53 protein-coding genes (2 of these 53 running past the window's edge) are annotated in these 57,671 nt (G+C 35.4%); 12 read left to right on the top strand and 41 right to left on the bottom strand.

Going from position 1 to position 57,671, the window contains the following annotated elements:
* Nucleotides 1–190 carry the final stretch of an apolipoprotein N-acyltransferase gene (gene lnt / locus G530_RS0116225; protein ID WP_026935524.1) on the top strand. It extends 1,406 nt beyond the left edge of the window, so only the last 190 of its 1,596 coding nucleotides appear in the window; its start codon lies off the left edge, out of view; it ends in the stop codon at nt 188–190.
* A gap of 233 nt (nt 191–423) precedes the next feature.
* Nucleotides 424–648, top strand: coding sequence for a hypothetical protein (locus G530_RS0116220; RefSeq protein ID WP_156888649.1), 225 nt, complete (start codon nt 424–426; stop codon nt 646–648).
* 181 nt (nt 649–829) lie between these two features.
* Here G530_RS0116220 and G530_RS0116215 read toward each other — a convergent pair whose 3' ends face one another.
* Genes G530_RS0116215 through G530_RS0116125 form a run of 19 tightly spaced genes read right to left on the bottom strand, consistent with a single transcriptional unit; the run spans nt 830 to nt 22,428 of the window.
* Nucleotides 830–2,224, bottom strand: a complete 1,395-nt coding sequence (locus G530_RS0116215) for an exopolysaccharide biosynthesis polyprenyl glycosylphosphotransferase (RefSeq protein WP_026935522.1) — start codon at nt 2,222–2,224, stop codon at nt 830–832.
* A gap of 39 nt (nt 2,225–2,263) precedes the next feature.
* Entirely contained in the window at nt 2,264–3,271 is a 1,008-nt protein-coding gene (locus G530_RS0116210; RefSeq protein WP_026935521.1) for a glycosyltransferase family 4 protein, read from the bottom strand.
* Nucleotides 3,271–4,284, bottom strand: a complete 1,014-nt coding sequence (locus G530_RS0116205; RefSeq protein ID WP_026935520.1) for a glycosyltransferase family 4 protein — start codon at nt 4,282–4,284, stop codon at nt 3,271–3,273. The genes G530_RS0116210 and G530_RS0116205 overlap by 1 nt, the downstream gene beginning before the upstream one ends.
* On the bottom strand, nt 4,238–5,605 hold the full coding sequence (locus tag G530_RS0116200; protein ID WP_026935519.1) for an O-antigen ligase family protein: 1,368 nt from the start codon (nt 5,603–5,605) through the stop codon (nt 4,238–4,240). Before G530_RS0116200 ends, G530_RS0116205 begins: the two co-directional genes overlap by 47 nt.
* Complete coding sequence (locus tag G530_RS0116195) at nt 5,602–6,651, bottom strand: glycosyltransferase family 4 protein (protein ID WP_026935518.1); 1,050 nt, start codon at nt 6,649–6,651, stop codon at nt 5,602–5,604. The genes G530_RS0116200 and G530_RS0116195 overlap by 4 nt, the downstream gene beginning before the upstream one ends.
* Nucleotides 6,648–7,754 carry a glycosyltransferase family 4 protein gene (locus tag G530_RS0116190; RefSeq protein ID WP_026935517.1) on the bottom strand — a complete coding sequence of 369 codons (1,107 nt, stop codon included), beginning with the start codon at nt 7,752–7,754 and terminating at the stop codon, nt 6,648–6,650. Before G530_RS0116190 ends, G530_RS0116195 begins: the two co-directional genes overlap by 4 nt.
* Entirely contained in the window at nt 7,751–8,557 is an 807-nt protein-coding gene (locus G530_RS0116185) for a class I SAM-dependent methyltransferase (protein WP_026935516.1), read from the bottom strand. Before G530_RS0116185 ends, G530_RS0116190 begins: the two co-directional genes overlap by 4 nt.
* A 19-nt stretch (nt 8,558–8,576) precedes the next feature.
* Nucleotides 8,577–9,563: a glucosamine inositolphosphorylceramide transferase family protein gene (locus G530_RS17415; RefSeq protein WP_026935515.1), complete on the bottom strand. Its 987-nt coding sequence runs from the start codon at nt 9,561–9,563 to the stop codon at nt 8,577–8,579.
* Nucleotides 9,560–10,576 (bottom strand): glycosyltransferase family 2 protein, encoded by a 1,017-nt coding sequence (locus tag G530_RS0116175; RefSeq protein ID WP_026935514.1) that lies wholly within the window; start codon nt 10,574–10,576, stop codon nt 9,560–9,562. The genes G530_RS17415 and G530_RS0116175 overlap by 4 nt, the downstream gene beginning before the upstream one ends.
* Complete coding sequence (locus G530_RS0116170) at nt 10,573–12,114, bottom strand: glycosyltransferase family 2 protein (RefSeq protein ID WP_026935513.1); 1,542 nt, start codon at nt 12,112–12,114, stop codon at nt 10,573–10,575. The genes G530_RS0116175 and G530_RS0116170 overlap by 4 nt, the downstream gene beginning before the upstream one ends.
* Before the next feature lie 11 nt (nt 12,115–12,125).
* The gene (locus G530_RS0116165) at nt 12,126–13,283 is read right to left on the bottom strand and encodes a glycosyltransferase family 4 protein (RefSeq protein ID WP_026935512.1); all 1,158 of its coding nucleotides are present in this window, start codon (nt 13,281–13,283) and stop codon (nt 12,126–12,128) included.
* 6 nt (nt 13,284–13,289) lie between these two features.
* On the bottom strand, nt 13,290–14,675 hold the full coding sequence (locus G530_RS0116160) for a glycosyltransferase family 28 protein (protein ID WP_026935511.1): 1,386 nt from the start codon (nt 14,673–14,675) through the stop codon (nt 13,290–13,292).
* Nucleotides 14,676–14,719: 44 nt separating this feature from the next.
* Nucleotides 14,720–16,432 carry an asparagine synthase (glutamine-hydrolyzing) gene (asnB, locus tag G530_RS0116155; protein WP_026935510.1) on the bottom strand — a complete coding sequence of 571 codons (1,713 nt, stop codon included), beginning with the start codon at nt 16,430–16,432 and terminating at the stop codon, nt 14,720–14,722.
* Between the two features lie 2 nt (nt 16,433–16,434).
* On the bottom strand, nt 16,435–17,118 hold the full coding sequence (locus G530_RS0116150) for an acylneuraminate cytidylyltransferase family protein (RefSeq protein WP_026935509.1): 684 nt from the start codon (nt 17,116–17,118) through the stop codon (nt 16,435–16,437).
* On the bottom strand, nt 17,118–18,275 hold the full coding sequence (gene neuC / locus G530_RS0116145) for a UDP-N-acetylglucosamine 2-epimerase (protein ID WP_026935508.1): 1,158 nt from the start codon (nt 18,273–18,275) through the stop codon (nt 17,118–17,120). Before neuC ends, G530_RS0116150 begins: the two co-directional genes overlap by 1 nt.
* Nucleotides 18,276–18,305: 30 nt before the next feature.
* A complete protein-coding gene (locus G530_RS0116140; RefSeq protein WP_026935507.1) occupies nt 18,306–19,298 on the bottom strand; it encodes an N-acetylneuraminate synthase family protein in 993 nt (330 codons plus the stop codon).
* A 1-nt stretch (nt 19,299) separates the two neighbouring features.
* Nucleotides 19,300–20,175, bottom strand: a complete 876-nt coding sequence (locus G530_RS0116135; protein ID WP_026935506.1) for a hypothetical protein — start codon at nt 20,173–20,175, stop codon at nt 19,300–19,302.
* A gap of 4 nt (nt 20,176–20,179) precedes the next feature.
* The gene (locus tag G530_RS0116130; protein ID WP_026935505.1) at nt 20,180–21,262 is read right to left on the bottom strand and encodes a glycosyltransferase family 2 protein; all 1,083 of its coding nucleotides are present in this window, start codon (nt 21,260–21,262) and stop codon (nt 20,180–20,182) included.
* Nucleotides 21,259–22,428: a hypothetical protein gene (locus G530_RS0116125; RefSeq protein ID WP_026935504.1), complete on the bottom strand. Its 1,170-nt coding sequence runs from the start codon at nt 22,426–22,428 to the stop codon at nt 21,259–21,261. Before G530_RS0116125 ends, G530_RS0116130 begins: the two co-directional genes overlap by 4 nt.
* 275 nt (nt 22,429–22,703) lie before the next feature.
* Between G530_RS0116125 and G530_RS0116120 the strand changes: the two genes are divergently transcribed.
* Nucleotides 22,704–23,666: a glycosyltransferase family 10 domain-containing protein gene (locus tag G530_RS0116120; protein WP_026935503.1), complete on the top strand. Its 963-nt coding sequence runs from the start codon at nt 22,704–22,706 to the stop codon at nt 23,664–23,666.
* Between the two features lie 39 nt (nt 23,667–23,705).
* Here G530_RS0116120 and G530_RS17175 read toward each other — a convergent pair whose 3' ends face one another.
* On the bottom strand, nt 23,706–24,953 hold the full coding sequence (locus G530_RS17175; protein ID WP_035716645.1) for a glycosyltransferase family protein: 1,248 nt from the start codon (nt 24,951–24,953) through the stop codon (nt 23,706–23,708).
* 158 nt (nt 24,954–25,111) lie between these two features.
* Here G530_RS17175 and wecB point away from each other — a divergent pair, with 158 nt between their 5' ends.
* Entirely contained in the window at nt 25,112–26,218 is a 1,107-nt protein-coding gene (wecB, locus tag G530_RS0116105) for a non-hydrolyzing UDP-N-acetylglucosamine 2-epimerase (RefSeq protein ID WP_026935502.1), read from the top strand.
* Here wecB and G530_RS0116100 read toward each other — a convergent pair.
* From G530_RS0116100 to G530_RS0115995, 21 genes are all read right to left on the bottom strand, one after another.
* Nucleotides 26,174–27,046, bottom strand: a complete 873-nt coding sequence (locus G530_RS0116100) for a glycosyltransferase family 2 protein (RefSeq protein ID WP_026935501.1) — start codon at nt 27,044–27,046, stop codon at nt 26,174–26,176. The two genes, wecB and G530_RS0116100, sit on opposite strands and share 45 nt — an antisense overlap.
* Nucleotides 27,024–27,797 (bottom strand): class I SAM-dependent methyltransferase, encoded by a 774-nt coding sequence (locus G530_RS0116095; protein WP_026935500.1) that lies wholly within the window; start codon nt 27,795–27,797, stop codon nt 27,024–27,026. Before G530_RS0116095 ends, G530_RS0116100 begins: the two co-directional genes overlap by 23 nt.
* 66 nt (nt 27,798–27,863) lie before the next feature.
* On the bottom strand, nt 27,864–28,685 hold the full coding sequence (locus G530_RS0116090; protein WP_156888647.1) for a hypothetical protein: 822 nt from the start codon (nt 28,683–28,685) through the stop codon (nt 27,864–27,866).
* An 11-nt stretch (nt 28,686–28,696) separates the two neighbouring features.
* Nucleotides 28,697–29,662 carry a glycosyltransferase family 2 protein gene (locus tag G530_RS17570; protein WP_205619204.1) on the bottom strand — a complete coding sequence of 322 codons (966 nt, stop codon included), beginning with the start codon at nt 29,660–29,662 and terminating at the stop codon, nt 28,697–28,699.
* 149 nt (nt 29,663–29,811) lie between these two features.
* The gene (locus tag G530_RS0116080) at nt 29,812–30,915 is read right to left on the bottom strand and encodes a glycosyltransferase (RefSeq protein WP_051199827.1); all 1,104 of its coding nucleotides are present in this window, start codon (nt 30,913–30,915) and stop codon (nt 29,812–29,814) included.
* A 4-nt stretch (nt 30,916–30,919) separates the two neighbouring features.
* Nucleotides 30,920–31,861, bottom strand: coding sequence for a glycosyltransferase (locus G530_RS17165; protein WP_051199826.1), 942 nt, complete (start codon nt 31,859–31,861; stop codon nt 30,920–30,922).
* A gap of 55 nt (nt 31,862–31,916) precedes the next feature.
* The gene (locus tag G530_RS17160; RefSeq protein WP_051199825.1) at nt 31,917–32,759 is read right to left on the bottom strand and encodes a glycosyltransferase family protein; all 843 of its coding nucleotides are present in this window, start codon (nt 32,757–32,759) and stop codon (nt 31,917–31,919) included.
* A gap of 18 nt (nt 32,760–32,777) precedes the next feature.
* Nucleotides 32,778–33,539 carry a glycosyltransferase family 2 protein gene (locus G530_RS0116065; RefSeq protein WP_026935497.1) on the bottom strand — a complete coding sequence of 254 codons (762 nt, stop codon included), beginning with the start codon at nt 33,537–33,539 and terminating at the stop codon, nt 32,778–32,780.
* Nucleotides 33,540–33,562: 23 nt separating this feature from the next.
* Entirely contained in the window at nt 33,563–34,447 is an 885-nt protein-coding gene (locus G530_RS17410; protein ID WP_051199824.1) for a glycosyltransferase family 2 protein, read from the bottom strand.
* Between the two features lie 5 nt (nt 34,448–34,452).
* On the bottom strand, nt 34,453–35,709 hold the full coding sequence (locus tag G530_RS0116055; RefSeq protein WP_169514045.1) for a UDP-N-acetylglucosamine 2-epimerase: 1,257 nt from the start codon (nt 35,707–35,709) through the stop codon (nt 34,453–34,455).
* Nucleotides 35,696–36,796 carry a polysaccharide pyruvyl transferase family protein gene (locus G530_RS0116050; RefSeq protein WP_026935495.1) on the bottom strand — a complete coding sequence of 367 codons (1,101 nt, stop codon included), beginning with the start codon at nt 36,794–36,796 and terminating at the stop codon, nt 35,696–35,698. The genes G530_RS0116055 and G530_RS0116050 overlap by 14 nt, the downstream gene beginning before the upstream one ends.
* Nucleotides 36,796–38,058: an ABC transporter ATP-binding protein gene (locus tag G530_RS17150; RefSeq protein WP_035716644.1), complete on the bottom strand. Its 1,263-nt coding sequence runs from the start codon at nt 38,056–38,058 to the stop codon at nt 36,796–36,798. Before G530_RS17150 ends, G530_RS0116050 begins: the two co-directional genes overlap by 1 nt.
* 46 nt (nt 38,059–38,104) lie before the next feature.
* Nucleotides 38,105–38,923: an FkbM family methyltransferase gene (locus G530_RS17145; RefSeq protein ID WP_035716642.1), complete on the bottom strand. Its 819-nt coding sequence runs from the start codon at nt 38,921–38,923 to the stop codon at nt 38,105–38,107.
* A complete protein-coding gene (locus tag G530_RS17140) occupies nt 38,923–39,774 on the bottom strand; it encodes a class I SAM-dependent methyltransferase (RefSeq protein ID WP_035716641.1) in 852 nt (283 codons plus the stop codon). The genes G530_RS17145 and G530_RS17140 overlap by 1 nt, the downstream gene beginning before the upstream one ends.
* Before the next feature lie 35 nt (nt 39,775–39,809).
* The gene (locus G530_RS0116030) at nt 39,810–40,631 is read right to left on the bottom strand and encodes a polysaccharide pyruvyl transferase family protein (RefSeq protein WP_026935494.1); all 822 of its coding nucleotides are present in this window, start codon (nt 40,629–40,631) and stop codon (nt 39,810–39,812) included.
* Between the two features lie 58 nt (nt 40,632–40,689).
* Nucleotides 40,690–41,550, bottom strand: coding sequence for an ABC transporter permease (locus G530_RS0116025; RefSeq protein WP_422678749.1), 861 nt, complete (start codon nt 41,548–41,550; stop codon nt 40,690–40,692).
* 5 nt (nt 41,551–41,555) lie between these two features.
* Nucleotides 41,556–44,024 (bottom strand): GumC family protein, encoded by a 2,469-nt coding sequence (locus G530_RS0116020; protein ID WP_026935492.1) that lies wholly within the window; start codon nt 44,022–44,024, stop codon nt 41,556–41,558.
* Nucleotides 44,024–44,812 carry a polysaccharide biosynthesis/export family protein gene (locus tag G530_RS0116015; RefSeq protein ID WP_026935491.1) on the bottom strand — a complete coding sequence of 263 codons (789 nt, stop codon included), beginning with the start codon at nt 44,810–44,812 and terminating at the stop codon, nt 44,024–44,026. Before G530_RS0116015 ends, G530_RS0116020 begins: the two co-directional genes overlap by 1 nt.
* Nucleotides 44,813–44,924: 112 nt before the next feature.
* On the bottom strand, nt 44,925–45,854 hold the full coding sequence (locus G530_RS0116010; protein ID WP_026935490.1) for a GDP-L-fucose synthase family protein: 930 nt from the start codon (nt 45,852–45,854) through the stop codon (nt 44,925–44,927).
* A gap of 2 nt (nt 45,855–45,856) precedes the next feature.
* Nucleotides 45,857–46,969 carry a GDP-mannose 4,6-dehydratase gene (gene gmd, locus G530_RS0116005; RefSeq protein ID WP_026935489.1) on the bottom strand — a complete coding sequence of 371 codons (1,113 nt, stop codon included), beginning with the start codon at nt 46,967–46,969 and terminating at the stop codon, nt 45,857–45,859.
* Nucleotides 46,970–48,916: 1,947 nt separating this feature from the next.
* Nucleotides 48,917–49,666 carry a hypothetical protein gene (locus G530_RS0115995; RefSeq protein WP_026935488.1) on the bottom strand — a complete coding sequence of 250 codons (750 nt, stop codon included), beginning with the start codon at nt 49,664–49,666 and terminating at the stop codon, nt 48,917–48,919.
* Between the two features lie 913 nt (nt 49,667–50,579).
* Here G530_RS0115995 and G530_RS17565 point away from each other — a divergent pair.
* The 8 genes from G530_RS17565 to G530_RS0115960 all read left to right on the top strand — a co-directional run.
* The gene (locus G530_RS17565) at nt 50,580–50,768 is read left to right on the top strand and encodes a hypothetical protein (protein ID WP_084519502.1); all 189 of its coding nucleotides are present in this window, start codon (nt 50,580–50,582) and stop codon (nt 50,766–50,768) included.
* 1,412 nt (nt 50,769–52,180) lie between these two features.
* Nucleotides 52,181–54,055, top strand: a complete 1,875-nt coding sequence (locus G530_RS0115990) for an ABC-F family ATP-binding cassette domain-containing protein (protein WP_026935487.1) — start codon at nt 52,181–52,183, stop codon at nt 54,053–54,055.
* A gap of 103 nt (nt 54,056–54,158) precedes the next feature.
* On the top strand, nt 54,159–54,533 hold the full coding sequence (locus G530_RS0115985) for a four helix bundle protein (RefSeq protein WP_026935486.1): 375 nt from the start codon (nt 54,159–54,161) through the stop codon (nt 54,531–54,533).
* Between the two features lie 49 nt (nt 54,534–54,582).
* The gene (locus G530_RS0115980) at nt 54,583–55,395 is read left to right on the top strand and encodes an O-methyltransferase (protein WP_026935485.1); all 813 of its coding nucleotides are present in this window, start codon (nt 54,583–54,585) and stop codon (nt 55,393–55,395) included.
* A 288-nt stretch (nt 55,396–55,683) separates the two neighbouring features.
* Nucleotides 55,684–56,385, top strand: a complete 702-nt coding sequence (locus tag G530_RS0115975; protein ID WP_026935484.1) for an ABC transporter ATP-binding protein — start codon at nt 55,684–55,686, stop codon at nt 56,383–56,385.
* A gap of 66 nt (nt 56,386–56,451) precedes the next feature.
* Nucleotides 56,452–56,631 carry a hypothetical protein gene (locus G530_RS0115970; RefSeq protein WP_026935483.1) on the top strand — a complete coding sequence of 60 codons (180 nt, stop codon included), beginning with the start codon at nt 56,452–56,454 and terminating at the stop codon, nt 56,629–56,631.
* Between the two features lie 169 nt (nt 56,632–56,800).
* Entirely contained in the window at nt 56,801–57,373 is a 573-nt protein-coding gene (locus G530_RS0115965) for a cob(I)yrinic acid a,c-diamide adenosyltransferase (RefSeq protein WP_026935482.1), read from the top strand.
* A 152-nt stretch (nt 57,374–57,525) separates the two neighbouring features.
* Nucleotides 57,526–57,671, top strand: partial view of a DUF2795 domain-containing protein gene (locus G530_RS0115960; protein ID WP_013070580.1) — the 5' portion only. It continues 76 nt past the right edge of the window; the window shows 146 of its 222 coding nt (coding positions 1–146); its start codon is at nt 57,526–57,528; the stop codon falls past the right edge of the window.

Genomic DNA, 57,671 nt, shown 5'->3' with positions numbered 1-57,671 from the left:
CTCCAGAGGAAATATTGTAAAGAAACTTGCCTACGAAAAACAGGGAAGCATTAATGGTCAGATAGGTATAAGTACTGAAAAAACCTTTTACGTAAAGTACGGTGATTATATCCCTAGGATCGCTCAATTCCTTGCTTTGTTCATTTTTCTATTTTCAGTAGTTAAGTTTAAAAGAAAAAGACCCGCTTAAGAAGTGAGAAGTGAGAAATCTATTTTCATTCTGCCTTGTCATGCTGAACTTGATTCAGCATCTCTTCAAAACCACTATTACCGGTCATTTCGAAAAAGCAAAGCGACTGAGAAATCTATTTTTCATTCCGCCACGTCATGCTGAACTTGATTCAGCATCTCTTAAAAACCACTTTTACCGGTCATTTCGAAGAACCAAAGCAACTGAGAAATCTATCTTCATTCTGCCGCGTCATGCTGAACTTGATTCAACATCTCTTCAAAACCACTATTACCGGTCATTTCGAAGAAGCAACGCGACTGAGAAATCTATTTTCATTCCACCTCGTCATGCTGAACTTGATTCAACATCTCTTCAAAACCACTATTACCGGTCAATTCGAAGAAGCACAGCGACAGAGAAATCTATTTTTCATTTCTCCACGTCATGCTGAACTTGATTCAGCATCTCCTCTTTAAAACTCACTTACCGGTCATTATGAAAAAGCAACGCGACTAAGAAATCTTCTTTTCGTCCCTCCACAGGAATAAAATGATCAAAACAGTCTTTAAAAACAATTGATTACTCTTAACTGAAATCTGAAAACCCTTCACTATTCACTTTTCACTATTCACTTTTCACTATTCACTTTTCACTAAACTACTGTCCTCTAAAGAAAATAACCGTACTCAGGGTTTTCAAGAGAATGCTCAGATCCAGGAAAATCCCCCGATGTTTAATATAGTACAGATCATACTGTAACTTTTCCAGACTATCATCATGACAATCTCCATATTTTGCCATAACCTGGGCCCAACCTGTTAAACCAGGTTTGATGATATGCCTTGTATCATAAAAAGGAATAAGTTCTGATAGCTCCTTCACAAAAATTGGCCTCTCAGGTCTGGGTCCTATAAGACTCATATCCCCTTTTAAGACATTATAAAATTGAGGTATTTCATCTATCCTTGCGCGTCTAAGAAATTTACCAAACCTCGTGATTCTAAAATCATTCTTTTGTGCATATTGAGGGCCTGTAGACTCAGCATCCTTATTCATGGTACGCAACTTCAGAATATTAAAAACTACTCCGTTCTTCCCTACCCTCTCCTGAGTATAAAAGAATTTTCCGCGATTTGCCACTAAGTTTCCTATAAAAATAAATGGAGATATTAAAAGACCAAAAATAATTCCGATGATCGACACAATAATATCCAGAACCCTGAAAATCAGGATATAAAACTTGTTTTGGTTACTTCTACTAAACGGAAAGTATCTATAAAAATCCTTATCTACATTTTGAACAGGAATACGTCTGGTAACCTCCTCATAAACCTGGGTATATTCTCTAACTGGGAACCCTCTTTTAAGTAATTCATTTAATTGGTTGTATAGCGAGAACATTAAACCCTTTTGATAAGCACTGGCAACCAAAACCTCATTAATATGATGCTCCTTTATAGCGGTTTGAAGTTCCTGTACTTCAAATCGAATAAGATCATCTCTAACCAGTTCAGTTTTGAACCTTTGGTCTGTATGAATATATCCAACTACAAAATAGTTTGGATCTGACTTCTGAAGAGATTCTGCTATAAGCTTAATATCAAAAGTATCTCCTACAACCAGAACACGTTTATAAAACCGGGGGGAAGATATGAGGTTGATGTATAAAAATCTCCAGATCAATAAAGCTCCAGCTACTGATATAAAAAAGAATAAGATTTGAAGGCGATTTTCTGGTAAGCTAGGCGTGAAAAATGGAGTAAGTATGTAAAAAAGCACAGTCAAACTTGTAGTTAACAATACATTTTTGATCACACTATCAAATCGGTCAGCTTTCTGTAGATCGTACAATTCGAATATATTCCCGAACAAATTCAGGTAAATCAAAAAAACCAGGGTCCAACTCCAATTGCTTGTATCGATTTTGAAATAATCAAATTTGAAAATTATTCCAACTATTGCTAGAGTTAGCAGAACACCAAGCATATCAAAAAGACGCAAAAGAACTTTACGTTCAGAAATCTCGAAATGAATTAGGGGCTTCTGAGACATGAATGGTTAGGTTTCCTGATCGGGATAAATATATAATTTTTAACCTAGCAATTCTAACCAAAGAGGTTTTACCTTACCCCAGTTAAAGTTTTCAACTTTTTGCCTTCCCTGCACACTGAGTTTTTCTGTCAGCTCCGGATGCTCTATTAATTGTTTAACAGCCATTGCCATAGCTTCAGCATCGTTGGAGTCAACTAAAAGACCGTTCTCCGTGTTATTTATTAAATACGGAATCCCTCCAACATTGGTGGAAACTACAGGCATTCCCAGCGCCATAGCTTCAATCACACTAACAGGGGTATTATCTATACTGGTAGTATTAATAAAAATATCATATTCGTTTGATAGATCTATCCACTCCGATTTTTTTAGTTTACCCGGAAATTTCACCGCCAGATCTTCATCTTTCGCCATTTTCTTTAATTCCTCATGGCTTCCGTCTTTATCGGCACCAACCATGCAGAGTTTAGCCTCGGGATAGTCCTTCCTTAAAATTTCTAATACAGTGATAGCCATTTCCGGATTATAAACTTTATCAAAAGCTCGGACCCATAGTAATTTCGGAGCTACCTTGTTTCTTTTTATAAAGTCATATTCAGATAATTCTATAGAATTAGGTATATAGACCATATTCCTTAACTGGAATCTTTTCAGTTTGTCTTTCAGAAAATCAGAGGGCACCACATTGGCTTTCGCTTTCCGGAATAAATTTAGAATTCTCGAAGAAGACCTGCTGAACCTATCTTCCAGATTCCCTCCATGCAGAATAAAGATATAAGGAGTACTAAGAAGCAAACAGGCTTGAGCGCTTAAAACGGCATACCAGAAATTAGTAGTACTATAGGTGTCTATCAACACCAGATCTACATTCCTTTTCAGGATTACGCTACCCAGCATATGAAGTAATCTCAATGGTTTATTCCTGATAGAGGAAACTGAATCTACCCTGTAACCTTCAGCTTTCAGCAAAGATGGGAGTGTATCAATGCTGGTGGGTGAAAAACCATGTTTCTCTAATTTATTGCCTAAGTAGAGAATTCTTTTCATTAACTAAGCACTTCGTTCCACTGGTCTTTAATATTGTTCCAGTCGAAAGATTCAACTTTATCTCTGGCATTTATACATAATTTCTCTCCTGTTTCGGGATTTTTAATAATTCTTATGATCTCTCTGGCCATGGCTTCTTCATCTTCTTCCGGCACCAGTATTCCGTCATGTCCGTTATTGATCAACACCGGCATTCCTCCCACATCTGTACTCACCACTGCCAGTCCCAGGCTCATTGCCTCTATCACGCTTATAGGAGTATTGTCTACCGACGTGGTATTGATAAAGAAATCATAATTTCTGGAAAGTTCTGCCCAGTGCTTTTTCCTGAGTTTTCCGGTAAAGCGGACATCCAGATCAAATTCTTTAGCTAGTTTTTTACAACTGGCCATTGTCCCGTCTTTCTCTGGGCCAACCATACATAAGCTTGCGTGAGGATAGCTTTGTTTTAAAATTCGTAATACCTCTAAAGCCATAAACGGATTATACCTCTTCTGAAAACGTCTTACCCATAATAGCTTTGGCCTGAACGAAGCACGTTTGCTAAAAGGATAATTATCAGATTTTATGGCATTGGGAATGATCTGGGTATTTTTAAATCCGTGCTGCAGAAAGATGTCGTATAAGAATTTAGAGGGTGCTATATTTACCCTGGAATTACCAAATAGGCTATGACTAAACTTCTTAGAATTCTCTAACCTTTCCGGAAGATTCCCGCCATGTAGGATAGGTATATATTCTAGCCCAAACAACTCACAGGTTTTCCCTACTAAATAAGCATAATAGAAATTCATTGCCCCATAGGTGTCAATAAGTACAATATCTGTTGTGGCCTTATGCTTTGCAATCAAACCCAGCATCTCGGCCAGTCTTAAGGCCTTATTATTTCGGGTAGAAGCAGTTTTCACCTTATAACCTTCTTTTCTAAGCATTTTACTGAAAAAAGAGATATAAGTGACAGTAAAACTATTGACCTGCAAGTCGTTTCCTATGTACAGGATTCTTTTTTTCATCTACTATATATAATAAAGCAAGTCCATATACAAACCCTGGTAAGGCTATTCGCATTGCAGAGTGATTAATCGTCATAAACCAAAATGTAACAAATGCCAAAAAGTAAAAATTGTTTTTAAACTTAAACCAAAAAGTTATAGGTACAATTATAATTATACATAATGCTATAATTCCTAAAATTCCGTGCTCCGCCAATAACCTGCTTAATTCATTATGACTTGCTATACCAATTCCTAAATTTTCTTCTCTATATTCCTTTCCCTTTCCTACTCCAATTCCAGTAATTGGATGATGATAAAATGCAGATAATTCGGTTTCAATTAACTCCATCCTACCAGTAGTAATATCATCTTCCACCTGACCTAAAGCATTCCGATTAGTATACCTATTTCCAATTAATCCTCCTGTTTCCATAGAAGTAAACATCCACACTACTGTAAAAATTATTACAACTCCTATTATTTTTAAATTAGTTTTTTTGATAGTTTTTAAATCCTGTTTGGAATAAAAGAAGATTAAAAAAGCTATGAGACAAAGAATTCCAGTGACAATACCCCCTCTTGAAAAAGAAACTACCCCCCTATAACCAACCATTATCAACAAGATTGAGTCAATAATATTAATTCTCAAAGATTTTATAGTAAATAGTCTCGTAGCTAACAGGAAAACAGCAAGCCCCATTGCCGTAGAAATTTGATTTGGTCCAAACCCACCTGTAGAAGCATAGTTCCCCGAAAAACTTATTTTAACTTCATCTAAACTCGGTGTATAGAAAAGAAGATAAAATGCTTGTGCAACAATAGGCATTAATAGCATCAGAAATACCCTTTGGAAATCCTCTTTTTTAATTTTTTTATAATAGCAATACAAGGCTGAAACACCTAAGCATACTGGACCAGCCAAATTGAAAGCTACCTGTTTTCTAAATTCAAAATCATAGCTCATAGTAAATGTCACCATAATCACTCCAGGAAAAAGGATCAATAAATAGATCCAGAAAGGAACAGTCTTAGAACTTGCTCCTTTAAAAAACATACCAATAACTAGAAATATAATTACTGCGTATTTACCGGTTTCATAGAAAAAAACAGCACTAGTTTGACGAAAAAATACCTCTCCTCCAGCGATATAAGCAGCAGCCATAAGGGCTTCGTTCCCTTTATTCTTACGATCAATAATAACGAAAGTAAAAGAAGCCATAATACCTAATAGAATGACCTTGGCCAAACCTGGAAACAGATATATTATAAAACCATACCCTAAATGAAGCATTAACATTTTCAGGTAGAATTGATTATTTATTCTATCAAAATTTTTCACAGGTTTTCTATGAATTGACTGTACTTGTTTATTACTGATTCTTTTGAATATCTTTTTTTAATCCTTTCCTTAAGATCATTGCCGTCTTTTTTCCTTTTAGCAGGGTGGGTTATATATCCAAGAATAGCCTCAGCCAGGACTTCAAATTTTGAAGATGGTATCAGAACTCCATGATTTCGAACTACTTCTTTATTTTCTCCAACTTCAGTACAAATAACTGCCAATTCATTCGCACCATACTCGAGAATCGCTAAAGGCAAACCTTCAGATTTTGAACTCAGGATACCAACATGCATATTAGCTAAAATTTTTGAAGGATCACTAAGCTCGCCATGATATTCAATATAGTTACGAGCATTTATTTCACTTTCCAATTGCTTGGAATATGTATCTTCAAAACCCTTACCTATCAGATTTAGCTTTATTTCATATTTCTCCCTCACCTTATCGCATGCTTTCAAAAGTGTAAAATGATCTTTTTGTTCTCTGAAATTAGCCAGACAAACCAACTGATAAGGTTTATTTGCTTCAGATTCTTTTAGCTTTTTTCTTGGAAATTCTATAAAGTTATTAAGGAATATGACTTTTTCACATTTAAGCTTTACAATAGCCCATTGTTTCAGTTTTTCATTTACGCTAATAATTCCATCAAAGTTCCTAGAAAAATATTGCAATGGTTTTAATTGACGGTTTTCAAGATATTCGCTTTCTCCATAGTGATCATGCCATACCAACTTTATTCTTTTATTCAACATTTTGGATAAAACGCCAAGAAACCATGAAGTACCATGAGCCTGGACCAGATCAATATGCTTTTCTTGAATATAATTTGAAAGCTTTTTTAAAGCTCTAACATCGATTGTACTCCTCTTATTTAAAAATAAATAACCAATATCACTATTAAGCAATTCCATAAAAGCTCCTTCTTCCCTAGTGGAGACAAGGAATGAGGAGTGCCCTGCTTCCTGCAATGCATTGGCATAATTAATTGCCATCCTTTCAGCGCCACCCGGGTGCAGCGTATCTATAAGTTGAAGTATCCTCATAGAAATTTCTTTATTTCTGAATTGAATTTTTCTAGGGTATAATCCTGAGCCCATTCCTGTGCCTTTGCAGATTTATTTTCTAATTCATAAGGCATTGACAGGAAACCGGATATTCTTTCAGTTGCCTCATTCACTTCAGGTTCAATTAGAATTCCTCTTTCACCATTCCCCAACATCCATGGTACACAGCTAATAGCGGTTCCAATCGGTACGCATCCAAAGAACATAGCCTCGGCCAGGGCTTTAGGCCAGCCCTCACTTTTTGAAGGTAATAATGAAAAATGTGATTGTAAATACGCCTCTTTGACTATTTCAGAATTTTGATTGCCATGTAAGGTGATCTCTTTTTCGAGATCGTTTTTATTGATATAATCTGCGAGCCCATTAAATAGTTCACCATCTCCATATACATCCAATTTTACATGATACCCTTTCTTCTTGATGGACTGAATTATTTCTACAGCCATGAAAGGCCTTTTTCCTTGAGAAAGGGCACCTACAAATAAAAATCTATAAGGTGCCTCGAAAACTTTCTTATACTCTTTAATCTCCGATTTGGAGAAACTGGAAGTAAAGAAGGGAATTACGTTCCGGCCCTGATCAGACCAGTTACCATAAACTAAAACTTTCACGTTACGTGTGAGGAATTCATGGGCCAGGATTTGTTTCTGTAACTTATAAGTCCAGGGCTGTTGAGCATCACCATCCCAATTACCTGCATACTTAACTGTTTTTGGTTTACCTGGAAAAAAAATCTGTACGATACAGGCTAACAAACCAATATTTCCCGGACACCGTATATGTAAATGATCGGCCTTAGCCATCAGTTTAATTATTTTAAATAATGCTCCAGGTATTTTTGTTATTGAAATTAGGCTTTTCCTTTTGCTTGTGAAATTTAAGGTCTTAAGAGCTAGAAAATGAATATCAGTCCTTTCATATACCTTATCAATTCGATCAGCTGAAGCTTTAACAGGAGCGATTACGTAAATATCTTCAACATATTCAAACCAAAGATCCATTTCCCGAACATACGGTGCATAGGCCGAAAGATTACCTCCATGAAAAAAATGTTCAGCATGAGTAAATACAGCCAGTCTCATAATCTGTTTTTGAGTTGCATCAACATAGTAAGCTGCATGCATTGGAACATGTGGGCATCATTTTCTTTTGAAAAACTGATATCCCTATGATGCCACTTCTTACTTAAAGTTGATTTTTTTTCAGCTGAAATTGGTAACCCGTTAATTAAGAAAAGCCATTTCGTCTTTCCTAAGACGGCTCTTCTATCCAAGATTTCAAAGTTCTCGGCATATTTGTAATATACTTTTTTAGAAAATGGCCACTCCCAGTCTTTATCACTTTGAAAAGGTCTATATAAATTACGTATGGTTTTTACAGGAAGACTCGTACTTAAAGGGTCATAACTAATAATCTTCGCATTAGGTTTCAGCTTTTCCTTAAGCTTATTAATCAGTTTATCGGTATCCTTAAAATGATGAAGTACTCCATATGCATAAATAAGGTCGAAATCTTTCTCCTTGAAATTATCTGATAAAAAATCTATTGCATAAACCCGGGCATGAGGAAATTTATTTAATCGTTTACCTAAACTTTTGATGGCCTTTTCGCTAAGATCTATACCCACATATTCTTTTGAATTTTTAGCTAAATGAAAAGATAGGGAATTCCCTTCGTAACATCCCAGATCCAAAACCTTCTTATTTTTAAGATCTCCCAGCCAGTCCAAATGGAGCTGGTGAATCTCTTTCTCAAGGCCTAATTCTTTTCGGAAGGAATTTAAAGTCTTGTTCCTAATGAAATACCAGAACCTCGTCACCAGATTTTTTTTCTGGTTCTCATAAAAAGCCTTCTGTCTTTTTATCATTTCATTACCTGCTGCCATAGGAATAATACAATATAATTTATCTAAATAAGTAGGTATAAAGATCACTCAAATTATATTTTATAGAAGAGATAAAGGTGAAATCCATCTCTTCATCATGAGCTTCATCACCATCATACACTAGGTAATATTCTCCATTCAAAGGATTTACGTTTAAATGATGCATTCCTCTATCAAACCATTTTAAAGAATCAGACTTATACAATTGGTTTTCAATAAATTTTTCGAACCTGTCAGAATCCAACGCATACAGAGAAACGCCTGTGCCATAACCTTCAGTATTATTCTGAAAGGGTAAATACCATTGACCATCAACAGAAAAAAAGTTACCCGCAGGTCTGATCTCATTACCTTTTTTAATTTTAAATGAAAAGTCTTCTTCCCAATCACCAAAAAGGCTGTCACTTCTGAAAATCCGTTGATTGTAATTGTTATCTATACCAACGATCAGATTCAGGCTATCCGAAATCAAAATTGCCGGATCTTTTAATTTTATGTTAGCTATTAGGGTGTCACTTATTTTCCATTTTTTCGGAAATTCCACTGCTCTATATAACACGACATTATCAATAGAAGCCGATTCCGGTAAAATATACTTTTTATTCCTATACTCAAACACCTGCGGAAAGGAAATATGAAATGACTCATCAATTACATTTCCTACAAAATTATAATTTTGCCCATCCTTCGAATGAAATAAACCTATTTTTGCAGGTCCCTGTTTTTCCTGATTTTCAAAAAAGATATAGAAATTATTTTTCTCGAAAAAAAGAAAAGGATCGGCAATAAAACTGGTGTTATTATTTGTTATCGTCTCTAAAGAATCTTTTTTTAGAATATTTAATCTTGATGGAACAAGTTTTTTAAGAGGATCCTTGGTTTTCATAAACCCAATTGACCAGCCTTCGCTTTTAGGAGTGAGAAAAGGATATCTTTGATTAAAGACAATTAAAAATCCTAATAGAGAAAATATTGACAATATACCAATTTTAAATCTTCTGTTCATCTATTTATTTGTGGCTTTGAGAAAATAAGGCTTACCAATCCTGCACTTCGGCCAACAGATTCATTTATTGATTCTTTGCGATTATTTTTACCGAAAGCATTACCAAATCTGATAAATAATAATAAAATATTTATAAGGCTCCACTTTAAATTTGCTGTTAAGCCTGGCTTTGGATATTTTAACCTCCAAACATAAAATCCGTTCCGTATCATCATTTTACCGTACCTGATATAATCAGGTCTGCCTGAAGCCTCATGTAAATGTTGGACCTGGGCGGCTGTATTAACGTATAACTGACCGAGCCTGGAAGCTCTTAGGCAAAAATCCATGTCTTCATATAGGCCATAGCCCTCAAAATACGGAGAGAATTTTATTTTTTCAAAAAGTTCCTTTTTATAAGAAGAAACCCCTCCCATAAAGAATTCAACTTTATAGCTTTTACCTGATGGAGGGAGGAAACTGATTGCCAATCCGTGCGAAAATTCAGGCATATAGCCGGGTGACCTGTTAGACAATAAGCCTAAACGCTTTCTTAGACAATTACGCTGTCCAAGTTTACGCGTATACCCATCTGTCACAAAATCATCAGCTTTTGGAATATAATCCTCTCTAATCTTTAGCCATTTTATTTCATCCTTTATCCATCCCCCCACAGCAAAAGCATCCGGCTTTACGGTATAAGTTTTAATTAGCTCTCTGAAATAATCTTTTTCGAGAACTATATCATCATCAAGGAAACAGACAACATCCACAGCTCCACTTTTAAGAATTCCGAAATTCCGCTGCCTGGTAAGTCCCCGGTCCTCCTCTTCCACCCTGAAATACTGAAGATCCTGATAAGGTTTTTTTTCTAATATTTGTTCGGTCTCCATTCCATTAGACCCATCCACAATAATTATCTCATCCGGGTAAAGACTCTGATCTTTGACTGAGTCCAGCAATCTTATTAGTGAATCTGCACGTTCGTAGGTACAAATGATCAGGCTAAATGTAGTTTTATTATTAGATTTCATCGACTTAGCTTTTTCAACACTAATTGATCGCATAATTCCTCGCTTTTCTTCCAGCGCTTCTGTATAAGCCTGTAATACTTAAAAGGATTTCTAACAGACTGCTTTCTGTAAAATTTTAGGAACAAAGAAGCTTTATAGCCCCTAATCATTTCCTTTGTATAATGCTTCTTTATTAGGTACATCAAGGTTGGAGATGGCTTAGGTTCCAATCTATTTTTTCTCCAATTATCGACAACCGTGGATCTAAATCCTCCCCTCTTGGCCTTCAGATGAGTAAAGCTCAACCCCGGGTGAAAAATGATATCACTGCCTAATTCCCTCAATTGTAGTCCGAAATCTAGGTCTTCTCCAAAACCAAATTCCAAAACCTCATCGAACTTACAATTTTTGGCAATGCTGGATCGGACTATGGAGGTTCCTGATCCAAAGGCTCCCCATTGTTTTATTTTTCGGAAAACCGCCTCTTCTCCCGGTTGTAAACAGGCCAGGTTTAAAGTATCAACCTGAAGCCTATGTAATTCTCCCACCGACCGCTCTAAGAGATTGGCAGGAAGCCTGATATCATCATCTGCCAGGAAAACCCATTTAGATTTGACTTCATTTAAGGCTATATTCCTGGCATTGCAGGCACCGGTTTGATTTATGAATTTATGGATGATCTTAAATGGCCAGTCATTATTTATAAAATCCAGTTCATTGTCTGCAGAGAGATCCGGGTTTTGTTCGACGATTATTACGTTTGTAGGAAGTAATGTTTGTTCCTTTAGGTCTTTTAGAACCTGTTGTACATATTCCGGTCTTCCTAATGTTGGGATCACTACATCCAAATCTTCCTGTTTGATTTCTAATGCATCTTTCAACTTGATCTCCTCCAAGTCAATATTTTTCTGAAAAAGGTTTTTTACACCCAATGCTAATATTAGATTCCAAAAGAAAATTTCCTTTTTATACTTTTTCAAACAGTGTGACAACACCCATAACCATTCTTTCTTATAATGCTGGCCTACGAAAGTGAAAAATTCAGCATTACTCGCCTGAAACTCGAGTTTCTCTCTATTTTCTTGATTCACCAGTCCTGGATCGGAATAACAGAAAAGGGAATTTTGTTGTCCAGTTTTAGCTATGGAATTGATCAGGTATCCAAAGCTCTTTTGATCTCTTAAAAGCTGACGGAACTTTATCGCTGTTTTTCCAAAGATCCCTCCTACGTCTGTACTCATTAACCAGGTAGGATATTTTACATCCGGTTTAGGATTGATAAATGGCAGTTGATCTACATATCCAATATCCTCTGAAAAATAACGTGTCCTGATAGCAAAAGACGTCATGATATTATGATGGGCGAAAAGCTGTTTGAAGTAAGTTCTATTTAGCTTATCGAAGTGTCTTTTTTCGATCCACACCAGTATTTCTTCAGGATAATTCTTTGCAATTTCCCAGAAAGCTTCCACAAGTGAATTGCTTTTAATCGATAACTCTTCATCTTCCCGAAAGACTTGGTCAAAAATTTTACCTTCCTGGTGTATCAAATAGATCATCTGGGACAGAATTAATTCAAATCTAAGTTTTTCTTTTCAATAAGTTCCTGATAGAATTTAATGTTTTGCTCTGCAACCACCTTGCTAGAAAAATTCCTTACAACCAGTTCTCTGGCTGCTTTGCCCATTCCTTTTGACAACTTACTATCCTTGAGTAAATCCACAATTCTAGAAGCGTATAATTTGTGATTCCTGGGATCTACCATATATCCGGTTTTCCCATCTATCATCACCTCAGGTGCCCATCCAATATTGGAAGTGACCAGGGCTTTTCCCATGGCCATTGACTCTAACCATGTCATAGGCATTGCCTCGGCAAAACTAGGTAAAACAACAAGGCTTGCATTTTCTAATTCTTCTCTAACCTTCGAATAATCTAAAGATCCAATATACTCAAATTGCTTTATTGCCTTTTGAGTAAGTTTATTTTTAAATAATTCCAGGGTTGAAGTATTTTCAAAAATATCAACTATATCTCTTCCTGCCAGGATTAACTTTACTTCCGGATTTTCCCTTACCACCCGATTATAGATCTCTGCCAGTTCCAGGACTCCTTTTTTCCGTATTAAGCTGCCGAAATATAATATTCGACCTGGCACCGGCTTAATTTTTGAAGCTTGAAAATCTTCAATTCGTATACTATTATGGATCACCTTGTATTTCCTTTCAAGGTCAAAAACCTCCATAGTTTTTTTTCCTGTAAAATCGCTAACCGAAACAATAGAATCTGCATTTATAAGGGCGCTCCTTTCGAAAAGTCGGTTTTTATATTTCTGCCGCCTGTTTTCCAGTTCACAAAAATATCCATCTGTTCCGTGTAATCGAATTATATGAGGTATTTCGAATTTCATAAATGCGGTGATACCTGTCCAGTCAGGTGTTTCAAATATATTTATTCCTTCTTTAAAAATTATACGATTGATTCTTTTCTCCAAGTATTTCCTGTAAAAATACCAGCCTCCAAATGGATATTTTCGCTGCTCGATCAGGTAGAAATGTATCCCTTTATCTGAAAAATGTTGTTCTGAATTTTGGCTATATACCAGAACGCTGACTTTTTTACCCTTTTTTACCAATGCCTCTGCCATATTCCGGATGCTGGTACCCAATCCACCCGAAGCTGTACAAAGTTCATGGGGATATTCCGGAGTTAAATAGGCGATATGCATCTATTATTACTTTATGATTTGTTGTAATTGTTGAGTTATTTGGCTATTTGCTTTACCTTCTGATGAATTAATAATTTCGTACCACTGCTTGGTAATTTCAATACTAACAGACGTATTATTTTTAGCCGACTTAATCACATCCTCAATTTCTTGTACTTCATTTATCCAGTATACAGCTTTTTTATCTGGCATAGAACGAAAATGTACATAATCATAAACCTCCCGAATATCCTTTTCTAAATTTTCTATTCGTGGTTTATAATTTAAAAATCCACAGGGTTTATTCTTGGCTATAAAATCAAAAACCATTGATGATCCAACATTGATCACCATAAAACTATGTTGGATAATATTGGTTTGAAGCATCATATCCTGCCTGGTAGGCATAACCTGGTCCCAGCTGTCTACACCTCTACTCCATTGGGGATCGATAGAACGTATCACGTCGTTATATTCCTCGATCACCGTGCCATATCTGCCAGAAAAATCTACCGGGCATCTTCTGAAGATCACTCCCATTTCCTCCCCCTTCCGGTTCAGGTTCCGAACGGATTCTGCTACATCTTTTAAGAAAATTTCATCATGTGGTGAGGTAGTGATGTCATCTCCTGAAAAACATAAATAGTCTTTCTGTGGATTCAAATCGTATTTCTTATAAAATTCCTTCCGTGACATAATCACTTCCTCTTTATAATGTATTTCAAATTGAGGAGTTCCGGTTATTTTAACCTGTTGTTCCTGAACAAACGGGTAATATTCAAGCAATTCCTTTTTCATATAATTGCTCCAGACAAAGTAAAAATCCGTATCTATTACTTTGGTAGCCTTCGGTAAATTATCCCAGGAAAAGATAAAACAGGCAGTAGGTATTCCTATATCTTTTGCCGCTGTTATAGGTGCGATCGCATTCACTGGACGCTGGTTGGCGCAAAATACCAGGTCTGGCGCTTCATTTTTTAGTACGACCCTGCAATGCTTGTAATATTGAGATTTCCTCTCAGACTCATTCATCCGTATCCTTAGCACCTCTAATCCTTTTTCTCCTGAATGGTTTCTGCGAAGCCTTGAAACGATAAGGTTCTTGATCTTATTCTTTATTCCTTTAGACGAGTTCCTGAACTCATACTTTTCATAGATTGGATCCTGAAATCTGTCTTTAAAGTGATCGAGTTCTGCCAGGATCTTAGCTCTTTTATAAAGGTCGGTTGTGGCCCGTGGTGCTGGTTCTAGTTTTATCTCCTTTTCTCCTTCCCCGGCAATATCATAGGTAGTGGCGTTCCAGTAAACGATCTGCAGACCAGATTCCCTCGCTATTTCAGGAAAATCGGTGAATAAAAAATTCCTGAGGCTAACGCCATCTGGAATAACGATAAGAATTTTCTTCTTTTTCAAAAATACGGGTTCATTGGGAATTCAAATATAGAAAACCCATTGGGTTATTGGTAGTTTTTTAAAAGAATAGCCGTATTGATCCATTGCCAGAGATAAAAGCTATGATTTCTTTTACCTTTCATATAGGATTTCCATTCTCCTTCCATACGGTCAAAATCGAACCAGTTAGCATAAGAGGATTCTTTTAGCTCCTTTAAGCTCCCATCTACAAACATAGCTAATTCGCTTCCTAACCATTCCCGCTGTGGTGTTTGAAGAGGACGTTTAGGTGCCTCGGCTACCTCAAAAGGCACAAATTCCTTTACGATCTCCCGCAAAAGGCATTTATGAACTCCTCCCCTGATCTTCATGTTATCAGGAAGTCTGAATGCAAATTCTACTAATCTGTAATCCAGAAATGGTTCTCTTAATTCGGTAGAAACAGCCATCGAAACCCTGTCGTTAAAACGCAGCGCCCTTGGAAGTTTAGTATAAAAGAGATCCCGATATTGTAGATTTTGAACTCTTGAGGAAAAAGGTTCCGGGTATTGAGGTTGCTTCGCTAATTCTCGGAAATCATTTTCAAGAACCTCAGGTTTAAAAGCTGACTCCTTTCCAACACCCTGAATTAAGTTGTTAGTATTACTCGAATAATAGTCATATCCAGCCCATTGTTCATCCATCCCCTGACCATCCAGGAGTACCTTAATCCCATCCTCACTGGCTTGTCTGAATATCTTTGAATAGGCTAGTGTGGGAATTCCACCAAAAGGCTCATCCTGGAAATCACTGATCTTTTTAGCCAGCTCAGGCACTTCTTCAAGTCTAAGTTTGATTTTTTCCAGTGGGTTTCCCGTCTTTTCTATCATTTGTTCAACCCAGGACAATTCATCATACCTATCATCCCCGGAATAGAAGGTGTAAGCCCGGATGTTGTGAGCTGGATGAAGGTGGTTCACCAGGGCAAGTAATAGCGAACTATCCACTCCACCGCTCAGATTAAAGCCAACCTGAACATCGGCCCTGAACCTTAATTTTATGGAGTCTTCCAGAAGGTCAAGGTAATTTTTTTTAATATCTGCTTCTGAACCAGAATCAGAAGAACGGACTTTTATCCTCTTTTCAAAATTATACCAGGGATATTTTTGCAAATTTCCTTCCTGATATTCCAGGAAATACCCTCCCGCCAATTGAGATATATCGGCATAAAAAGTATCCTCCGGCATGCCGTAACTTCCGTATCTGAAATAATTTGCCCAGGCCCTTTCACTGACATTCCTGGCTACTATAGCGTGAATAGCCTTTATTTCACTGGCAAAAATTAAAGAATTTTTATCCTTGTAATAATAGAATGGCTTTACCCCAAAGCGGTCCCTGGCCGCGAACAATTTGTTCTTTTCACTGTCCCAGATCGCGAATGCGAACATTCCATTTAACTTTTCAAGGCAATCCCTTCCATAAACTAAATATGCAGCAAGTAATACTTCAGTATCAGACTTCGTTTTGAAATAATATCGATTACCTATTTCTGCCCTTAATTCTTTATAATTATATATCTCCCCGTTAAATATCAGCTGAAACCTACCTGTAGAATCGCTGAATGGCTGATTAGCCTCCGCTGAAAGATCTATTATGGAAAGTCGGTTATGACCGAGAAGGCAATTGGTTCCTGAAAATATCGCCGAATGATCGGGCCCTCGATGCCGAACGATCTTCAGCATTTTCCAAATATGCTCCTCGACATAGCCTGCACCTATTATTCCAGCAATTCCGCACATGATCAGGATCTATTTAATTCTTCAGCCTTATTCCAGTCGGCAGGGGTGTCGATATTCACATAAGGATCCATCGAGGTATCTACAAAGCCGATCTTATCTCCAAAAAGAGAATTTTCAAATATGCTTTCGGTTCGGGTTACGTAGACTGCTCCATCGCGGTGGTAAGCCCTTGGTAATTCCTGTCGCCTTGGAATTGGATATCTTTCTCCTGTCGCTATTTTTAGCTGCCCCCCTTGTTCTTCAAAAGCCCAATGTGGATTGTATTCAGTAGGGATCTCTCGTACGCTTATAACAGAGTCATAATTCCCCTGTTGCATTTTTGCGATCGCTTCATCGATCAGGCCTTTTCTTCTGAAGGGTGTGGTAGGTTGCAGCACACAAACGGCGTCAAAATATTCATTCTTTTCTTTAAAGAATTGAACTGCGTGTTTAATGACCTCAAGACTGGGTGTGTCATCAGCAGCTAATTCGGCAGGTCTTTTAAATGGTACTTCCGCAGCATTCTCCCTGGCCACAGCCAGGATCGACTTATCATCTGAACTTACCACTAATCTAGAAAGCAATTTAGACTTTGTTGCATCCTCTATGCTATAGACTATAAGTGGTTTATTACCTAACAATTTGATATTCTTTCCGGGAATTCCCTTACTTCCACCTCTTGCCGTGATTAGTCCGAGTACTTTCATCAATAAGCAATGGTTTTAGTTGATCTCAATTCAATATTTGAAAGTAATTCCGCGATCTTTTTTCCCGAATCGCCAACACCATATATTGAAGAGGAAGGAAAATGTCCTTTTCCATTCAATTCCTTTATTTTTTCCTGAATCTCCTTTCTGTCATAGCCTACATGTATAACATTTTCAGCCTTTAGCCTTCTATGCTGGCGGCTACCGATATCGATCGCCGGTACACCAAGATAACTACATTCTCTTATCCCGGCACTGGAGTTACCGATGATCATCTTTGAATATTTTAGCAGCCTAAGAAAATCAAGGCTATCCATGTTTTTAAAGAAATGTATATTGGCCGGATCTTTTTGCTCTCTAAAGGTCCTGATCCCATTGGAGGTACCATCTGATCCCGCATCCACATTGGGCCAGAACCAGAAAGCGGGTATACCTGAATCGGTAACCGCATGAAGTGTTTCCATAATATGCTGCCTGGCCTGGTCATATTCTGAAGTCACGGGGTGTTGCATCACAACTAAATATCCATTCTTCCAATCAATCCGCCTTCCTACTCCTCCGTATTTTTTGAGCGGATCAAAACCAAGATCTTTTTCACTTTTGATCTCTCTTGCGAGATCGATGGAAGGGCAACCCGTATTGATTACCATCTCGGGGTCCTCGCCAAGTTTAATCACGCGTTCGCGAGCATCCTCATTGGAAACCAGGTGCAGGTCGGCAAGTTTAGTGTTGGCGTGTCGTACCTTTTCATCTATACTCCCTGTTACTTCACCTCCCTGGAGATGTGCAAGAGGGATATTCTGATAGGCAGCGGCAATGGAAGTAGCGATGGTTTCAAATCGGTCAGCAATAGTGATCACCGCATCCGGTTGCAGATTATAGAACACATTCGTGAGCTCCATGAGGCCAAGGCCGGTAGTCTTTGCCATAGTTGTGGGGTTCTCCCCTTCAAGTACCATAAATACCTTTGCGTTGGCTGTGAAACCATCTTTTTTTATAAAATCTGCAGCATTGCCATAACGATCCAACAGTGCCGAACCTGCTATGACCAGTTGCAATTCCAGGTTTTTATGCTCCTGTATAGCCTTTAATGCAGATTTCACCCTGCTATAAGAGGGTCTTGCGGTAATTACAACACAGATCTTTCTTTTATGCATACAATTCAATTACGTAACAAAGTAAAAACTTTAAAAATGATCAGCTTTTAAAAAAGAGTATTTTTGAATAGAGATAACTAATTTTTTACCGATCACCTTCGTGAAATTTTTAGCTGAAATCCCCATATTACTGGGCTTTTTAGCTTCCAGATCTTCAAATCTCAAAACATGACCTGCAGGCAGGTCCTTATTGACTGCCAGGGATTTCTCAAAAATTTGTTTCAGTTCCGAAAACTTTGAATTATCCATTTTATCCACAGGATTTTTCAAAGCCTTTTCGATATTTCGCACGGCTGTCACTAATTTCTTGATCTCATCTATTTCCAAGGAAGAAGAGGCATCAGGACCAAAACTTTTTCGACTAAAAACAGCATGAAACTCAAGGATCTCTGCACCCAATGATGCTGCTGCAATACAGGTTTCAGGTCTGGCCGAATGATCAGAATAGCCAGTTCTGAGGCCATACCGATCCCTTATTTCCTGCATCACATTCAACCCGTAATTTTCCGGTTCAGTAGGATAAGAAGTTGTGCATTGTAAAATAGACATATCCACACTCCTGTTTTTTAGAAAATCAAAAGCCTCATCCAGTTCCTTAAAAGAACTCATCCCCGATGATAAAATAACCGATTTGCCGGTATTGGCAATTTTTTCCAGTAACAGAAAATTGGTAACCTCTCCAGAGCCGATCTTATATTTTTTTACTCCTAATTCTTCTAACAGATCTACCGCAGCATTGCTGAACGGGGAAGCCAGGAATTCAACTCCCTTTTCCTCGCAGCTTGACTTAAGCAAATTCCATTGCTCTTTTGAGAATTCCATGCGTTTCCAGTAATCGAAACGAGTTTTATCCTGCTCCGAGAATTTGATTCGAAAAGGCTCATGAATACTACTCTCTGCCTCGGCGATATGTACCTGGAATTTAACAGTATCTACCCCGGCCTCAGCTAGCGCATTGATATATTTTAATGCCATCCCCAGGCTACCTTCATGGGCCTGTCCAATTTCGGCTATAATTTCCATTTTATACTTTTAAAACAAGGTTGATCGAACCGGCCATCAGCTCTTCGTCAGTATATCCATCAAAATCCTCATGCAATGTAAGTTTTTTAAATTTTCTATAGTTTTCAGAATCAACTGATGGTTTATCGTAGGTTAAATCTACTATGTCATAATTTAAATCCTTAAATATATCCAGGTACTGCGGTAATCGAAGCCGGTTATGATAATCAAACCTGGTTTGTACCTGGTTCCATTCTTCCTTAGAAAAACGAAGAAAATCCTGTAATGAAAGTTTTTTATCGGAATAAGCTCTATGGTCGCTGGGGGAAATCAGATGTATGATATAAGACCCGGGGTTTAGATCTTTTTTAAATTTTAAATGCATTTCGCGGATCATTTCAGGTTCAACATGCTCCAGTACAAATCTTGAAAAAATAATATCAGCACCAAAGATATCGTGATTTGTAATATCTGTTTTGGGAAAATACGCTACGCCTTCAGGGAGAGGAAACTCTGATTTTTCCGAAACCTTTATCAACTTATCAAAATTCTGCGAAAAAGTCTGATTAAGCTTTTTGATATTTTTCTTCTGATAATGTTTATTCAGATCATAGCTTATAACCTGGCTTGCCTTTCCCATATACTTAAAAAAATATGGCATTAAGGGTAGCCATCCCGATCCTATTTCCACTATCACCTTATCTTGTATCTTAATTCCATTCTTTTCGGTGACCTGTTCCACAATTTTATAGGTATTAAAGGAAGAACTTATTTTATGATCCAGATCCTTCTCAAAAAAGAGGTTTTGGAGAAAATGATATAAATTATCACCCTGATTTCTGGATAATAATTCAAGGGCGTGAAAAAGATGGGATTTAAATTTTGACTTCAACGGCATCGAGTCAGGAAAATTTAATGGCGATTTCTATTTCGCCTTTATTCTTATTACTAATAATGGAATACGGTAAATTTCGATAAAATGAAATAAGGTGCAAAATTACCCGATCATTCATTTCCTTAAATGTATAATAGTGAGGTACCTTTTTGCCGAGTTTTTTCTTTAAATGATACTTGGCCGATTGCTGAAAAGGATCATATTTAAAACTAATTTTGATAATTCCGTTTTTAATTCCCGGCAATTGGCCGAACAAAATATCATCAACCTGTCTTTTTTCATTGGTAACTGAAAAACTAACTTCTGTGGCCTTTAACTCCCTGGATTCTTCTTCCGTTATGCACTGGCCCCAACCTTCTAAATTCACTTTAGTAGATCCAAGCTCTTTAGCCGTTTTTAAATGCTGATGATTGAGAGGCAAAACACCTGAAATCTTTAGATCTGTTAAAGTATTCGTTCGTTCTTGACTTTGGTAGGAAGGGTGCCATTGATGTAGCAATAATAATTCCTCATCATAAAACCTTGCCTCATTTCCAGCATTTTCCAGTCTCACGTGTATATCGGTATCTTCGCTACCCCAAAAATGGTAAAACTCATCAAAGCCATTTATTTCCTTCAATTTTTCTACTGGGAACAAACTTAACCCAGTTGCCTCTGGGGTACTCAGTCTTGAAATCTGATAATCAGAAAACTCCAAATCCTTCTTACTTTGCTGGGAATCTAAATAACCTACCTGGAAGTAAGTTATTCTGTCTTCTTTCTGAAGTTTTTTTGCCTTTTTAATAAAATCAGGATGAAAAATGACATCTACATCAGCCACAAAACAGTACTCCGTTCCTAGTGTTTTGATGACATAATTTAAGGCCTTGCTCTTATTCCAGGGTTGGAATTTAGTAGGTACATAATTGTAGGATATAAAATCAAATTTGGAGCAAACTTTTTTTATTTTTTGAGATCTGGCCTCATCAGAACCATAGTCAATGAAATACACCTGAAAATTCGAATCAGTCTGATCATCCAGGGATTGCAAAGATTTTCTTATCCTCTCCAAATCCCTATTACGGTAAGCATATATTATTGAAAGCTTCATTTGAAGAGGGATTGAAATAGTTTTGTTTTCTTGCGATAAATGATATTCTTTACTTTAAAGAATTCAACCTGCCAATTAATTTCACCAGTTTCCTCAATAAAATTTATAAGCTCTCGATCAAGGGTTAATTTTTTCTTTTTTGACAATAACCACCCGATATAATTATTCCTATTTTTTCTAAACTTTTGAACATTAAAAACCTTAGAGTATAAATCGAGTTTACCAAGCAAATCTAGAGTTAACATTGTTCTCTGACATTTATAACATTTCGAACAGTTAATCTCTTCCCTATTCATAGAATACGGATGAGTACAGACATCCAAGTGGTTGTAGGTATCAGGAAAATTAGAAATCAATTCAGTTCTTTCTACTCTTGAATATTTGAGGGCACTTACAAAAAAAGACGTTGATTCCGTAGATAAATTCGGTATAATCAACATGTCTAGGTCTGCAATTTCATTATTATTAAAACCATAGTGGTCGAACCTAGTTCCAGACGAATAATAATAATTTTTGAATAGTTTCTGAAAAAGCAAAGCACAGGAAATAGTCCTTAAATTATAAGTCTCCTGGAATTTCATTTCTAGAATCTCACTTAAATTAGAATCTACAGTAAGAACTTCCCTATTTACCTTTTTTGCAAAGGCTTCCACATTTTTATACCTGTCCTTAAATACTAGTCTTGCATTATTTCCACCGTGATCTCCATGGGAACCAACATTAAAAAAAGTGAAATAATCAATTTTAAACGGAGCTACTTCATCATTATGATCGTAAAAAGTAGATAAAGAATCTATTCCACAGGAAAGACCAGTACCTGCAGTGTTTCCAACATTTAAATCCGTAAGACTTAAAGAAGAAGGAATTATCCTGATTTTTTTGTAGTTTTTATTTACCAGGCAAAGGGCATCTATTAAATAATGTCTTAGACTATAATAAAGTTTTGAGGATATCGGAGCATTTAATTTTATATCATTTCCTGTCTTAAGGCCTAAAAACAATAATCCAATTAGAAACGCATCAGCTTGTTCAGTAACTAAGAATTTTTCAAATTTCTCTGGGAATGAATACCATAATTCATTTCTCTGATTTTCTAATTCAAACTGAACTGAAATAATTGCCTTATCATTGTTTTTTTCTAATCTAGGTTCTTCAATAATTAGCATGTAATATTTTAGGATAAGGTTTGGGAAATTGAATTAAAATAATTTGAAATTTGAATAAATTATTTGAGAAAAGATTATGTCAGTAAAGCTTAAAGCAGTGCATTAAAAATCCTTTTGAAAATTTCAATCCAAATTCAATTTCAAAATTAAAAGTATCAATTATTAGTAAATTTGAAACAATTAATTCTGTATTTTAAAAAATACTCGATTCATAAACCTGATTTCATCAATCTAAAAAACTTAAAATACTAACTTTTTGGCCGAGAAATAATCAAATGATCCATATATATAAAATCGATCCACTAACCTATACACCTTTCGATAAAAACTTTTCAAAGGAAGATTTTTCTTATTTAGAGCAGAAAGATTTGAAAATAACGACGAATAAAAAAAAAGCAGATATTTTCCTTGCTGGAAACCATAAAAGTCTCAAGCGATTTATTTTAAAAAATCCCTTTTTGAGGAATTATTTGGTATGGTCCCAAGAGCCTAGATTTTCAAAAATTAAATCTACTCCATATTATCCTTTCTCCATATTTCCTGAAGTGCATTTAATGAATATTTATACGGAAGATGTATTTCTAAATAATGTTACTAATCAGGATAAAAAGTTTATTACCAACCAGAAACTAAATATAATAGACAGTAGCTACAAATTATCAAATAGAAAAGTCGCAGCATTAATGTCATTTTACCATGGTGGAAAATACAGCAAATTAACTATAGATGGATTGAATATTGATCTTATAAAAAAAAGGTCAGAAATAGCATTATTTTTATTCAAAAATAACATGATTGATATTTATGGTCAGGGCTGGCCTACCGGCATCTCCATGGAAGATTCTAGATTTAATGAAAGGCATAAAAGAAAAAAGGACATTTTAAAAAAATACCATTTTAATCTGTGCTTTGAGAATACCGTTTACCCAAAATATATAACTGAAAAAATATGGGAAAGCATTGAAAACAAATGCCTCCCTATCTATTTTGGAGGTACAGGTAGTTCTATTTATGAATTATTCCCCACGAAAAGTTTCATAGATTACTCAGAATTGGAAGACCCTGAAAAATTAAAAGATCTCATAAATAATATGCCGGATGTAGAATTTATTTGTAGACTTAATAAATGTATAGAGGTATATAATTCATTTATTGAAAAGCCTGATCATTTTTGGAGAAACTCAAGGAAGCAAATGCTTGATAAAATAGTTGAAAAATGCAACTATATAGTGAAATGATAAAAATTGATGATTTCTAAAACATCATTATTCCAAGAATTATCTTTCGAAAATTGAGAATAAGGTTTGATGAAGAGATTTTCCCTTCATATAGTAAAGTAAATCTGGCCTACTAATTTCGAAACTTTTAGTGGCCTTCCAGTTTTTATATAAATCTATAATTTTATTTTTTATTGATTCGACATCATCTATCTCAGACCAATATTCATAATCATCCCCTAATAATCTTCTAGATTCACTTCTATAAGGTCCCAGAAGAAGTATTGGTTTATTAGCCATAATACAATGAGGAAATTTACCAGGTAGAAACGGACTAATTTCCGCTTTAGTTTCTAAAATTATATTTACAGAAGCGTGATCTTGCATCACTGAAACTTTAGTATAGGGCACATAATCCTCGCTAACATAAATCTGAGGATTTTCTCTTGAAAAATTATTTAATTCATTTGTATAATAATTTCGTCCTCCAAGAAAAATTAATCTGGCATCATTTTTTGCTTCTGGAATATCGCCTAAAAATTCATTAAACGCATTAATTATCCCTTGTGGATCTCTCCCCTTCAAAAGATGACCTGCATGAAGAATGGTAAACTTCGTTTTATCAAAATAATTTGGTATTTCTATATTTTTTCTTTGACCACCTGAGATTTGATGCGGGATGATTACACTTTTTTCCATCACTGTTTGAAAGAAACCACCCATCCACTCCTTTAAAAGTTTACTAGGAAAAGCAAGGTATTTTGCTTTTTCAAACATTTCTTTTACAAATTTCTCTTTGATATTGTATCCAGGCTCGTACCATCTGTATGGTGCTGGATACAAATGCATAGGATAGGGATCATGTATATAAGCCATCCATTTGGAGTGAAGATAATCCATCTTAAGAATAGCATGATGTGGCCTGAAACTACCTCCCTTGCTGAGTGTTAAGACAAGATCGGGATTAAAGTCGTTGATCTGCCTCAAAGAATTTATTATACTATTTCGATCATTTAATAAGGTGAAAGAAAATCCAAAATATTTTTCAATTATAGGATTTAGTTTAATTCCAGTTTTTCTCCTTAAATTCCTTTCAATCCTGCTTAAATAAAATAATAGGCTATTTCTATTCTCCTTAATCCTAAAGCAAGGCACCCCTTCAATTTGAATATCCTTTAATGTATAATGGTAAACTCTTAAATTATAACCCGCATCAAACAAGTTTTTGATAAGCGCCACTCTACCTTTGGTTCCGCTGCTATCCTCAATGTCTATAGATTCAACTACTACCAATATTTTTTTGTTCATTCCAGTCACCTTGCTTAAACTAGGTTGGTAAATCTATTACTAATAAAGTCAATTTCCAATTAAGGAAGAGAATCAAAAATTGAGCCCGACCCAGTATTTATTATATTCAATCCAAATACATTTTGCAATTTTATACCTTCGCCTAAATTTTTAACCATATGCAAATTGATATAATAGCTGGGACAAGGCCTAATTTTATTAAGATAGCTGCAATAATTTATGCAATTGAATCGTCAAAAACCGGCATCAAATATCGATTAATTCATACCGGTCAACATTATGACGAAAAATTGAGTCTCGGTATTTTTAGAGATCTCAATTTACCTGCTCCTGACCGTAATTTAAATATAGGTAGTGGCAGTCAGGCAGAACAGACTGGTGGTATTATGTTAGGCTATGAAGAAATTCTGAAAGAAAAGAAACCAAATATTTGCCTTGTGGTGGGAGATGTTACAACAAGTATGGCATGTGCTATCACAGCAAAAAAAATGGGAATCAAGGTAGTTCATGTAGAGGCAGGTCTTCGTTCTAAAGATTGGAGTATGCCTGAGGAAATTAATCGCATTATCATTGATAGTATTGCAGACTATTTTTTCACTACTACTATAGAGGCAAGCCAAGAATTATATAGAAATGGAAAATCTAAAGATCAGGTTTTTTTTGTAGGTAACACGATGATAGATACGCTCTTAAGATTTAAGCCAAAATTCCAGGCTCCCGAGATATGGAATAAGCTAGACCTCCAGAAAAAAAATTATTTACTATTAACCCTTCATCGACCTAGCAATGTCGATAAAATCCAGAATCTAAAAAGAATTTTAAGTTCCATAATGGAAAATTCTGGTGAAGTACCGGTGATTTTCCCTGTTCATCCAAGAACAGCATCCATATTAGAAAAAATTTCTCTACCTTCTAAAAACTTATTTTTCATTAAGCCTTTAAGCTATTTAGAATTTAATTTTCTTCTTCAAAATTCCATGGCAGTTCTTACAGATTCAGGAGGCGTAACAGAAGAAGCTACCGTTCTACAGATTCCATGTATGACATTAAGAGAGAATACAGAGCGCCCGGAAACAGTTCAAATCGGAACTAATGAAATTATTGGTACCAATAAAGAGAATATAGAAAAAGCTCTTTTTAAACTTTTTGCAAACAAATGGAAAAAAGGAGCAATACCGGAATTATGGGACGGAAAAACGGGGAAAAGGATTATCGAAGTATTAATTGAAGAAAAAGCGTTTCATACTGGTCAAATAATAGATTAACCCAATTATCCTGCCTTTTGTTAGGCTATAATAGATGGATCTACTTTTGATTTGTCTTAACCTGGTTTTCTTATTCAGCCCCTCCTTCTGACTTGAACCCTGACTTATATGCACAATTTTATATGATGGAAATATCATAGAAATCATTTCTGGAAAAGTTTTATAGATTCTATATGATAACTCTACCTCTTCACTATACATAAAAAATCTCGGATTAAACCCTCCCACTTCATTTAGTACTTTTCTTCTGACCATAAAGTCAGCTCCAGAAACATAATCCACTTTATAAGGCTCTGATTCTTTTGGTATAAAACGCTGAGGCAAGTTGTCATAAAATGATCTCTTATAAAAATATCTCAAAAATGATCCTTTAACAAAATGGGGGTAACTTGGTAGTAGTCCTGAGGAGATATTATCAGAACCATCAGGTTTAATTAGTTTTGCCCCCGCAACTGCTACATGCTTATAATCATCTTTCTTTAATTCAGATAGTAAATTATCTATTGCAGGCTCTTCCAAATAGGTATCCGTATTAAGGAAAAGTATGAAATCACCCTTAGCTATTTTTAGTCCTATGTTATTAGCCCTGCCGAAACCTATATTTTTCGAATTTTGGATTGTTTTGACTTCTGGAAAGTTTTTCTCTATTTCCGAGATCGTATTATCATGAGAAGCATTATCCACAACTATAATCTCAAAATTACACTTTTTAGTATACTGATAAACCGTGGAGATAGAATTTAAGGTTAATTCCTTTGTATTGTAATTAACATATATAATGGAAAGTTCTACCATTGGAAAAAATCTAAAATGATTTGGCTTTGGCATTAAGCAATCGCTTTTTGAATTCCTCGAATGAGATCAAATTCAAACTTTCCTTTCGGTTTTTTTCAAGTATTTTATATTCGAAAAACGGATTTTTCACCCCTGTCGGTTCTCCAATTTTATTTTTTTTAGAGATTATACCGATACCCCAGTCTGTATCAATACAACAAGAATATAAATCATTTTGCTGGCGATATTTAAAAAATGCTTTCCAGGTTGTTCCATTCCAGAATCCCTTGGCAGGAGATAGTTTGTATTCTTGAATTTCATTGGTATGAAAAACTGATGGAGGATTGCAATCATGCACCAAAATGAATCCATTATCATTTAAAAAATCCAAAGCATTTCTAATATCTCGATCAACCTGGTCTGCTAAGTGCAAACCATCAATGAAAATAACATCAAATTTTATAGATCTATCTAAAATTTTTCCTTCTCGAAGCCTCTTAAAGAATTCATCACTGGTCAATTTAAAATCCACTGGATTACTTTTATTTTCGAGACCAGGGTCTACCCCATATTTATTTGATGAAGAGATTTTGTCAAAATTTTGTTCCGGAAAACGAACACCAATCTCCAAATACTTTGCATCCTTACCCATTAGTTCAAGAAGAAAATTTATGATTTGGGATCGTAATGGTGTTTTGCTCAACTCAACGTAATTAAGTTTATCCCCAAGTATATGATAAGAATCATTCTGGACACGCCTTCCAAGTCTATAGAGCTGCAAATTTTCCTTTAATTTTCTTTTCATGAATTGATCATCCATTAAAATGAAGAAATTTAACTTTTTTAGCTTAAGCTAAATAAAGCTGGTTCATCATCTTTTAAGTAATTTTTCCAATGCCATATCCATTTTTTGGTCATCTGCCATAACCAAATATCTACCCTTTTCACCTTTCGCGTATACATCTGAAATATGATGGATTATATTCTTGTCAAAATCTGATATACAAATTACTTTCTTAAATCCACCGTACAGGTATATATCTGTACAGGTTTTACAAAGAACATCATATCTATAAAATTTCTTTGTTTTTAAACCGAACCAATATCTTAATTTTCTTTTAATTCGGTATAAAAATGGAATTTTATCCTCTACTATTGTCACAAAATTAAATTTTCTTCCAGCTCTTTTAAGTTGTTCATTAGTCAGCAAAAAGGAAGCCTGATGAAGATTGGTAAACTGCGCAAAGATCTTTCCTTTATATTTTTCAACTGAATTGTATTTCCAGTCAAAACTTCCGTGGTAATCGGGATATATTATTTTATTCTTTTTATCTAATTCAAACCGAATCACGCCGGGAATTCTATTAGAGGGAAGTATTTTGGAATAATATAGAAAATTATCAAAATGGTATTCCTTAATTAAAAGATCGTTTTCAGAATAAAAGTATAAATCATAATGATCCCTGTGTTCCCAAATAGTTTCTCTACAAGTAGCGGGTAAATACCTATAGTCATCAAGATCAAAGACTTTAACCTCTTTCACTCCATTAATTTCCAATGCTTGGTTTGAATGAACTATGATATCAATATCATATTTCTCAAAGTTTTTTAAAGCATTTACCATTTGGTTGAGGAATGACAGCTGTTCAGATCCATAATTCACGATAACCGCTAATACTTTTACTCTCGACATTTTTTTATTTTTTAGCATCGAAAGGATTTCCACCTTTTTTCCAATCGATAACCTGGTACTCCAATAAGATTAAATATTAAGCCAAAAACAAAAATTTCCAGATAAGCTGAAAACTTCTCGAATTTTAAATTTTTCAAAATCTTTAACCAAATCCTAAATGAATTCTTCCAATCACCATTCCTTCTTGTCTTAAAATAGAATTTTAGTAAATATTTATAACAATGTTCTATCACCTTTTCATTTCCGGAACTTTTTCCTCGCTTATAGTTCTCAAGCATATTATGTACCTGGGATAGAACGAAATCAGCTCTATATGATCTATTCTGAGAGGTTTTTGAAGTATTGTGTTGTCTATATAAAAAAAGAGGTACAGATAAAATTTTATACCTACTTTCGGGAAGATTAAAGAACAAGCGTGAGAAGAGATTAGCTTCCTGCCCTCTTGATATTTTAGGATCAAAAAGCTTCTTACCTTCTAGAAAAGTTCTGCTAAATAGAACTGAATTAGTGACTATTTGCTGTTCCCATGTCACCATACCCCTAAATAGTGGTTTTTCCGGACTAATATCTAATGTTCCCTGTTTCTCAAGCTGGTGATTACAAATAATGCCTGAACTAATTACAAGGTCCAAACCCTGGATTTCCTCAACCTTCTTTAACAGAAAGTTTTCCAACATCACATCATCACTATCAAACCATTGTATATAACCACCTTTGCTTATTTTAAACCCAAAATTCCTGCAGGAATTTGCTCCTTTTATTCGATTTTTCGGTCGAGGGATGTATTTTATTCGATTGTCTTTTTCACAATAAAACTCTAGTAATTCGCAGGTACAATCAATAGACCCATCATCTACGACGATACACTCCCAATTTTGGTATTTTTGGGCCAGTACACTATCCAGGGTTTGGCCCAAAAGATTGGCTCTATTAAAAGTTGGAATAATTATAGAAACTAATGGTAATAATTTTTTCACCTTATTTGATAGGTAAGAGCATCGCTTCAATTTCATTTTCCAAAATTCACCTCTTCAGGCTAATATATCATTATGAAATTTGCTGAGCCATTATAATTGTTAGAATAAGCGCAAGTTATTAAAATTGACTTTGTTTCTCAAAAATTGAATCAATTGACACATTCTTGAATTAAATTTTGCAATATTTCTATATGTCTATTCAACGTAAAATTCTTCTTAATATTTATTCTTCCCTCCTTGCCCATCATTTTTGCTAAAGTCCTACTTTCCAGCAGTTTTCTCATAGAATTAGCCATTTCATTTACATTTAACTCTTCAACTAGAAAACCGTTTACACCATTTGTTATTACATCTGGAATTCCTGCATGATATGTTGATATAATTGGTATACCGGCAGCACTCGCCTCTAGAATAGCAACGGGTGTTCCTTCAGAATCACCATTGTCTGCCGTAATGGAATGTTGAACAAAAGCAATGGATTTTTCCAAATATTCAATAAAGCTTTCACGACTAATTACACCTAAAAACTCTACTCTTTCCTGAAGATTATAATACTTTACCAATTGTTTACAAGTGTTTAGAAGATAGCCGTCTCCCGCCATCAATAACCTTGCTTCAGGGAATTCCTTATATATTTGTTCAAAAGCTAGAATAGTAAGATAGGGTGCCTTTTTATCTACAAACCTCCCCATGGCAAAGAATTGAGGATTATTGAAATGGGGATCAACAGATAAAAACCTATCATTTGGCCCATATACGTTATAAATTAATTTACTTTCTGGACAGCCTAGCCGCAATAGATCATCATACATTTTTTTAGATACAACAATAATATAGCGTGCGTATTCAAATACCATTCTGTAATTGTCATTCTTTTTTAGAATATCTTTCCTAGAGGCATCATAACCATGGAAATGGACAATTAATGGCAACTTCAAATCCTTAATTACAGGTAGATATGTTTTTGCAGTAGTACCATATTCTGCCAATACAATTTCAACCTTGTTTTTTACAAAAGACTGCTTTAAGAATTGTTGATAATACCATGTATAAGTTTTGTTCAAAAAAAATCTTTTGAATTTAAAAATGTGTTTTCTATTTGCTTTATCCAGGCTTCCGAAACCTTCTAAAAAAAGACTGCTAGGCCTACCAGAATACGAAAAAATCTTTCCTTTTAAATGACTTTTATGTGCCTGTATGAAGGTTTCTGAATAAGTGTTTTGAGAGGGAGAAATTATGGCAATATTTGGCACGGCATTATATATTTAGTTTATAAATAAGAAATTCCTTTAGTAAGCGAAAATAATCATACTTACCTGAACCAATTTTAAAAATTCTTCCCATTATTAAATCGTATTTTGTTTGGAGTTGAAACCACTTGCGAAGTAATCTTTCATTTTCTTCTTTTTGAGCCACCTTATTGGTTTGCAAATATCTCCTTATAACAGACTCCTCTATAAGGCGATTGATTTTTTTATCCTTGGTGTCGTGAATTCTGGAACTGTAATCATGACCTCTAAAATAATTTAGTGGTTTAGATAAAAAACCAACATTAGTTTTATTGCATAGTCTAATCCAAAATAGCCAATCTCCACACATTCTCATATTCAATAAATTAAGAGCAAAAGTACTTTTATCTACTAACGATTTTTTGAATAATACAGCACTGGCATTAGGTATAACATTTTTTACTTTTAAATACTTATCTATAAAATCTTTTCCGGATAATTTAAAAGTTTTACTCCAAATATTAGGGTCAAAATCAGCGGTATAATCCAATCTACTTTTAATTATTTCTCCATATTCATTTACGTCATAGGATTGTGAGTAAATTACGCCATTTTCGTGTTTAAGATTATAACTCCTAGTTAAACTTATTAGTTCTTCCAAGAAGTTATAATCACAATAATCATCGCTTTCCGCTATCCAGATAAACTCTCCGATGGCCAAATCAATACCTTTCTTCCATTGATGAAATGGTGAGCCGGAATTAAGTGCATTAATAACGAGATGTGAAACCTTTGGATGGTTATTGTAGTTTTTTAGGATTTTTACACTTTCATCACTGGAAGCATCATCCATCAGAATTACTTCAAAATTCTGATAGGTTTGATTAAATATACTATCTAATCGTTTTGGTAAAAATTTTTGGTGATTATAATTAGGTACAATTACACTTACCTGTGGAGCATGCATCATATAATTTGTATGGGATTTTATGTACTAAATTTAATTGCCTAAACGTATTGCTGAGTTAAGTTAAATATTTAGAATCTATTAATTCACCTTCTGCATCTATCCTCCAGGAACTTGAACTATTTACACTTTCCATATAGAAAGTCTGTTCCTCTGTTAGATTCGAAGGATCTATATCCCAACCACCATGCCTCGCACTATACGGCGGTTTAAGCCTTATAGCTTTGTAAAATCTATTTTTTATTTCAAAAAAAAAATTTGGCCTATAAAGTGCAAAAGTGGTATCAATATCCGCTATAAAGTTTCCATTTTCATCTTTTGTCTTCCAGAATTTAGATTCCCATTTTAAAATTTTGTCTCTGTGCGGGTTATAAAAAGGGATGTCATTTAAATTTAAACTAAAACCAACTTTGGTGTACTCGGGATTAGAATCAAGAACCAATTTAAATTGATGCATAAAATCCTTTGGACAATCCGAATTCGGCAAAATATCTGCATCTGTTACTGCATAATAACCTCTCCCGTATAATTTATAAAACCTAGTGATTTTCCAAAAGACCTTATGCCCATAATTATATTTTAAACGATGAACAATTAAATCCTTTTCAAGTTCTCTCAAGTATTTAATTAAAGGTGGATATTTGGAATTATTATCAATAATAATAATATTTTTATATCCCGAAGCCTGTAAGAATTGTATTAATTTCTTTATATATTCTAATTGATTAAAACTAATAATTATTATAGGATAGGTCTTAGGATCATTCTTTTGGTAACGTTTAAATTTTGATGAAAAAGTTAAAATCAACCATAATTTAAAATACTTCAATTTTAAAATACCTTTATGAATGACTCTATTTAGTCCTAATCTTTCTAAAATAATATAAACCAATTTTTTCATAAAAAATTATGTAGATCTCTATATAGTCCTGGAAAAAATTTTCAGAATTTTCTTGCTGTTAATTACTAAATGATCCAACAGAGTTTTCTTTTTTGCATTATTAAAATGGGCAAAAAACTCTTCCCTTAAAACCATTTTTCTTTCCTTTTCGAGTAGCTTTAAATTTGTAGAGCTTATACCATCCATATAAAATTTAGATAGTACCGTATTAACCTTTTTATAGCTGCAATTATACTTCACCACTGCATAAAAATAGAATTTCCAATCAGCGACTATTTTCAAATTTTCATCATAATAGCCTACGCTACTAAATAAGTCCCGTTTAATAAAACTCGTAGGATGACCGATGGCTCCATTTCGAAAAGTAGAAAAATTCAGAATTGGGGGATATTTATGAACTTTTGTTTCATTATTAAAAACCAGTAATATGTCGAAATATATAATATCAAAAGATTGAAAATGTTCTAAATTTTCTTCTAGGACTGTAGAGTTAAATAATTCATCTCCCGAATTAAGAAATAAAAAATAACTTCCATTCGCCATTTTAATTCCCTTGTTCATAGCATTATAAATACCACTGTCCGGTTCACTTAACCACTCACTTATTCTGTTATCATATGTTTCAATAAGTTCCCTACTACCGTCAGATGAGCCACCATCTATAACGATATATTCAAATTCTTGCCAGGTTTGACTAAGTACACTTCTTAGAGTTCGATCTAAACCCCTAACATCATTAAGGTTTACGGTAATTATAGAAATTAATGGATTTTTAGACATCCCAAAAAATTAATATGATAAAACTATAACATACTTCTAATGATGTTTATTTCTCTTACAGAATAGGGTTCATATTCTTTTTTGCGAATAATTTTTAAAAAGTGAGTTTTAGAAAGTTCGCTTTTGGAATACAATTGGTATAAACGAAAAAGTATTTTTTCAAAAAATGAAAATGTAAAATCTTCCTTCATCATTAATTTATACAATTTGGCGTAGAAAGGACTATATAATAAATAAATTTCCAATAGTTCTTGCTGTCTTTCCTTACCTCCGACTCCAGTTTTGTGATTATCATGAATACGATAAAGGGAAATAGGTTTATTGAACGAATAAAATGGAATTCCATTCTTTTTAGCTCTAAGGAACCATTCCCAATCAAAGCCATAGTGAAAATTTTCATTTAAATCCTTATTTTCATTCCACACCTTTTTACTCCAAAAAGACGAAGGTTGAATAATGGTATCTGCTAGCTCTAATGGGATATTCTTTTCCTTAGCAATAACATTGCTACCATGAGCTACAATTCCATGAGGCATTAATTCTTTAAACTGAATGCAATTTCCAAAAAATATTCCATCCCCTTTTTTTAAGTATTGCTGGGCAATGAAGTGCAGGATGTTAGGTAATAAAATATCGTCACTATTCAACCACATTAATATTTCTCCTGTACATTGGGAAAAACCTTTATTAATTGCATGAGATTGACCCTTATCCTTTTTAGACTCCCAATATGTGATTTTATCCTGATACTTTTTAATAACGTTCACAGATTCATCCTCACTTCCACCATCGAAAATCATATATTCTAAATTAGGATAAGATTGCCCCAAAACAGAGTTTATAGTATCCTCCAAATATTCACCCTGATTGTATGAAGGTGTTATTATCGAAATTTTTGGATCATTCATAATAATCAATTAAAACAACTAATTTGCTCTATAATCCCGACAACTCTCTCTGTTGACTTTCCATCTAATTTAAACCCAACTTTTTCAATTATTTCAGTATTCAACGTAAACTCATCTGAAATATTAATCATTTTTTCAATCTCTGATTTTAAATCAGCATTTACTCCAACAACTCGTTTATAATGAGCGTACCGTTCAAGGATTGAATATTCCTTACTTGGTCCATCATTATATAAATCAAAAGCAATTACTTTTTTACTAATTATAAGTGCTTCTTCTATAACCGTCGATGATCTACTTAATAATAGATGACAATCCTTAATTAATTTATATGTATTAAATTTATAATCGTTGGCTTCGAAAATCTTTACAGAATCGCTTTTAATTCCAAGTTTATTTCTCTCTATCTTATAAATATTTTGAATTGCATCATCATAAGGATGCATTTTGATAATTAAATTATATTTTTCGAAATCTATACTACTGTAGATTTTTTGAATATAATCAGAATATGATTTTTTTTCATCCTGCCTATATCCGTATTCCGTATGTAAGCAGGTTGCTAAAAGGATATTTTTTTTGTTGTTGGGTTCAAATAAATTGGAATCACTTTTTTTCGAAAAAAATTCATCATGAAGTGGGTTCCCTGAAATAAAAATTTTGGATTGTTCTCTTCCAATACTAACTAATTTGTTTTTCATGTAGCTGCCGTAAACAATTAAATATTCCGACAAGGAAGTACTTTGGCCAATAGCATTATCGTTCTGAATACCACCATGTTGAATACATATTGTTTTTCCCTTTTTCTCCCTTATATGACGAATCAAAGAAATTCCTTTTGAATGCTCTCTTTGATAAAATTCGAAATCAAGACAAACTAAGTTAATATGGTTTCGTCTATCAAACGAAAATAGAATGGGAAGACAGTGAAAAATAATATTTATATTACTGGAATTTCTAAACGCATTTTCATCGGTCTTTTCAAATCGAGCGTCTGCTAAATAAATTATATTTAATTCAAAATTAGGGTTATTCAATAAAAATTTTGATAATGGTAGAAATACTCTTACTTCGGTCTTAGAAGTAATTAATAAGTTTAAAATAATCTTAGAGGGGCTAAAAAATTTTGAGATATTCCTAATGATAAAATCTAAAAATTCTTTTATCCCGAATTCAGAATTAATAGATAATATGCTACTATTACGAAATACATATTTCTTAATTTTCGCAATCAGATATTTTTCGACTTTAAATTTCTTCATCAACTGAAATAAGAAACTTTTTAAAAAATTTGAAATGATCATTGAAACGAGTAAAATCAACCTCTTCCCCTTCGCTTTTAATAGTTGATATTTTGCGAATATTTTCAATAAATAATTCTTCCCTTCCAATCATTTTTAAAAATCCCTCTATTTTATGGGTATTGGATGGCAGAAAAAAAGTTGGAACTTTACTCATTAAGCCAAAAATACCAATGTGGTAGCGGCCAGTAATCACAATATCGAATTCTTCTAGGAAACTTCCAATATTAGTAGAATTTAGCTGGTCATCAACAGAATAACATTTTATACCCTTGTTCAATAAAAATTTCTCAATAATATTTTCTTTCTGTTCAATTTTCAAGAATACAGGTACATAGCCCAACTTTTTAATCTCATTAATATCCTGAGAAATCTTTTCTAAAGATCTACCATTTTTTTGTTGAGGATAAGCTCCTAATACACCTGGGGTATAAAGACAATAATTGACATGTTTTGAGAAGGAATGAGTTCCTCTATACACCTCGAAAATATTAGCATTTAAAGCAAAATCAGGAATAATATTAATATTATCTAACTTTGCAGAGAGAATATCATAAGATATTGATTCCCTTAAAGAAAGAAAATGAACTCTTTTAGATAAAATATTCAGAAATTTTTCATCCATTTCTTGGTAACTACCATTTACCATAGCAATCTTTTTTTCACAAAGGCTTGCTAAATTACAAAATGCCAAAAGAGTCAAACCACCAATACTATTATGGTGGATTGTTCCTTCCATGTTAATAATTATTAAGTCAAACTTTTGGAGAAAAGGCGAATATTTATTTCGAAAAGTACCTAACACAACTCTTTCCCATAGAGTATACTGAAATTCATTTTTTATTCTATATCTAGGTCTCAAGAATGAAAACTTTTTTTTTCTAAAAAGATCTTTTCTCAGAAAAAATTCATAACCTTCGCCTAAAGGTAAGGTCTCAATATTTGATTCAGTTAATGTGTCTGATACAAAATCAATTAATGAATTAACAGTTGCATGACATCCTGGGTTATTTTCTATTCTAGTATCGTTAATTATAAGAACTCTCATTATTCAATAAGTGACCATTTACAGTCAACAAATACACAACCGTAATTATTATTCCTATAAATATGAAATTCTGATCCGGTTTCTTCCACAGTAAAGCTAGAAATTGAATCTTTTTTACTAATAATCTCTTTATTGGGGATATGAAAACCAAGGCTAATGGTATAATGATTAGGTACTAAAAGCTTTTTTGGAAATTTAAGTTCTACTGTATTTTCTCCTATTTTTGTAGGCAATGATTTTAATTCAATTTGAGTAGTAAATACAGTTATGGAATTTTTATTAGTAATACGAATGCCTATAATTGGATTTTGTGAAAGGTATTTGGAATCAACTCTAAAAATAAGATTTACCTTAATTTGATCATCTACTTTAAAGACATTCTTAATTTGATTTTTTGAACCAACTGTTTTTAACTCTAAAATATCAGTGAATTTGGGGCTATTATTCTTGTATAAGCTTTCCGAATAATTTATTTGGTTATCTAAATAATGGTCTATCGCCGTTTCAGGTTTTCCTCGATAAGTCACTACTCCGTTTTCTAAAATTATTGTATCCGTACAAAGACTTTTAACACTAGCCATATTATGACTAACAAATAGGACGGTACTTCCTTCACCTCTAGATAAGTCCTGCATTTTACCAATGGCTTTTTTCTGAAACTCGGCATCACCTACAGCCAAAACCTCATCTACCACAAGGATCTCAGGCTCCAGGTGGGCAGCAACGGCAAAACCTAGTCTTACGGTCATTCCGCTGCTGTAGCGTTTTACTGGCGTATCTATATATTTTTCACAACCAGAAAAGGCAATGATCTCATCCAGCTTCGATTTAATTTCGGTTTTGGTCATTCCCAATACCGCGCCGTTCATAAAAATGTTCTCCCTTCCTGTAAGTTCTCCGTGAAATCCGGTACCTACTTCCAGCAATGAGGCAATACGCCCCTTTGTTTTGATACTGCCTGTAGTGGGCGAGGTTACTCTTGATAGTAATTTCAATAAGGTAGATTTTCCAGCGCCATTCTTGCCAATGATCCCAAGCACTTCTCCCTGCTCAACCTCAAAATTAATATCTCTCAGCGCCCAGACATAATCGCTATCAGCTTTGATTCTGCGATCATTTTCAGATCCAATTTTTAAAAACGGGTCTTCTTTTCCTCTTACAGCATACCACCAGCGTTTTAAATCATCACCCAGCGTGCCAGAACCTACGGTGCCCAGACGATATTGCTTAGATATGTTTTCGGCTTTAAGGATTGTGCCCATAAATTCTATTCTTATTAAAAAGTATTAAAGTCTCTATAAAATTTTATCACCGGTACCAGATTTCAGAGAGATCAAGATTTTCTTTGCGAGCAATATTTTTCCTATCCAATGGATGTGGTAAACCTTCTATGCGATCTATTTTGCTTATTCTGTCTTTCCGTAAAAAGGTAAATTCAGCAGCTACTGGAACATCCAATCCCTTTATGGTTCTAACCCCACAACAATTATTAGGATGTATATGCACACATTGGTGATGCAAATTTAACTTATCGAACATTGTTTTATTCTGCTGATAAAAATAGGGAAATCCTATTGCTCCGAGACGGTGAACTTCCAGGATTATGACACGGAATTTTTTTAATAATTCAGGTAACAGGCCTGCAATTGCGGCATACTCATGACCTTCAATATCCATTTGTAAAAGCAGCTCATTCTCACTATCCATTTTTGTTGAAGACACCCATTTTTCCAAAGTTATAAAGTCCTTTCGGTTTTTTGGTCCTATAAATTTTTTAATAAAATTAAAACGTTCATCCTTTATTGCCGGACCTGAAACCGAAGCATCGGCCATATAAATTTTCATACCACGGTCTGCACAGTCCTTTTCAAAATCACTGCTAGGTCCTACCCCAGCAGAAAAACAGACATTAACTCCTATAAGATCATCAGGAATAAGATAACCACCATCCAGTTCTCCTCCTAATCTTATGAGATTAAAATTCGTCTTTACTGGCTTCAGTTCATCAATAAATGATCTCAGCTGTTCCTTACTGGGAGTGGCATATACTCTCTGAAGAATATAATATTTAATTCTTTTTAGAAAGGATTTTAATTTTACTTTATTAAAGGATAAAACCTGACTCATTATCTAATAGGTTTCCTGTAAATTATTAACTGACTCCTGGTAATATATTTATTAATACTTTTAGGAATCTTTTTCTCAGTATTCAATGCCCAGATTCGATATTTAGAATTCAGGCCTCCGTAGGGAATTATTCTGCTAATTCGTTCAAGAGCCCCCACTGGTATAATTTGAACCTCATTAAAAACGCCTTTTCCGGCATTTATAAAATGACGAGAGCTAAAAGAACGATCAGGATGAGGATCATTTTGTTTCCAAACTTTAAATTTTTTTCTATTCAGTTTAGAGGGTCGACCTTTCACCGGAATAATCCATCTAATTTCATCAAGGATCCAACTATTTACTGCGGGCTCAAAAAATCTGGCTTCCCCATTTTTTTTTAATAAGCGTGCAGTCTCCTTCAAAAATTCACTCTCCTCATTTATTGTCAAATGGTGTAAAAAAGCCTTTCCTATAACAAAATCGAACTGGTTTGATTTTAATCTATTTTTTAAGAAATCACCTTCAATGAATTTTATTGGGAATTCAAAATCATAGGCCGCATTGAGTTTTTCAATAATTATTCCACTTGCACCAGCAATGTCATTGGCGTAAACTTCCGCTCCTAAAGCAGCCATGATTGCCGCATTTACACAATCTCCACATCCCATTTCCATAACCTTTTTACCAGGAAGGCTTTCTTTAAAATTTTGGCGGTACAATGCGTTCCAGCTTGTATCCTTAGCCTGAGATTTTGATAGAAATCTGTCTACATCTTTAATCCAAAATAAAATATTATCAATCGATTGGCTGCCGTAAAGCCTTTCGTAGTGACGTTTATTTTTTTCTCTATTTATTTCTGCTTCCCTATCCATTAATTAAAAGTCGTTGCTTACATCTGAGATCTTGCTCAATTAAACGGACAGGATTTTTGTAATCCTTCCTTTAATTTATTTAAGACAATGGGATCTGGCAATGAGCTATTATTTCGAAAAAGTTCGTCCACACTAGCCTTTTTTAATAAATTAATATCAGTATCGGGTACCTTGTAATCTTCTATATTTATAGACTTATAATAGTCATAATATTTGATGTTATCTCCAAATACCTTATCGGAGAATTGTAACCAAACAGCTGGAATTCCATAGGAATGAGGGACTATAACTCCATGCAATGAAGAAGAAACTATCCTTTCACATTGTAATATTTCCCTCGTGGTTTCTTCAACATCCATAGTCATCAAATCAATAATCTTAATATTCTCGAATCCACGATAGTTCTCTTCTACTTCTCTATAATCCACATAATGAGGAATAATTCCCAATTGATATTTCTTATGAAGCTTCGGAGAAAAGTATTCAGGCAGTAAAATTGCCGGATCACCGTAAATTTCGGGGCATTCATAACCTAAATCAAGAAGAAATTTTCTAGTTTCAGGTCCTCTTACCGCTCTAAAATCTGCTTCATCTATTGAATGCATTTTATCAACAACACCACTCCCCCACACCACGCTGTGCTTAGAAGCATGTGCTAGAATACTACCTGTACTTAAATAATTCGTTTTATTCCATTTAAACCAGGCTTGTTTTTTAGGATGTACCCATTTGACTTTTTTACCAGAAATTTTTTCTACTAAATATTTGGATAAGAGATCCCCATAATTCTCTTTAGTTTTCCCCATTAAATTAACCTCGCTCCACCAGAATAGAGATATACTATTAGAGTTTTTCATGGATTTGATATAAAGCGAAATAATTTCATGACTGACATTTTGATTTAGATTCTAAGTTCTATACCGTATCAATAAAGTTCTTTTCAGTTCTATTAAAAATAACCAATCCAAATAGAAACAGAATTATAGATACACTAAAAGTATAAAAAAAGCCGGTCCAACTGAAAATACCTGTATCTAACATCATAAATCTAAAACCCTCTATTATTTGAGTTAAAGGATTGTATTTAACAACCCAGTCCCATTCCGGCATTTTTTTGGAAACTTCACTTAGGGGATATGGAACTGCAGAAAAATAGACTAAAAGTGAAGTTGCGAATCCCACAAGAACATTTAGATCTCTATACTTGGTTGTAAGAGAAGAAATAATCATTCCTAAACCTAACCCTAATAAAGCCATCATTAAAACGTATAATGGAAATAATAATAAATTAGAATTAGGCTGAATATCAACATCACTCCAAATCACATAAATATATACCACTGATAACACACCTATTTGTATTCCAAATTTAAAAAGATTCGTAATTACATTGGATAGTGGCATTATAACCCTGGGGAAATATACCTTTCCGAAAATACCTGCATTAGTTCGAAAGGTATCAGAAGTACCCATAAAGCACTGGCTAAAGTAATTCCAGGCGGTAATGCCCACCAAGTTGAATAAGAAAGGAGGAACCTTTCCCGTAGGAATATTCGCTATATTATTAAAGACTAATGTAAAGGTGATGGCCGTAAACATAGGTTGGATTAAATACCATAGAGGCCCAAGGATTGTTTGTTTATAAACAGTTATGATATTACGCTTAACAAATAGAATTAGCAGATCTCTATACCTCCAAATCTCTGGAAAATTGAGACTTATTAATTTTCGTTTAGGGGTTATTTCGTAAAGCCATTCATTACTTTGATTCTCCATCATAATTACTCAAAATTACGCATAAATTTCTTCCAAGACATCTTGAGTTGATGAATCCTGGTGGGCGCTGCACCATAATAACCTTTAGCGTATTTATTATATCCATAGCCATAGCCGTAGCCGTAGCCGTAGCCGTAACCATAGCCATATTTGGCTCGATGAACAAAGTGGTTCAAGACAAAACTTATATTCCTCACTTCCTGTTTATAATATTTTTCATTAATGGTTTCCAGCATTCCCCGCTTAGTATAATCCTGCCTAATTAAATAAAGAGTGGCATCAGCATATTTTACAAGATTTAGTGCATCTGCCACCATACCAACCGGTGGGGTATCCAGGATGATATAATCATATTCGTTTTTTAACTGGGTTATCAATTCACTCATTTTTTCGGTCATTAAAAGTTCCGACGGATTAGGAGGAACCGGACCAGAAGTTATAACGTCAAGATATGGAATCTTACTCTGCTGTATGATCTCTTCGGTGCTTGCCTGGTCTATCAAATAATTAACAATTCCCAGGTCATTGTTCAGGTGAAAATCATCAAAAATTTTGGGCTTTCTAAGGTCAACCCCAACCAGCACCGTTTTTTTCTCACTTAAAGCGAATACTGTGGCCAGGTTCATCGCACAAAAGGTTTTCCCTTCTCCCGAAACGGAGGAGGTAATCAAGACTGTTTTAGCTCCAGTAACCCCTTGCCGTTTATACATAAATTGGAGGCTGGAACGTAATCCTCTGAAACCTTCAGCTATCGATGATTTTGGATTCTCAAATACAGTAAGATTGGAATCTATTTTATTACGGCCTATCAATCCAAGTATAGGAATTGGAGATAATCGAATAACCTCCTGGGCATTATGAATATTCGTATTTAAAAATACCAATAGAAAAACAAAGGTCAATGGGATTAGGCCACCAACCATTACCGCCATTACATAATTCAGTTGGGTGTCAGGTCCTATTCTTCCTCCTCCAATATCTTTTGCCTTATCGATCACCATTACATCACTCACATTAGCAGCTTTTACTAGACCGGCTTCACTGCGCTTTTCCAGGAACATATTATAGGTGCGTTCATTGATCGCATACTTACGTTGTATTTTTAATAAATCCTGCTCTTCTTGAGGTAACTTATCCACCTGCTCTTCGAGACGGGAGATCTTCCGATTAAGGTCATTAAGTTCAGATCTCAACAATCCCTTTGATGAACTTATGTTTTCAAGCAGAATGGACTTGACTGAATTTATTTGCCGGTCGATATCCGCAAAGACAGGTGAATTTTCCTTTAAGGTGTACTGGTAATTCCTTCTTTCCTCAGCCAGTTGAATGATTTTTGATACTCCATTTGAAATACTTCCTTCTGATATACCCGCAACAGAAGGTGCTGGTACTTGGGAATAATCCTCACGAGTGACCAGGTAACTTTCAAGATTTTCATAATAAGCTAACTGCCTACGAAGATTCTCTTTATTCAAATCCAAAGTTGAAAGTTGTCCCGATAATTGGTTACTTTCACTGGAGATATCCAAGATAGAGTTCTGATTTCTGAAATCATTCAATTCGGCTTCAACAGCTTTCAATTGTTCGGCCTGAACTGCCAGAGTACTATCTATAAAGCGAATGGTTTTGGTAGCAAAAAGGTTCTTTCGATCCAACATATTTTCACTTAAAACCGCTACCGAACCGTTAAGATAATCCACTATACGTGCTTTGTTAAGACCAGTCTGACTAAGATTCAATACAGATGACCCTTGAGATTCTGGGCTTATACCCACACTCCTATATCGGCCAACGGCAGAATTGAAGGGTAAAAAACTGATATAAAAAGGTTTCTCACTTGGTGAACCAATTTCCGTTCTTACTACATAACCTGAGAAAAAGGGCAGAACTACATGCTCACCGAAAAGATAATTACGACTAAATTCACCAGCTTCGGTCCTTCGAGTATCCGTTTCATGGGTTTTATAATTAGTTCTTGCCAGGTTCTCAGGTATATTGGCCTCAATGTTGAACCTTTCATCGTCTAACACCTTGATCTTCATGGTCACATTGTGGGACTGGTAAGCATTGGTGTCAGCTATAATATGAAATGGCGTCTGCCCATAAACATCCACTCGCTGGTATTCACCCTGGGCCTGATAATTGATATAGAATTGCAGTTTTTCAACTACCTCCTCGTTATGAGATCGAGACCTCAAAATTGTCATGGCGGTATTAACTTTATCGGAAGTTCCTCCCCAATTGAAAGTAAGACTGGTATTGGAAGTGAAGAAGGGATTCTGATCGTCTTTTATTGAAATCTGGTTACCTAACCTATAAACCGGTAATTTTCGAACATTATTATAATAAGCTACAGCCAGGCTGATCCCTACTGAAAGCAATATGAGCTTCCAGTAACTGATCACTTTAAGAATAAAGCCCTTAAAGTCAAAGGTAGAACCTACATCGGATATGTGATCATCTTCATGCGCCATTACAATCTGGTTATCGCTATTACAGAGGTTACTACTGCTAATAAACTTGCCACTGTTCTAAATATCTCTAGACCAGTAGTCCCTGCTCCTAAGGCTTTCTGTGGTAATGGATTTACCACGATCATGTCATTTGGCTGAATATAATAATATGGACTACTTAAGGCATCAATATTTGTTACATCTATTTGATGAACCTCTTCTCCCTGGGGATATTGTCTAATGATCTGTACATTTTCCCTATCGCCATAATCAGTGATCCCTCCGGCATTAGCAATAGCTTCCATGACGGTCACCTGCTCTTTATAAATGACCTGACTTCCTTGCCCTATCTCACCTAAGGTTGTATACCTGATACCTGCTAATTTCACAGTAACAAAAATATTTGCCTCTTTTTTAAAATATTCTTCGAGTAATTTATTTTCTATTTTCTCCCGCACCTCCTTTTCAGTGTAACCCAGCACGTTGATCTCACCCATCGTAGGGACCCTAATATTTCCGTGATCATCTACGGTAAAACCGTTAAAAAATACATCTTCTTCGGTTGTCGCGTTAGGATTTGCTTCACCGACAGGATTGAACATACCAACAAGTTCCTGATCGAGGGCCTTCACTCTTATACTTAAAAGATCTCCCGTTTGTATACGGTATGGTTTGCGCAATCGCTGAACCTGGATTATGCTGTCCATCTCTTCATCATATTCCTGAAGATAGGACATCTGCTTTGTAGATACGCATGAGGTTAGAGCTAGTATTGCAGCGAATAAAAACAAAAAAGATTTAAATCGCATAGAAGGCTTCACATTGTTTTAACAAATATAGTTTTTACAGGCAAATAATAAAATAATGTCCAATAAATCTGCATACTCATAGCATAAGTATTCTATTTTATTCTAATCCAAATCAATTATCAGAATGAAATTTTTCAGTATAAACCTGGCTTATACCTTCCTTTAGATTCAGTTTATGATGCCAACCTAATTTATGAATTAAAGAAACATCCAATAATTTTCTTGGTGTTCCATCTGGCTTATCGAGGTCCCATTTAATACCTCCCTTAAAACCTGTTATATTTCTAATAAGCTGTGCAAGTTCCTTAATGGTTATATCTTCTCCAGTTCCTATATTTAAGCTTACCCTGCCATTATATTCCTGCATTATAAAATAGCAAGCGTCGGCCAGATCATCTACATGCAAAAACTCTCTTTTTGGCGCACCGGAACCCCAAACTTTTACAGAATCACTTTTATTCATTTTCGCTTTATGAAATTTTTTCAAAAGAGCAGGTAAAACATGAGAATTTTTCAGGTCATAATTATCATTAGGTCCATAAAGATTGGTAGGCATCGCTGAAATAAAATTGCAACCATATTGATAATTATAGGTTTCGCACATTTTAATTCCAGCAATCTTAGCGATAGCATAGGCCTCATTGGTAGGCTCTAATTTTCCGGAAAGTAAATATTCTTCTTTTATGGGCTGTTCAGAAAATTTAGGATAAATACAGGATGAGGCAAGAAAAAGTAGTTTTTTAACCTTGTACTTATAACTTTGATGAATCACGTTATTCTGAATCATCAAATTCTCATACAGGAATTGCGCTCTATATTTATTATTAGCCTCTATACCGCCAACCTTAGCAGCCGCAAGAAAAACATAGTCCGGACTTTCCTTTTGAAAAAAATCTTTTGTCGCTAATTGATTAGTTAAATCCAATTCTTTTGAAGTTCGGTATATAAGATTTTTGTACCCCTTACTTCTTAAAGTTCTAATTATTGCTGAACCAACCATGCCTTTATGTCCAGAGATATAGATCTTAGCATTTTTCTCCATAACTATTCAAAATAATTTAAGGTACTATGCCCACCCTCTCTTAAATATTGCTCCTTTTCAAAAAAATTGAGATCGGCTTTCACCATTTCCTTTATAAGTTCCGCTAATGAATATTTTGGTTGCCAATTGAGCATTTCTTTGCACTTAGTCGCGTCTCCTACTAACAGATCTACTTCAGTAGGTCGATAATATTCAGGATCTATCCTAATAATAACCTGTCCTTTTTTCAATGCATAATCTGAGTTAGTGCAAGAAATAACTATCCCCTTTTCATTTGTGCCTATACCCGAGAATTCTAATTCAATTCCTAATTCACAAAAGGTCATTTTCACCATCTCTCTAACTGATGTCGTAACCCCGGTCGCGATCACGTAATCATCGGCTTTATCCTGTTGAAGCATTAACCACATAGCCTCTACGTAATCCTTGGCATGACCCCAATCGCGTCGCGCATCTAAATTTCCCAGAAAAAGACAATTTTGCATTCCAAGTGCTATTCTGGCTGCTGCCCTGGTAATTTTTCTGGTTACGAAAGTTTCTCCCCTAATTGGGGATTCGTGATTAAAAAGTATGCCGTTGCAGGCATATAAATTATAGGCCTCGCGATAATTAACTGTGATCCAGTAGGCATATAATTTGGCAACCCCATAAGGGCTACGAGGATAGAACGGTGTTTTTTCATTTTGAGGTACTTCCTGTACTTTTCCATATAATTCCGAGGTTGATGCCTGGTAAATCCGTGTCTTTTTGTCTAAGTTCAACAATCTTACAGACTCAAGAATTCGAAGAGTACCCAGCCCATCTACATTACCTGTATATTCAGGGGTTTCAAAACTTACTTTAACATGGGACATAGCTCCAAGGTTGTAAATCTCATCTGGTTGTATTTCCTGAATAATTCGCGTAAGATTCATAGAATCTGAAAGATCACCGAAATGCATTTTGAAGCGAACATTCTTTTCATGCGGATCCTGATAAAGATGATCAACTCTTGCGGTGTTAAACATCGAGGAGCGCCTTTTAATTCCATGAACTTCGTATCCTTTTGATAATAAAAGTTCTGCAAGGTAAGCACCATCCTGTCCGGTAATTCCTGTAATTAAGGCTTTTTTCATATAAATTTTTGAACTTAACAAAATCTTTTACAATGTATAAATTTTGAACTTTCCCGGAAGAGAAATATAAATTTTAAATTCTTTTCTAATTTCTTAATTCAAAGATTTCTCCCTGGGGTCGAAAAGACCTCCAAAGATATATCAGTGCTCTTTAAAAAGACCCTGAATTAAATTCAGGTGGCTTTTATTTTTAATCCTCATACTGAACTTATTACAGCACCTTCCCCTTTTGATAATTAGATCCATGCTCATTGATAAGTGTCTAAGTTTAATTGCTGTTGCCCATACTTGGACAGGCTCAATATGGCAAATGGTAAATTTGTATTTCGAACGAAGCGTAGCGATGTGAGTATTCTACCACCTATAAACTACGAACCACAAACAACCTAAACTGATCATTGTTAATTAATAAATACCAATTGCTGTTGTCATTCCGAACGGAGCGCAGCGAAGTGAGAAATCTCATCTCTAATCAGAACCAAAAAGTGACCCTGAAATAAATTCAGGGTGACGCACCACTTTAACGTCATGCTGAACTCGTTTCAGCATCTCAGAAGATTTATATCCCACAACGGAGAAGACACCACCTACAATTGCTAATTCTTCATTGTAATTGTTATTTCGAAGGAGCATAGCGACTGAGAAATCTCATCCTGCCATCCGAATAGTGATTAATTGAAAAAATTAAAAAAAAGCTAATCCCGTTTATTATGAGACTCTTCGTTTCACTCAGAGTGACAACTAACATTCATCCACAGATTCAAGATAAAGAATCAGAACCCATAACAGACAAAGGAGAAGGTTAACCCCAAATTGCTAATTGATCATTGTTTATTGCTCATACTTCGACAGGCTCAGCATGGCAAATATTAAATTCGTCATTTCGAACGAAGTGAGAAATCTTTTTTCTAATCAGAACCAAAAAGAGATCCTAAAATAAATTCAGGGTTACGTTCATATTTATTCGTCATGCTGAACACGTTTCAGCATCTCAACTTATCTATAATCCACAACGGAATACACACCACCTCACAATTGTTTATTCTTCATTGTAATTGTCTTTTCGAAGGAGCAGAGCGCCTGAGAAATCTCATCCTACCATCCAAACCACAAACAACAAACACCAAACCACCTAAACGGATCATTGTTTATTGATATATAAAAATTGCTGCTGTCATTTCGAAAGAGCACAACGACTGAGAAATCTCTTTTCTAATCAGAACCAAAAAGAGACCCTGAAATAAATTCAAGGTGACGTCCCTACATAACTTTTATGCTAAACTCGATTCAGCATCTCAACACTCTATAGATAATAATTAAGAATCCAAACTTATCGAAAGATTTCCATAGATTTTGAAGTGAGAGGATCGTCAAATTTTAGGCTGTTTGAGCCAACTAGAAAGCTTTTAATATCCTGAACATTGGAAGGCGAGTTCCTAAAATTTAGATCCTAAGCTATAAAATCAGGAAAACTTTCGTAAGCCTTGATCTTTTGTTTCTTTTTCATCAAGGAAAAAGAAAAAGTAAAAAGAAATCTTCTTTCTCTGAAAATCTTCCTTACGCTAATCGAACTTGCTCATACTTCGACAGGCTCAGTATGGCAAAAAATAAATATTCATTTTAAACGCAGCGAAGTGAACAATCTCATCCTAACATTCGAATAGTGATCAAAAGAGTACAAAAGAAGCTAACCCCGTATATTAAAAGACTCTTCGTTGCACTAAGAGTAACAACTAACGGTCATATAAAAATGAACAACAGATTTGTTTGTCATTTCGAAGAAGCAGAGTGCCTGAGAAATCTCCTTCTAAATTCCAATTCATAAATACTTCACAGGAAACCCAGAACCCAGAACCCAGAACCCACAACAGACAACATAAAACAAAACCATAAACAAAAAACCTCCATCCTTTCGGACAGGGTTAATAAAAAATCCCGCTTCATCTTTTAACCTACACTAAGTATACTTAGCGAATTATGCGCTCCGTTTCGTAAAGGATACTGCGTGTTGTTCACCATCTGATAGAACTCTACAAGTAACAGGATAAAAACATTTCCCGCTCCACTGGGAACACTGTCGGGTACAAGTAAGACATCTGTCTTGCTCATATCAATGATCAGGTTCTCTGCCGGACTCACCCCTCCCGAAAATTTTCCGGTGCTGAAATTAACCGAGATAAAAGCTGACCTCAGGCTTACATGGGTTGCGCCCTCAGGTTTGTACAGATTCAATCCCGGGATAAATCCTGCAATACTGATATCCCCGTTTTGTTCATCCACGTTATACTGCGCCAGCAGTATCGACTCCATCGGTGCACGCTCATTAAAGTTAAAGTTCTCCAGCAATGCTTTCCCTTCTTCTGTGGTCAGACCCTGCTGTACCGTGCGCTTTCCACGTAAATTTACGCTGTCCAGCTTCTGAATACCGGACATCTTTTGCATGAGCCTGCTGGTAACCCGGTTGTCCTTGGCTTGCTGCATAAGTTCATTCATTGCCAGCCGCAGCATTTTGCCGGCTTTCGCACTGTCCGTAAACTCCGCTAAATTCTCTCTTGTTCTTGCAAATGCCGGGTCCCGTAGAATCCTCTTGCGCGAAACGCCACTCTTTGTTTTCACAAGGTAACCGTCCTGCCCTTTATAAAAGGTCAGATCCTGGAGGGTTCCCTCAATTTTTAAAATACCGTTGTTTCTTGCCATTTTTTATGGTTTTAATTGATTAATAATTTTCAAATCTAAATGGCTCTTTTCATTCCCGGAAACCCTGACTATCATTTTGGCTGAATTGCTCCATTCTGGCTGTTTTAGTCCATTTTGTTAATTACTGAACGTTTTGTACCAGAATGGTCGTTTCTGTCTATTTTGACCGACTAACATTTCGGAAAACATCAGTAAATACGCTACCTCATAGCAGGTATATCTATACCTTCCCTATATCTTCCCTATGCTTTCTCTCTATTTCAGTCCTTCGCTAGCTTAAGATAAAAACTCCATCCCAGTCAATAATGCTCACTGGATCATTTTAAATACTAAGTCTAAAGATCCTGATCTTGTCGAAGGATCAGCCCTCCCTTTTCACCAGAAAAACCCTAAATAAATGATCATTGTTAAGTACTAATTCACTTATACTAATTGCTGTCCTCATTTCGAAGAAGCACAGCGAAGAGAGGAATCTCATCCTGCCATCCAAACTACAAACCACAAACAACAATCAACCTAAACCGATAATTGTTAATTGATAAACGCTAATCGCTCTTGCTCATACTTCGACAGGCTCAGTATGGCAAATGATAAACTCGTCATCTTGAACAAGCATAGCGATTGATAATTCTCTCATAAAACTTAAACCACAACAAACTATTGGGAACAAATAACCCAAAACGGCTGATAGATCATTGAAACTGTCATTTCGAACGAGCGCAGCGAAGTGAGAAATCCCATCCTAACAGGCAAACCCCAAACCACAAACTGAAAACCCAAAACACACAATAGACACTATTAAAAAACCATAAACCGGAAAAATCCCCTGACTGCAATCCATTGATTTTATATAAATTAGCTAAACAAGATATCGCCCTACCCCCTCTCTTGTAATTAACCTAAATTATTAAAGATGAAAAGGATTTGTATTTACCCTGCAGATGTTTGTCTTCTAACCGGCCGAAGTGAAACCTACTCGCGACGCTTATTGAGAAAAATAAAAACCGATCTGCGTAAGCAGCCCGGGCAGTTCATATCTTTGCAGGAATTCTGTAATTATACCGGACTATCCACTTCAGAAATAGAGGAAATATTTAAATAATTTCCTCCTGAAACAAACCGGTACTCTATTTCCCTAACTCTTAATACATCTAAGGATTAATAAATATTTATCCATAGTCCTGCATCCCATTTAAAAAAATAACCAATGCACCCGAAACACAAAACAGAAAACCTAAACTGATAATTGATTAATGATTATTACTCAGTGGAATTGTCATTTCGAAGGAAGCGAAGCGCAGTGAGAAATCTCTTTTCTAATCAGAACCAAAAAGAGACCCTGAAATAAATTCAGGGTGACGTTCATATTTAATCGTCATGCTGAACCTTTTCAGCATCTCAACTTATCTATAACCCACAACGGAGAACACACCACCCACAATTGCTAACTCTTCATTGTAACTATCATTTCGAAGGAGCAGAGCGACTGAGAAATCTCATACAAACAACCGAATAGTGATCAATTGAAAAATCAAAAAGAAATAAACGCCGTTTATTAAGAGACTCTTCGTTGCACTCAGAGTGACAACTAACATTCATCCACAGATTCAGCATAAAGAATCAAAACCCATAACAGACAATTGAGAAGGTATAACCCCAAATTGCTAATTCTTCATTGTAATTGTCATTTCGAAGGAGCACAGCGACTGAGAAATCTCATCCTGTCATCCAAACCACAAACAACAAACACCAAACCACCTGAACGGATCATTGTTTATTGTTATATAAAAATTGCTGCTGTCATTTCGAACGGAGCATAGCGAAGTGAAAAATCTCATCTCTAATCAGAACCAAAAAGAAACCCTGAAATGAATTCAGGGTGACGCACCACTTTAACGTCATGCTGAACTCGTTTCAGCATCTCAACTTATCTACAACCAACAACGGAAAACACACCACCCACAATTGCTAATTCTTCATTGTAACTGTCATTTTGAAGGAGCACAGCGACTGAGAAATCTCATCCTGTCATCCAAACCACAAACAACAAACACCAAACAACCTAAACTGATCATTGTTGATTGATAAATGCCAATTGCTGTTGTCATTTCGAACGAAGCGTAGCGAAGTGAGAAATCTCATCTCTAATCAGAACCAAAAAGAGACCCTGAAATAAAATCAGGGTGACGCACCACTTAAACGTCATGCTGAACTCGTTTCAGCCTCTCAACTTATCTATAACCAACAACGGAAAACACACCACCCACAATTGCTAATTCTTCATTGTAACTGTCATTTCGAAGGAGCACAGCGACTGAGAAATCTCAATAATTTTGCTCACTCCATTGAGATTTCTTACGGCGCCTTCACTAAGCGGAGTCGAAGTGGTCGAAATCACATTAACCTAAAAGCCAATAACTCCTGCACAATTATCCATTTTCAATTATCAATTGATAATTCTTAGTTCGTACTTTTGACCCTGGAACGGATAACACATAACCGACACTACAAAACATGAATTACCTCTCAGTAGAAAATATAGCCAAATCCTACGGCGAACGCGGGCTTTTTGAAAATATAAGCTTCGGAATCAACAAAGATCAGAAAGTTGGTTTTGTCGCTAAAAACGGAACCGGGAAGACCAGCCTGTTGAATATTCTGGCCGGAACCGATTCTCCCGATGAAGGTCAGGTGATCTACCGGAATGATATTCGCGCAGCTTTTCTTTCTCAGGAACCAGATCTGGATCCAGAACTCACCATCGAGCAAAGTATTTTTTCCAGCGAGAACCCAACGCTTAAGGTGGTGGCGCAATATGAGAAAGCTCTGCAAAATCCTGAGGATGCTGATGCGCTTCAAAAAGCCATGGATGCTATGGAGGCAAATAATGCCTGGGATTTCGAAACTGAATTCAAACAAATTCTATTTAAACTAAACCTGGAAGACCTGCAGGCTGTTGTTAAAAACCTTTCCGGAGGGCAGAAAAAACGCTTGGCACTTGCCAGAATGCTATTGAAAAAACCGGATTTCATCATCCTGGATGAGCCTACCAACCACCTTGATCTGGATATGATCGAGTGGCTGGAAGAATACTTCAAAAAACAGGATTTCACAATATTCATGGTGACTCACGACAGATATTTCCTGGAAAGAGTTTGTAATGAGATCATAGAATTAGAAGACGGGAAGCTGTACACTTATAAAGGTAACTACTCCTATTATCTGGATAAGAAAGAAGAGAGGCATCAGCTTGAAGCTACCAATACAGATAAAGCTCAGCAATTATATAAAAAAGAACTGGATTGGATGCGTCGCCAACCCAAAGCCCGTACTACAAAATCTAAATCCCGTATTGAGGATTTTCATGAAATAAAGCACAGAGCCAGCCAAAGAAGATTAGACCATAAAGTTCAGCTGGAACTAAATATGGAACGCCTGGGAAGTAAGATCGTAGAGATTCATAATATCTCTAAAGAATTAGGTGGAAAGGAACTTATCAAAGGTTTCAACTATACTTTTCAAAAGGGCGAACGCCTGGGAATTATAGGTAAGAATGGAACTGGAAAATCAACATTCCTGAACATGCTTACCGGTAATATGACACCGGATACCGGGAAGATAGTGATTGGGGAAACGGTGAAATTTGGATACTACACTCAGAAGGGTATCAAAATAAAACCCGGACAAAAGGTTATTGAGGTTATCAAGGAATTTGGAGATTACATTCCACTTAAAAAAGGAAAACATATCTCTGCCGAACAACTTCTTGAACGTTTTCTATTTACCAGAAAAAAACAATACGATTTTGTTGAAAAACTCAGTGGTGGGGAAAAGAAAAGACTGTATTTGTGTACCGTCCTTATTCAGAATCCAAACTTCTTAATTCTTGATGAGCCTACGAACGATCTTGATGTACTTACCCTGAATGTACTCGAGAACTTCCTGATGGATTTTCCAGGTTGTATCATCGTGGTTTCTCACGACAGATATTTTATGGATAAGATCACCGATCACCTTTTTGTTTTTAAAGGAAAAGGAGAGATCACAGATTTCCCGGGCAATTATACCGACTATAGAGAATACGAGGCCTCAAAGCCAAAGGCCGAAAAATCAGTTTCGGATAATTCTCAATCTAAAAAAGAGAAAAAGGAATTCAAATCTAACAGTTCTGGCCCCTCTTTAAGTTATAACGAGAAAAAGGAATACAGCAAACTGGAAAGAGAGATCGCCAAACTAGAAAAGAAAAAAGAAGACATTCAGAAAAGATTTCTGGAAGAAATGGATAGTGATGAAATTGCTAAAAACTCAATGAAATTAAAGGAGATCGAAAATGATATTGAAAGCAAAACAGAGCGGTGGTTTGAGCTGCTGGAAAAGTTGGAATCGTAGTTGAAAGTTGTGCGTTGTGCGTTGGGGAATAGTGGAAAGGGGAAAGAGGAAAAAGGAATGTAGAAGAAAATGAGAAAAAATAAATAGTTTAAATTTTATTCAAATGGAAGAGGTAAAATTTAATTTTGAAGATTTAAAGGTTTACCAGAAAGCATTAGATTTTGTTGACCTTGTATACCTAATTACTTCTAATTTTCCAGATAAGGAAAAGTATGGATTAAGTTCTCAGTTTACCAGGTCGGCCGTGTCAATAGCCCTGAACACAGCGGAAGGATCAGGTGATTCTGATGCCCAGTTTCATCGCTACCTTCAAATTGCTGAAGGCTCCGTCAGGGAATGTGTTACCTGCGCAACCATAGCCAATCGCAGAAATTATATCACCCAGGAAGAAAACTTTAAAGCACGCAACATATTACTGGAACTTCTAAAAATGATTAGAAGTCTGCAATATTACTTGAAAAGTAAAAGATCCAATTAAAATCCTTCTATCCTCTTTCCACTTTCCACTAATTTGCCAGATAACAATAATGTACTTCCAACTCAAATCCTACCTAATCTTCCTTTTCAGGTCCCAGAACCAACACGGAATCCACTCCCCTTTTGTTTATGATATGGTAACGAAATGTTTTTATGATAGATCAGATTATAAAGAATATAAACTCATTAAAAACTACCGGAATGACCTATTAAGCAATAAGGATCAAATTGAGGTGAAAGATTTTGGCGCAGGAAGCAGGGTATTTAAATCAAATCAAAGACCTGTATTTTCTATTGCTAAAAATGCGGGTATCACATTGCACCGGGCGAAATTACTTTATAGACTCACCAATTATCTCAATATCAAAAACGCTTTAGAATTGGGAACTTCATTGGGAATTGCCTCCTCGGCAATCGCTTCAAACAGAGCCACCCAGCTTATTACCGTCGAAGGATGTGAAGAATCAGCCCGAATTGCAAGGCAGCAGATCAAAAAATATGACCTCAATAATATTCAGCTGATAAAGGTCCAGTTTGAAACCGCTATTTCTCAGCTAAGCTCCAATATAGAACAACAAACCACAAACAATAAACCTCAAACCTCAGAAAAATTCGACCTTATTTATTTCGATGGCAACCATCAAAAACAAGCTACTCTAGATTATTTCTCTAAACTGCTTCCAACCGCTCACAATAATTCTGTCTTTATTTTTGATGATATCCATTGGTCACCCGAAATGGAAGAAGCCTGGGAAGAGATTAAATCTAATCCTAAAGTTCAGGTTACTATAGATACCTTTCAATGGGGATTGGTGTTTTTCAGAAAAGAACAGGTAAAACAGCATTTTACAATCAGAGTTTAAATATTTTCAGTATTGAATTCTGAACTCCTTTCGATACCGATAATTGGCGGCCTATCGAAAATTCAGCATAGAATTTGAAGTGAAAGCACCTTAAAATTTTAGGCTGTCTGAGCAGAGCGAGTTCCTAAAATTTAGGTGCTAAACAATAAATTCAGCTCAATTTTCGTAAGCCTAGATTTTTTTGGTTCGTTTTTTCATCAATGGAAAAAATGAACTGAAACACTCAATTACCAAATTTGTGTAACAAAAAACCTAAATTCACGTCATACCATTGAAAATTCAGTCTTCATGAGTAAAGTAATAGAGATTCGTAATATCACCAGAGATTTTCCGCTGGGACAGGAAGTAGTTAAAGTTTTAAAAGGTATAGACCTGGATATAGAGCGTGGTGAATATGTCGCATTTATGGGGCCTTCTGGCTCCGGAAAATCTACTTTAATGAATCTTTTAGGCTGTCTGGACACTCCAACTTCCGGATCTTATATTTTAAACGGAAAGGATGCCAGTAAAATGAGTGACGATGAGCTTGCCGAAATTAGAAATAAAGAGATCGGTTTTGTTTTTCAAACATTCAACTTATTACCAAGAACTACCGCTCTTGATAATGTAGCCTTACCCATGATCTATGCTGGCGCTTCTAAATCTGAGCGTGTGGAACGTGCAGAAGAAGTTCTTAGAAGTGTAGGTCTTGCAGATCGAATGGATCACAAGCCTAACCAGCTTTCTGGGGGGCAAAGACAGCGTGTTGCTGTTGGGCGTGCATTGGTAAATAAACCTTCTATCATCCTTGCAGATGAGCCAACAGGTAACCTTGACTCGAAAACTTCGGTAGAGATCATGAACCTTTTTGATGATATCCATAAAGCAGGTAATACGGTGATCCTAGTAACCCACGAAGAAGATATTGCCGAGCATGCACATAGAATTATCCGCCTTAAAGATGGAATGGTTGAGAGTGATGAGAAAAAGAAGATGGTTGAACATTCTTAATCAGAAACTTAACCCTTCGGTTATTTTCTTCATTTTTCTTATATTAGATCATATAAACAAATCATAATGATCGATCTGGACCAGGAAACCTGGATTTATCTTACCATAATCGCTGTATTTCTTGCATATTTTATCTGGAATTCTGGAAGAGCCAGAAAAATTAAAAAGCAACGTAAAAACAGGAACTTTAGAAAAAGGTATCATCAGAGAAAAAAGGAGAACGAATCTGATTCTCTCATAAAATAATTCTTTTTTCTACCCTCCTAATAGGCAGAAATCTTTTCTGGCCTATCTATTCTTTGTAACTTTAGGCTACTAAAAAAATAAATGGAATTAGCTATTAGCAGTTCTCGAAATCGATCGGGATAATTGTTGCAAATTTCAGCTTACCAATAAAAAGAATTAAATACAACAGATGAAAATATATACAAAGACAGGCGATAAAGGCACTACTTCATTGTTTGGTGGTACCCGCGTCCCGAAACATCATATTAGAATTGAAAGCTACGGAACGGTAGATGAACTTAATTCATATATAGGCCTGTTACGAGATCAGGATACCGATAAAAGCACCAGGGAGTTGTTGGTTGAAATCCAGGATCGGCTTTTTACGATCGGGGCAGTTTTAGCCACAGATCCGGAAAAAGAGAAATTAAAGAATGGTAAGGACCGCCTTGATATTCCGAAGATTTCTAATGAAGATGTGGAAAAGCTTGAAAAAGCCATGGATAAAATGAATGAAGAACTACCGGAAATGACGCACTTCATTCTACCAGGAGGCCATCAAAGCGTGTCATTCTGTCACATAGCACGCTGTGTATGCCGCAGGGCCGAAAGACTTTCCAGCGCTTTATATGACATTGAAGCTTTTGACGATAGAGTTCTAATCTATTTAAACCGACTTTCAGACTACCTCTTTGTGCTGGCACGGATGTTGTCTAAACAATTACAAGCTGAAGAAATTCAATGGATCCCAAAAAAATCCTGAATCCTTCTCAATTCTGAAATTATACTTGCGAAATCAGCAAAAAATTCGGTTAATTGTTATGTTCTTATTATTATTGCACAAATAATAGATTTTTTTCTTGGCTATTACGGTAAAAAAATTATTTTTGCCAAAATTTAAAACCCGATTAATCAATGTATTGGACTTTAGAATTAGCATCCTATTTAAGTGATGCCCCATGGCCGGCAACAAAAGATGAGTTAATAGACTACGCAATCAGAACCGGAGCTCCGCTAGAGGTTGTGGAAAATCTTCAGGCTATAGAGGATGAGGGCGACTC

The sequence above is a fragment of the Christiangramia echinicola DSM 19838 genome, from assembly GCF_000423065.1.
GTDB lineage: Bacteria > Bacteroidota > Bacteroidia > Flavobacteriales > Flavobacteriaceae > Christiangramia > Christiangramia echinicola.
This window is presented reverse-complemented; position numbering and strand designations above follow the sequence as displayed.

Coding starts and splice junctions, on each gene's coding strand:
- G530_RS0116220 (WP_156888649.1), top strand. CDS start 424: ATGCTGAACTTGATTCAACATCTCTTCAAAACCACTATTACCGGTCAT.
- G530_RS0116215 (WP_026935522.1), bottom strand. CDS start 2,224: ATGTCTCAGAAGCCCCTAATTCATTTCGAGATTTCTGAACGTAAAGTT.
- G530_RS0116210 (WP_026935521.1), bottom strand. CDS start 3,271: ATGAAAAGAATTCTCTACTTAGGCAATAAATTAGAGAAACATGGTTTT.
- G530_RS0116205 (WP_026935520.1), bottom strand. CDS start 4,284: ATGAAAAAAAGAATCCTGTACATAGGAAACGACTTGCAGGTCAATAGT.
- G530_RS0116195 (WP_026935518.1), bottom strand. CDS start 6,651: ATGAGGATACTTCAACTTATAGATACGCTGCACCCGGGTGGCGCTGAA.
- G530_RS0116190 (WP_026935517.1), bottom strand. CDS start 7,754: ATGAGACTGGCTGTATTTACTCATGCTGAACATTTTTTTCATGGAGGT.
- G530_RS0116185 (WP_026935516.1), bottom strand. CDS start 8,557: ATGGCAGCAGGTAATGAAATGATAAAAAGACAGAAGGCTTTTTATGAG.
- G530_RS17415 (WP_026935515.1), bottom strand. CDS start 9,563: ATGAACAGAAGATTTAAAATTGGTATATTGTCAATATTTTCTCTATTA.
- G530_RS0116175 (WP_026935514.1), bottom strand. CDS start 10,576: ATGAAATCTAATAATAAAACTACATTTAGCCTGATCATTTGTACCTAC.
- G530_RS0116170 (WP_026935513.1), bottom strand. CDS start 12,114: ATGATCTATTTGATACACCAGGAAGGTAAAATTTTTGACCAAGTCTTT.
- G530_RS0116165 (WP_026935512.1), bottom strand. CDS start 13,283: ATGCATATCGCCTATTTAACTCCGGAATATCCCCATGAACTTTGTACA.
- asnB (WP_026935510.1), bottom strand. CDS start 16,432: ATGTGCGGAATTGCTGGAATAATAGGTGCAGGCTATGTCGAGGAGCAT.
- G530_RS0116150 (WP_026935509.1), bottom strand. CDS start 17,118: ATGAAAGTACTCGGACTAATCACGGCAAGAGGTGGAAGTAAGGGAATT.
- neuC (WP_026935508.1), bottom strand. CDS start 18,275: ATGCATAAAAGAAAGATCTGTGTTGTAATTACCGCAAGACCCTCTTAT.
- G530_RS0116140 (WP_026935507.1), bottom strand. CDS start 19,298: ATGGAAATTATAGCCGAAATTGGACAGGCCCATGAAGGTAGCCTGGGG.
- G530_RS0116135 (WP_026935506.1), bottom strand. CDS start 20,175: ATGCCGTTGAAGTCAAAATTTAAATCCCATCTTTTTCACGCCCTTGAA.
- G530_RS0116130 (WP_026935505.1), bottom strand. CDS start 21,262: ATGAAGCTTTCAATAATATATGCTTACCGTAATAGGGATTTGGAGAGG.
- G530_RS0116125 (WP_026935504.1), bottom strand. CDS start 22,428: ATGCTAATTATTGAAGAACCTAGATTAGAAAAAAACAATGATAAGGCA.
- G530_RS0116120 (WP_026935503.1), top strand. CDS start 22,704: ATGATCCATATATATAAAATCGATCCACTAACCTATACACCTTTCGAT.
- G530_RS17175 (WP_035716645.1), bottom strand. CDS start 24,953: ATGAACAAAAAAATATTGGTAGTAGTTGAATCTATAGACATTGAGGAT.
- wecB (WP_026935502.1), top strand. CDS start 25,112: ATGCAAATTGATATAATAGCTGGGACAAGGCCTAATTTTATTAAGATA.
- G530_RS0116100 (WP_026935501.1), bottom strand. CDS start 27,046: ATGCCAAAGCCAAATCATTTTAGATTTTTTCCAATGGTAGAACTTTCC.
- G530_RS0116095 (WP_026935500.1), bottom strand. CDS start 27,797: ATGAAAAGAAAATTAAAGGAAAATTTGCAGCTCTATAGACTTGGAAGG.
- G530_RS0116090 (WP_156888647.1), bottom strand. CDS start 28,685: ATGTCGAGAGTAAAAGTATTAGCGGTTATCGTGAATTATGGATCTGAA.
- G530_RS17165 (WP_051199826.1), bottom strand. CDS start 31,861: ATGATGCATGCTCCACAGGTAAGTGTAATTGTACCTAATTATAATCAC.
- G530_RS17160 (WP_051199825.1), bottom strand. CDS start 32,759: ATGAAAAAATTGGTTTATATTATTTTAGAAAGATTAGGACTAAATAGA.
- G530_RS0116065 (WP_026935497.1), bottom strand. CDS start 33,539: ATGTCTAAAAATCCATTAATTTCTATAATTACCGTAAACCTTAATGAT.
- G530_RS17410 (WP_051199824.1), bottom strand. CDS start 34,447: ATGAATGATCCAAAAATTTCGATAATAACACCTTCATACAATCAGGGT.
- G530_RS0116055 (WP_169514045.1), bottom strand. CDS start 35,709: ATGAAGAAATTTAAAGTCGAAAAATATCTGATTGCGAAAATTAAGAAA.
- G530_RS0116050 (WP_026935495.1), bottom strand. CDS start 36,796: ATGAGAGTTCTTATAATTAACGATACTAGAATAGAAAATAACCCAGGA.
- G530_RS17150 (WP_035716644.1), bottom strand. CDS start 38,058: ATGGGCACAATCCTTAAAGCCGAAAACATATCTAAGCAATATCGTCTG.
- G530_RS17145 (WP_035716642.1), bottom strand. CDS start 38,923: ATGAGTCAGGTTTTATCCTTTAATAAAGTAAAATTAAAATCCTTTCTA.
- G530_RS17140 (WP_035716641.1), bottom strand. CDS start 39,774: ATGGATAGGGAAGCAGAAATAAATAGAGAAAAAAATAAACGTCACTAC.
- G530_RS0116030 (WP_026935494.1), bottom strand. CDS start 40,631: ATGAAAAACTCTAATAGTATATCTCTATTCTGGTGGAGCGAGGTTAAT.
- G530_RS0116025 (WP_422678749.1), bottom strand. CDS start 41,550: ATGGAGAATCAAAGTAATGAATGGCTTTACGAAATAACCCCTAAACGA.
- G530_RS0116020 (WP_026935492.1), bottom strand. CDS start 44,024: ATGGCGCATGAAGATGATCACATATCCGATGTAGGTTCTACCTTTGAC.
- G530_RS0116015 (WP_026935491.1), bottom strand. CDS start 44,812: ATGCGATTTAAATCTTTTTTGTTTTTATTCGCTGCAATACTAGCTCTA.
- G530_RS0116010 (WP_026935490.1), bottom strand. CDS start 45,854: ATGGAGAAAAATGCTAAGATCTATATCTCTGGACATAAAGGCATGGTT.
- gmd (WP_026935489.1), bottom strand. CDS start 46,969: ATGAAAAAAGCCTTAATTACAGGAATTACCGGACAGGATGGTGCTTAC.
- G530_RS0115995 (WP_026935488.1), bottom strand. CDS start 49,666: ATGGCAAGAAACAACGGTATTTTAAAAATTGAGGGAACCCTCCAGGAT.
- G530_RS17565 (WP_084519502.1), top strand. CDS start 50,580: ATGAAAAGGATTTGTATTTACCCTGCAGATGTTTGTCTTCTAACCGGC.
- G530_RS0115990 (WP_026935487.1), top strand. CDS start 52,181: ATGAATTACCTCTCAGTAGAAAATATAGCCAAATCCTACGGCGAACGC.
- G530_RS0115985 (WP_026935486.1), top strand. CDS start 54,159: ATGGAAGAGGTAAAATTTAATTTTGAAGATTTAAAGGTTTACCAGAAA.
- G530_RS0115980 (WP_026935485.1), top strand. CDS start 54,583: ATGTACTTCCAACTCAAATCCTACCTAATCTTCCTTTTCAGGTCCCAG.
- G530_RS0115975 (WP_026935484.1), top strand. CDS start 55,684: ATGAGTAAAGTAATAGAGATTCGTAATATCACCAGAGATTTTCCGCTG.
- G530_RS0115970 (WP_026935483.1), top strand. CDS start 56,452: ATGATCGATCTGGACCAGGAAACCTGGATTTATCTTACCATAATCGCT.
- G530_RS0115965 (WP_026935482.1), top strand. CDS start 56,801: ATGAAAATATATACAAAGACAGGCGATAAAGGCACTACTTCATTGTTT.